Here is a 56669-nt window from a genome sequence, read left to right as displayed (position 1 = left end):
GGCCCATCGCCCGCACCTGCGAGGACATGGCGTTGATGCTGGAAGTGATGGCCGGCTTTGACCCGCGGGACTCCACCTGCGTCGAGCGGGATGTGCCTCGCTACACTGATGCGTTGTCCGGTGATCTGACGGGCCTGCGTATCGGTCTACCCAGGGAGTATTTCGGTGAAGGGCTGGATCCGGCAGTGGCCGGGGCAGTGGACGCCGCAATCGACGAATACCGGCGCCTGGGTGCCACCTTCAAGGAAGTCAGCCTGGCCAACAGCCATCTGGCGGTGCCCTGCTACTACGTGATCGCCCCGGCGGAGTGCTCCGCCAACCTGTCGCGCTTCGATGGCGTGCGCTTCGGTCACCGCTGCGAGGATCCCGTCGATCTGGAGGATCTCTACAAGCGTTCCCGTGGCGAGGGTTTTGGTGCGGAGGTCAAGCGCCGCATCCTGGTGGGGACTTACGCGCTGTCCGCCGGCTACTACGATGCCTACTATCTGAAGGCGCAGCAGATTCGCCGACTCATCCGCGATGATTTCCTGCGCGCCTTCGAAGAGGTGGACCTGCTGCTCGGCCCAGCTGCGCCTACCCCGGCCTTCGATTTCGGCGAGCACACGGACGACCCGGTGAGCATGTACCTGTCGGATATCTACACCATCGCGGTGAATCTGGCGGGGTTGCCTGCGCTGACCATCCCAGCCGGATTTTCCGGCAAGCGGCCCATCGGCTTGCAATTGATTGGCACCCATTTCGACGAGGCGCGATTGCTGCAGGCGGGGCACCGTTATCAGCAGGTGACCGACTGGCACCACCGTCGCCCCGAAGCCTACGCGTAAGCGCGAGGAGAACAGACTGATGCAGTGGGAAACGGTGATCGGGCTGGAAATCCATGCCCAGCTTGCCACCAGGAGCAAGATTTTCTCCGGAGCCTCCACCGCCTACGGCGCGGAGCCCAACACCCAGGCCTGTGCCGTCGACCTGGGCCTGCCCGGCGTGTTGCCCGTGCTCAATGCCGGCGTGGTGGATATGGCCATCAAGTTCGGGCTGGCAACGGGCTGCACCGTCGCCCCGCGTTCGGTGTTTGCCCGCAAGAACTACTTCTACCCCGACCTGCCCAAGGGCTACCAGATCAGCCAGTACGAGCTGCCCGTGGTGCACGACGGCGCCGTCACCATCGAACTGGATAACGGCGAGACCAAGCGTATCGGTCTTACTCGCGCTCACTTGGAAGAAGATGCCGGCAAGTCCTTGCACGAAGGCTTCGAGGGTGTCTCCGGTATTGACCTGAACCGGGCGGGTACACCGCTGCTGGAGATTGTCTCCGAACCGGACATGCGCTCGCCGGCAGAAGCCGTGGCCTACATGAAGAAGATCCACTCGCTGGTGCGCTATCTAGGTATCTGTGATGGCAACATGCAGGAAGGCTCGTTCCGCTGCGACGCCAACGTGTCGGTGCGCCCGGTGGGACAGGTGGAATTCGGCACCCGCGCCGAGTTGAAGAACATCAACTCGTTTCGTTTTGTCGAAAAGGCCATCGAGTTCGAGGTAGAGCGGCAGATCGATCTGCTGGAATCTGGTGGTACCGTAGTGCAGGAGACGCGGCTCTACGATTCAGTGAAAAACGAAACCCGCTCCATGCGCACCAAGGAAGAGGCCAACGATTACCGCTACTTCCCCGATCCGGACCTGCTGCCCGTGGTCATTGATGCCGCGCATATCGAGCGGGTGCGTGGGGAATTGCCGGAGCTGCCCGATGCCCGGCGGGAGCGCTTCACGTCCGAGTACGGCCTTACCGCTTATGATGCCGGCGTGCTCACTGCGGCCCGGGAAACCGCGGATTACTACGAGGCAGTGGTTGCCGCCGGCGGCGAGGCGAAGATGGCTGCCAACTGGGTGATGGGCGAACTCACCGGTGCGCTAAACCGTGATGGTGTGGAGATTTCTGATAGCCGCGTCTCGGCCGAAGCGCTGGCCGGGCTGCTGGCGCGGGTCAATGACAACACTATTTCCGGCAAGATCGCCAAGGACGTGTTCGACGCCATGTGGAATGGCGAGGGCGATGCCGACACCATTATCGAGGCCAGGGGTCTGCGTCAGCTCACCGACAGCAGCGCCATCGAGGCCATGATCGACGAGGTGATCGCCGCCAATCCGGGGCAGGTCGAGCAGTTCAAGGCCGGCAAGGACAAGCTGCTGGGCTTTTTTGTCGGCCAGGTGATGAAGGCTTCCAAGGGCAAGGCCAACCCGGCACAGGTCAATGAGATCCTGCGTCGCAAACTGGCGGAGTGACGAGCCGATGTCGAAAGATCAACGGCAGCGTTTTCTGTTTGAGTACGCCAACGTCCGGGGGGAGGTCATCCACCTGGACGAGACGGTGGCGCAGGTGCTGGGGCGTCGCACTTACCCGACGGCGGTGACCCGTGTGCTCGGCGAATCCCTCGCGGCGGCGGGTCTGCTGTCTGCAGTGCTCAAGTTCAAGGGCTCGCTGATTCTGCAGATCCAGGGCAAGGGCTCGCTCAGCATGCTGGTGGCCAGCGCCACCCATGACCACGATCTGCGCGCCGTGGCGCGCATCGCCGAGGATGCAGAGATCGTCGACGATGACGACCTGCAGCGGCTGACCGGGGGTGGTCATCTGGCAATTACCATCGATCCGGATGAATCCACCGAGCGGTATCAGGGCATTGTCGCCCTGGAGCACCCCAGCGTTGCCCAGTGTGTGGACGCCTATTTCACCCAGTCGGAGCAGTTGCCAACGCGGATCTGGCTCGCCTGCGATGGCGAGCGGGCCGCCGGGCTTCTGTTGCAGCGCCTCCCCGAGCATGACCACGGCGACCCGGATGCCTGGAACCGCGCCGAGCACCTGGCCTCCACCATCACCGAGGAAGAGCTGCTGGAACTGGAGGCCCCGGATATCGTCCGGCGCCTGTTCCACGAAGAGACCATCCGGCTGTTCGACCCCGAGCCCATGCGCTTCCATTGCCATTGCTCCCGACAGCGCCTGGGAGACGTCATCGTCGGTCTGGGTCGCGAAGAGGCCCATTCCATTCTCGAAGAGCAGGGCGCCCTGGAAGCCCGCTGCGATTTCTGCGGCGCGAGCTATCGTTTCGATGCCGTGGACATCCGCCAGCTGTTCAAGGACGGCGGCACCGACGCCGCAGGCCGCACCCGGCATTGATCGAAGTTTCCGGCAGGGCCGTCGCCGCCATGGTGCGTTACGCGCTGCGCTCTAACACACCCTACAAGAGACCGTGCCCATTCGAAGCCCGCCGTAGGGTGCGTTAGGCCAAAGGCCGTAACGCACCACAACGGCGTTGGCCAAGCCACCCCCCATGCCGGAGGCACAAACGGGGTGCGGGTGCGCCGCCCAGAGACCGTCAGCGACAGGGATGTCGCTGTCGAGCCCCCAGGGATGGGTTTACGGCGTGTCTATGGGCGGCGTACCCGTACCCCGTTCCCCGATAATTTCCGTGGGGTTCGCGAGCGGGCAGCGCGTAACTCACCACCCGGAGGCCGGCGAGATCTCTCACCCCGGCCAACGGCCCTCGGTCACCCGTGGTTGCCCGCCGAGGTCCCGAAACGTCGCCACGTCCACGAAACCCGCCCGCCGGAAGCACGCGCCAACCTGTGCCTCCTGATCATATCCATGCTCCACAAAAAGCCAGCCACCGGGATGCAGATAATCCGGGGCCTGCCCAATGATTATCTGCAGGTCCCGCATGCCGTCGGCCCCCGCCGTCAGCGCCGTGTCGGGCTCGAAGCGCACATCCCCCGTGGCGAGGTGTGGGTCGTCTTCCGCAACATAGGGTGGATTAGCCGTAATGACAGAGAAGGTTCGCCCGGCAAGCGGCGCGAACCAGTCGCCTTGCAACCACTCCACCTGCAAACCCAGTCGCTCGCCGTTGGCCCGTGCCACGGCCAGCGCATCGCTGGATTGATCCACACCACAGACGCGTGCGCCCGGCACCTCATCCGCCAGTGCAAGCGCTAGGGCACCGCTGCCGGTGCCCAGATCCGCAATGAGGAGTGGCGATGGCGCACGGGCCATGCGGGCAAGGCAACGCTCCACCACCAGTTCCGTCTCGGGGCGCGGGATGAGCACGGCCGGGGTCACATCAAGTATCAGGCGGCGAAAACCCTGGCTGCCGATGAGGTAGGCGATGGGCTCGCCGGTCATGCGGCGCTCGACCAGCGCCCGCAGATGTGCGTTCTGCTCAGCCGTCAGTTGTTGATCCGGACGGGTATAGCGCGCGGTGCGGTTCAGCCCGGTTGCGTGTTCCACCAACAACTCCGCCTCCAGGCGAGGCGTGTCAGTGGCCGCGGTCAGTTGCTGCTCGATAGAGTGAAGTCGTTTGTCGAGTTCCATCGGCGGCTGCTCCGCCGCCCCTGGACGGTCCTTGCGCATGCGGGTTCAGCCGGCCACACCCTGCAGGGATTCGGCACTGATGGCGCGATCTTCCAACAGCACGGGAATCCCATCGTCCACCAGATAGATACGCTCACCGTCGTCGCTGATCAGGGCCTCGGCGATTGGCCCGCTGACCGGAGAGCCATCCGCGAATTGCAGCCGGCTCGCCTCCGCCGCCTCGGTCAGTCGCTTGAGAGCCTTGCGGTCCATGCGCCGCAGCGGTTTCTTGGTGACCGGGCATACCAGTATGTCCAGCAGTGATTGATCAAGAGCCATATCGTTACTCCTGTGGCGGTCCCCCGTCTCTGAGGAGCCCGCCGAAGTCATCAGAATGGTTCAGAGAATACCAGACGGCCATGGAGCGGGCTCAAGTCCCGCCCCCTGCTGCCGTTGAAAGGCCTAGGAAAAAAGATTAAGCGGACTTGCCCATGTCGCACTGCCTTGAGCGCATCGACCTGCTGACGGATGACTGCCCCCTGTGTCGGGCGGTGGAGCCGGGTTTTGCGCTGCTTCCATGGCTTTGCCCGACCTGTCTGGACCGCTGTCGCCGCATCGTCCATGAGCATCGCCGTCAGGCCTGTATCGATACCCTGGCCGCCCTGCCACGCCCGGCGCAACTATCCGCCGCCATGGGGACAACTGTCGCTGGTCTCGAGCAGGCCCGGCGGGCTCTTAGTGTCGCCGCCTATAACCATGCCAAGCGCCTGCTGTTGCGGGACGCTGGCGAGGGAGAAGGTCTGCGGGGTAGCAACGCCGTCTTGCTGAGTGGCCCACCGGGCAGTGGCAAGACGCACCTCGTGGGCGCACTGGCCAGGGCGATCAACGCGCCGCTGGTGACTGTGGACGCAGCCTGCCTGACCGGTGCCGGCCAGGCGGGGAATCTCGCCACGCTGCTGGGGTCACGGCTGATTGGCGCCCTCGGTGGCGAAGGTGGCCGGGATCCTCGGGCCGTCGTGTTCATCGATGGCCTGGAGTCTCTGGCAACTGGGGCCGAGAGTACCGAAGACCGGATTTCAGCCCAGTATGCGCTATCAGGCCTGCTGGATGGGCAACCCCTTCGAGTTGCGGGGCCGCAGGGCGTGTCCCGCGAGTTGCAGACCCGTGATCTCTTCATTGTTGCGGCGGGGGTGTCCACGCCATTGCACATGCGCTCAAAAGCTGTCGGCTTCATGTCTGATTGCGTTGGCGACGGTGCTGATCAGGAGCCGCTGGGGTTGGCCCGGGAGGTCGTGGCCCGCTTCAGTATTCAGACCGAGCTTGCCGCACCCGACGCCGGGCAACTGGCCGTTATCCTCATGCATCCGCAGGCCGGCCTGCTGCGAAGCTACCGCCGGCAATTTCAGATGGATGGTGTGGAGCTGCGCGTCACCGACGCTGCCATCGGTGCTCTGGTGCGTCAGTCTCTGGATGAAGGCGCCGGTGCCCGCGGGCTACAGCGTGCCCTGGAGAGAGCGCTGCAGCCCGCCATATACACAGTGCCGGCACTGCCGAACGTGTCTCGGCTATGGCTTGATGCGGCCGGTGACGAGCTGTTTATCAGCCTTTCCCGGCCCCTTAGTGCAACTGGGGCGGCCGCCGCCGCGTGATTGTGCTTCGCCATTGATGCAAACTCTCTCCCGAATGCATACCATGTTGGACCCGAATTTGAATTGCGCAGGACAACCTGCCTGGTGATGAGATGAGCAAGACGATGGCGGATGCAGTAACGGTCGACGACGGCGTGGACAACCTCAACGTAGTGGCGCAGGAGCTTCTGCCCACCCCCGAGGACGTCCACAATCGCCTGCCGCTGACAGAGGCGGCCCGGGATACGGTGCTGGTTGGCCGACGCGTGGTGGAGGATATACTCGATCGCCGCGACCCCCGGGTATTTCTGGTGGTGGGGCCCTGCTCCATCCATGACATCGACCTGGCCCACGACTATGCCCGGCGGCTGAAGGCCCTTGCCGACGAGGTCAAGGACACCGTCTTCATCATCATGCGGGTGTACTTCGAGAAACCGCGCACCACCGTCGGCTGGAAGGGGCTGATCAACGACCCGCACATGGACGACTCCTTCCGCATCGACGAAGGTCTGTACAAGGCGCGCAAGCTGTTGCTCGATCTCGCCGAGATGGGCCTGCCGGCGGCCACCGAGGCGCTGGACCCGATCACGCCGCAGTACATCTCCGATCTGATCACATGGACGGCCATCGGCGCGCGGACCACCGAATCCCAGACCCACCGCGAGATGGCCAGCGGCCTGTCGACGCCCGTGGGTTTCAAGAACGGTACTGATGGCAGCCTCGAGGTTGCCATCAACGCGCTGCACTCCGTGGCCCACCCCCACAGTTTCCTGGGCATCAATGGCCAGGGGCAGTGCGCGGTGATCCGAACCCGCGGCAACCGGTACGGGCATGTGGTGCTGCGTGGGGGCGGTGGCAAGCCGAACTATGACTCGGTGAACATTGCCCTTTGCGAGAAAGAGCTGACGGCGGCGCAGCTCCCGCCCAACCTGGTTGTGGACTGCAGCCATGCCAACAGCAACAAGGATCCGGGCCTGCAACCGCTGGTGCTGGACAATCTCGTGAACCAGATCACCGAAGGTAATCGCTCGATTGTGGGTATGATGGTCGAGAGCAATATCGGATGGGGCAACCAGAAGATGAACGGCAGTCCGGAAGACCTGGTCTACGGTGTATCTATCACCGATGCCTGCATCGACTGGGAGACCACTGAGAAGTCCGTGCGGGATATGGCTGCGCGTCTGCGCGACGCGCTTCCTGCGCGGCTCGAGAAGGCGTCCTGAGGGGCGCCGGCGGCAGGTGTCCGACAGGTTTTGCCACGGCGGTCGGGTGCTGATATAAAGGCGCTTGACCTGACTGGCAGGCATGTCGGGGGGCAGTGAGCCTGCTGCGGATATCTGGAGGAGACGGACCATGACGCGACGGCAGACGCTACCGGTAAAGGACTTCACGCCGTATGAAGAGAAAGCCGGCGAGGAGTACATGAGCAACGAGCAGCTCGATCATTTCCGTGACCTCTTGCTAGCGTGGAAGAGGCAGCTTCAGGAAGAGGTCGAGCGCACGGTGCATCACATGCGGGATGACGCCACCAACTACGCCGATCCCGCGGATCGCGCCACTCAGGAGGAGGAATTTGCCCTCGAACTGCGGACCCGCGACCGCGAACGCAAACTCATCCGCAAGATCGACCAGACGCTGGAGAAAATCCGCAAGGACGATTACGGCTATTGCGAGCAGTGCGGCATCGAAATCGGCCTGCGTCGGCTCGAGGCTCGGCCCACAGCAACGCTATGCATCGATTGCAAGACGCTGGAAGAGATCCGCGAGAAGCAGCGGGTGGCATAGCGTCCCGATCGGGCAGACAAACGCTTCCGATCTCCCTGTGCAGGAACGAGAAAACCCGCCGTTTGGCGGGTTTTCTCGTTGGTCGGTGCGTTACGCGCTACGCGCTAACACACCCTACAGCGGGCACGGCCAAACGTAGGGTGTGTTAGGCCGAAGGCCGTAACGCACCACAAGGGCGGTGGTGTTGCCCCAAGGCCACAGGCACAAACCGCGGTCCATGAGCGGCGTGGCGGACCGAGGTTCCCCGATCCAACCCGTAGGGTGCGTTAGCGCGCAGCGCGTAACGCACCGCAACGGCGCTGATCACACCGGCCCGTCGCTCCCTGAGAGAGATCGGCGGATTCACCCAGCCTTCGCCATCTCCGCCAACTGCTCGGCCTGGTGCTCCCGCACCAGCGGGTCGATGACGTGCCCAAGCCCCCCGGCGAGCACCTCGTCGAGCTTGTAGAGCGTGAGGTTGATACGGTGATCGGTGACCCGGCCTTGCGGGTAGTTGTAGGTGCGAATCCGCTCTGAGCGGTCGCCGCTCCCCACCAGGGATTTACGCTGGGCGCTTTGCTCCGCCTCCTGGCGATCGCGTTCTGACTGAGTCAGTTTGGCCTGCAGCAGTGACATGGCCTTGGCACGGTTCTTGTGCTGCGAGCGCTCATCCTGGCACTCCACGACCACACCTGTGGGCAGGTGGGTGATGCGGATGGCGGAATCCGTCTTGTTCACGTGCTGGCCACCTGCCCCGGAGGCGCGGAAGGTGTCGACCTTGAGGTCGTTGGGGTTGATGGTGATCTCGTCCACCATTTCCGCCTCTGGCAACACGGCCACCGTGCAGGCGGATGTGTGGATACGGCCCTGGGATTCCGTTGCCGGAACGCGTTGCACACGATGGGCGCCGGATTCGAACTTCAGGCGGGAGTAGATGCGATCACCGGCAACACGGACGATGATCTCCTTGAAGCCGCCATGTTCTCCATCGCTGGCGCTGATCACTTCCATGCGCCAGCCGTTGGCCTCGGCGTAGGCGGAATACATGCGAAACAGGTCGCCGGCGAACAGCGCCGCCTCGTCACCGCCGGTTCCGGCGCGAATCTCCAGGAACACATTCGCGTGATCCAGCGGATCCTCGGGGATCAACAGTAATTCCAGTGCCTCTTCCAGGGTGGCGAGTTGGGTCCTGGCCTGTTCGGCTTCCTCCTCGGCCATTTCCCGCATGTCCGCATCCACGTCCCGGAGCATGTCCTCGGCGGTGGCCAGATCCTGCTCCGCTCTGCGGTACTGCTGGAAGTGGCTTACCACGGATTCGAGCCGCGCATACTCCCGGGACAGGTCCCGGAAGCGGTTCTGGTCGCCAATCACGTCGGGGTCAGCGAGCATGGCGCTGATTTCCTCGTGACGCTCGCAGAGACCCTCCAGCTTGCCGCGGATGGACGGCTTCACCGCAACTGCTCCTCCCGCTGGTCCATCATCGGGTCGTGTTCGTCGGCGTCATCCGGCTTGACACGATCCATCTCCAGCAGGCTGCGGGCTGCATCAAGCAATTCTTCCTCGCCGCGTTCGCCAGCCTCCCGCAGGCGGATGGTGGGGACGTGCAGCAGGCGATTGGTGAGGGTGTTGGCCAGGTACTCAAGGGCTTGTTCCGGCGCGTCACCGTTGCGAAGCCGGCGCAGGGCGCGCTCAAGCACGTGATCGCGGTGGTACTCCGCACGGCCACGGAAATGGCGGATGGTCGGCACGGAGTTCAGCGACCGCATCCAGGCCATGAACCGCTCGGCCTGCAGATCAATGATCTCTTCGGCTTCCGAGGCAGCATGCCGCCGGGAACTCAGGTTTTCCTCGATGACGTCGTGGAGGTCGTCCACGGTATAGAGATAGACGTCTTCCAGTTCCCCGACTTCCGGCTCGATATCACGCGGGACGGCGATATCCACCATGAAGATCGGGCGGTGCTTGCGCCGCCGCAGTGCGCGTTCCACGCTGCCCTTGCCGAGCAGCGGCAACTGGCTAGCGGTGGAGGCGATGACGATATCCGCTTCGGATAGCCGGTCGGGCATGTCGGCCAGGGCAATGGCCTCACCGTTATAGGCCGCGGCGAGTTCCGTCGCCCGTTCCCTGGTCCGGTTTGCCACCAGGAATTTTCGCAGGCCTTGCTGGTGCAGGTGCCGCGCCGTCAGTTCAATGGTCTCGCCGGCACCAAGCAGCAGGGCGGTGTACTTGTCGAGATCGCCGAAGATCTGCTTGGCCAGCGCCACTGCGGCGAAGGCCACGGAGACCGGATGACTGCCAATACCCGTTTGCGTGCGCACCAGCTTCGATACCGTAAAGGCATGCTGGAACAGCCGGTCGAGTACCGGGCCCACCGTGCCGGCAGTGACCGCCTCAAGGTAGGCGCTCTTGGCTTGGCCACCGATCTGCGGCTCGCCCAGGACCAGGGAATCCAGCCCCGGGGTCACCCGCAGCAGGTGGCTGACCGCCTGCTCGTTCAGGTGGGTGTAGACGAAGCGCCGCAGCCAGTCCGGTTCCAGCGCGTGACTGCCGGCAAGCCAGCCAAGCACGGTGTCGACCTCTGAGGGGCTTTCGATCAGGGTGTAGATCTCGGTGCGGTTGCAGGTGGAGATCAGCGCCGCTTCATGAACGCCGCTCTGGCTGGTGAGTTGCTGCAGTGAGGTCTGCAGCCGCTCAGCCGGGAACACCACGCGCTCGCGGACTTCTACGGGGGCACTCTTGTGATTCAGGCCGATGGCGCAGAGTGGCATGGCAGGGTTACACGCAGCACGCAGAAAAAACGATAGCGGCGCCATTGCGGCGACCGCGACAGGCGGAGACGATGCCCCGGAATTGACTGCGGCTTTCCACCCTCATGGCCCGTCGGATTGTGGCTTATAGACTTCGGATTGTCGGGAAAACCGCGGGGGATTACAAGGCGCAGCGCGCAGCATTACCGCGCGGGGTGTTGAATCACGGGCCTGGTCGGTGGTCAATGGTGTAGTCTGCATCGGTCACGGAAGCGAGCAATGGATATGGTTGGGTTTTGTCGGATTGCATGGTGTCTGGCCGCTGCCCTGGCTCTGGCGGCGTGTGCCACCGTGGCACCGCAAGGTGACTCCGAGTTCGATGCGGTGGATGACGTGCAGATTCTGGATCGCCGTCCGTTGCCGGCCGCCGAGGACGATCTGCTCTACCAATTGATGGTCGCGGAATTCGCTGGCGCGCGCGGCCGTATCAACGAAGCCCTGGAAGCCTACATGGCTGCCATGCGCCTGTCCGATGACCCGGAAATCGCATCCCGCGCCGCCCGCATCGCTCTGTATGCGGATCGGGAAGAAGAGGGGTTGGAGGCCGCGCGCCGCTGGGTTGAACTCGATCCGGAAGACCCGGCCGCGCGCCAGGCGCTGGCCCTGATGTTCGTTCGTGCAGGTCGGCCCGGCGATGCCCGACGCCATCTGCGGGAACTGGTGCTGCACGCCGGCGACGACGCCGGTGAAATGGTTTCCGGCCTCAGTGCCGCTCTCGCCCGGGAAGAAGACCGCGGTATGGTGCTGACGCTGATGCGCAACCTGTCGCGGGATTTCCCTGGCCTCGTCGAGGCCCAGCGAGCGCTTGCCCAGGCGGCTCTGCGGGCGGACGAGCCCGCCGAGGCGGCGGAAGCAGCCGCCCGGGCTCTGGAACACAACCCCGATGATCGCCAGTTGCGCACCATTTACGGCCAGGGCCTGCTGGAGAGTGGCCAGGAAGAGGCGGCGATCCAGGTGTTCCAGCAACTCATGGCCGATTATCCCGATGACGGTGATCTGCGCATGCATCTTGCCCGGTTGCTGCTCCAGGCAGGGCGCGACGAGGAAGCACTGGCGCAGTTCGAACAGCTGCTGGATGAGCGGCCGGATGATGCCGGCGTGCTCTATGCGGCAGGCCTGCTGACTCTCGAGGCGGGTCGCCCTGAGCAGGCGCGCAGCCATTTCGAACGCCTGGTGGACCTGGGCGAGCGAGTCGATGCCTCCCGCTTTCTGCTGGGGCGTATCGGCGAGCAGACCAACGATCCCGAAGGCGCCGAGCGCTGGTACCGGCTGGTGGAAGGCGAGCAGTATGTGGATGCCCAGCTGCGGCTCGCCATTGTCATGGACGATGACGGCCGCAATGATGAGGCTCGTGCCGTGTTGCGCGATCTGCGCCGCCGTCACCCGGACGAGTCGGTGCGCACCTATCTCATCGAAGGCGACATGCTGCGGGCCGCCAGCCGCTATGAAGAGAGCATGCGGGTCTACGACCGGGCGCTGATCGAGCACCCCGGCGACCTGGATCTGCTTTATGCCCGCGCACTGGTTGCCGTTTACAGTCAGGATGTGGATCAGGCCGAGGCGGATCTCCGCCGCGTCCTCGAAAGCGAGCCGGATCATGCCCACGCCCTGAACGCCCTGGGTTACACCCTGGTAGATCTCACCGATCGAACTCAGGAGGGTTATGAGCTCATTCGCCGGGCCTATGAGCAGGAGCCGCAGAATGCGGCAATTCTCGACAGCATGGGTTGGGCGCTGTACCGGCTGGGGCGTCACGACGAGGCCCTGGAATATCTGCGCCGGGCGTACGAACTGATGCCTGACGCCGAGATCGGCGCGCACCTGGGCGAAGTGCTGTGGGTAGAGGGCCGTCGGGACGAGGCCCGCGATGTGTGGCGTGAGGCCAGCGACCTGGAACCCGACCATCCCGTGTTGCGGGAAACCCTGGAGCGGTTTGAACCTTGAGCCTGACTGACCTGCACCGTTATCTCTCCCGAGTTTTGCTGCTCTGCCTGGCCGTCGCGCTTCTGGCTGCCTGCGCGGCCCGTCCCCCGATCACCGATGAAACGCCGGAGGCGCTATTCCAGCAGCGCCTCGCAATGCTGGAGGAGCTACGCGGCTGGGAAGCGCAGGGCCGCATCGGTCTGCGCACCCAAGACGACAATGTGGCGTTGTCGCTGGACTGGTTCGAGCAGGGGGAGGACAACTGGCGGCTTAACCTGCGTGGCCCTCTTGCCTCCGGAAGCCTGCGTCTTGAGGGTGACGGAGATGGCGTGACGCTGCGCACGTCGGATGGCGTACGGGACAGCGCCGATGCGGCCCAGGCGTTGCTGAACCGGCACACAGGCTACGATTTTCCGGTAGATATCCTGCGCGACTGGCTGGTGGGACGGCCATCACGGGACCACGACGCCGAGGTGGAACTGGACGAGATAGGTCGCCCGGAGAGCATCCGGCAGGCCGGCTGGCAGGTTGACTACAGCGCCTACCGCGGGATGGATTTGCTGGATATGCCAACGCGCATGGATGTCAGTGGCCCTGGTTTGCGGGTGCGCATCGTCATCAGCGAGTGGTCGCTGCAGTATGAGTGAAGGAGACACTGGGCTTTGGCCGGCGCCGGCCAAGCTCAATCTCTTCTTGCACATCACCGGCCGCCGAGCGGACGGCTACCACCTCCTGCAGACCGTTTTCCAGTTCCTTGACCGCTGCGACTTGCTGCGCTTCGAACCGCGTGGCGACAGCGAATTGCGGCTCCATGCCAATCTGCCCGGTGTCGCCGCCGAGGACAACCTGATTATCCGTGCGGCGCAGCGTCTGCGCGCGCATGTCGGCAGTCGTCAGGGCGCAGAGATCTTTCTCGACAAGCGTCTGCCGGCGGGTGGAGGTCTGGGTGGTGGCTCGTCCGATGCGGCGACCACGCTGCACGCGCTGAATCTGCTCTGGGGGCTCGATCTCGACGAGGACGCGCTTGCCGATATCGGTGTTGGTCTGGGTGCCGACGTACCGGTGTTCGTGCGCGGGCGCGCGGCCTGGGCGGAAGGCGTGGGCGAGAAGCTGACGGCTGTGGATCCGCCGGAACCCTGGTATGCCGTGCTGGTGCCGGATTGCGCGGTTTCCACGGCTGCCGTCTTTCAGGACCCGGAATTGACAAGAGATACACCGCCGACCACAATACCGGCCTTCAGTTTCCGAGGTGGTCGGAATGACTGCGAAAGCGTGGTGCGTGCACGCTTTCCGGTGGTGGGGCAGGCGCTGGATGCATTGTCAGCCCACGGCCAAGCCAGGCTCACGGGGACGGGTGCCTGCGTATTCGCGGCGTTTGATGAGCGTGAATCCGCAATGGCCGCGTTACTTGCATGTGAGCGTGCCGGTTGGCAAGGCTTCGTGGCCCGTGGCTGCAACCGCTCACCGTTGTTCGGCAGGTTGCCCATCAACTCGGACTGAAAAAAGCGTACTTCCACTGGGGTGTCGCCAAGCGGTAAGGCACGGGGTTTTGATCCCCGCATTCCCAGGTTCGAATCCTGGCACCCCAGCCATTTCTTCCGTGGCGCCTGGTGCTGCCTCTCGCAGAGCAACATGTAGACAGTCACATGAATGGGTCCACCCTCACCGAAAATGGCCGCATGATGGTATTCGCGGGGAATGCCAACCCGCAGCTCTCCGCCGCCATCGCAGATAACCTCAGGATTCGCCCCGGCTTTGCTGTGGTCAGCAAGTTCAGTGATGGTGAGGTCATGGTCGAAATAGACGACCATGTGCGCGGTAAAGATGTGTTCATCATCCAGCCGACCTGCGCACCCACCAATGACAATCTCATGGAACTCCTGGTGATCGCCGATGCGCTGCGTCGTTCCTCGGCATCCCGCATTACGGCAGTCATCCCCTACTACGGCTATGCCCGTCAGGACCGCCGCCCGCGCTCCCAGCGCGTGCCCATCTCGGCGAAGCTGGTGGCGGACATGATCCAGGTGGCCGGCATCAATCGCGTGCTTACCGTCGACCTGCACGCCGACCAGATCCAGGGCTTTTTCAACATTCCGGTGGACAACATCTACGCTTCGCCGATACTGCTCGGCGATATCTGGCGTCAGGTCTACCCGAACAAGATCGTGGTCTCGCCGGACGTGGGCGGTGTGGTGCGTGCCCGTGCCATTGCGAAACGTCTGGGCGATGCCGATCTGGCCATCATCGACAAGCGCCGGCCACGGGCGAACGAATCCCAGGTGATGCACATCATCGGTGACGTCGAGGGCAAGACCTGCATCATCGTCGATGACATCGTCGACACCGCCGGCACCTTGTGCAAGGCGGCCCAAGCGCTGAAAGACCATGGCGCCGAGCGCGTGGTGGCGTATATTACCCACCCGGTCCTGTCCGGTTCCGCCATCGAGCGCATCAGCAGCTCTGGCCTGGACGAACTGGTGGTGACCGACACTATCCCGTTGGCGGAGGAGGCGGCCGCCTGCGACCGCATCCGGCAGGTCAGCATCGCCGAATTGCTGGCCGAGAGCATCCGCCGGATCAACAACGACGAGTCGGTCAGCGAACTGTTCGTGGAGTAGCCCGAGGCTCATCCCGGGCGCCCGCGTTGATGAATTCCGGCCATTCGGCCGGCCCTGCCTGAATCTCCCTGGTCGCGGGGTGGTTCGGGCTTCATTTGTCTGGAGATCGACATTATGGCAGTTGAACTGAAACTACCTGCGGAGAAGCGCAGCGACACGGGGAAGGGTGCGAGCCGCCGCCTGCGTCGCGAGAAGCTTGTGCCGGGCATCGTCTATGGTGCGGGCAAGGATGCCGAAATGATCCAGGTCAGCGCCTTCGAGCTGGCCCGCATGATGGAAACCGAGTCCTTCTATTCCCAGGTCATCGACCTGACCGTCAAGGGCAAGAAGGCTCAGGGCGTCGTGGTGAAGGACCTGCAGCGTCATCCCTTCAAGGATCGTGTCCTGCACGTGGACTTCCTGCGCGTGAAGGCCGGTGAGAAACTGCACATGCATGTGCCGCTGCACTTCCTGAACGACGAAACCTGCAAGGGCGTCAAGGCGGGAGGCGTGGTCCACAAGGATTCGATCGAAGTCTCCATCATTGCTCTGCCGAAGGATCTGCCCGAGTACATCGAAGTGGATCTGGCTGATCTTGAAATCGGCGATTCGCTGCATCTCTCCGACCTCAAGATGCCGCCCAACGTCGAACTGGAAGCCTTTGCCCATGGCGACGATACCCACGACGCCGATCAGCCGGTGGTGAGCATCGTCCAGCCGCGGGTCTCCAAGCTTGACGAAGCCGCCGAGGAAGCCGAGGCCGCTGTTGCCGAAGAGCAGGCGGAAGAGTCTGCCGAGGAAGAGGCCTCCGGCGACGAAGAAGAGAAGAAGGAGGGCGGCGAGTAAAGCCGTCCGGTTCTCGCCATGTCCGATTCAATCCGGCTCATTGCTGGTCTCGGAAACCCGGGCGAGAAGTACGTGGGGACCCGTCATAACGCCGGTTTCTGGTTCGTTGATGAACTGTGCCGGCGCCATGGCGGGTCTCTGCGTTCCGATGCCCGGTTCGGGGGAGATGTGGGCAAGATCACGGTGGACGGCTTTGACGTTCTGCTGCTGAAGCCGCAGATCTTCATGAATCGCAGCGGGCGGGCTGTCGCGGCGCTGGCGAGGTTTTTCAAGATTCCGCCAGAGGAAATCCTGGTTGCCCACGACGAACTCGATCTGCCCCCAGGCACCTTGCGTCTCAAGCGCAGCGGCGGCCATGGGGGGCACAATGGTCTTCGGGATATCTGTCAGCAACTGGGTAGCCGCGATTTTTTGCGGCTGCGCATCGGCATCGACCACCCCGGCCCCGGCAACGATGTGGTGGGGTATGTGCTTGGTCGCCCCCATGCAGACCATCGCACCGCCATTGACGAAGCGCTGGCGCAGGCCGTGGCGCTGACACCCGCCATGCTTGCCGGTGACCTCGACAAGGCCATGCAGCAACTACACACCAAGGCATAGGAAGAGTTCATGGGTTTCAAGTGCGGTATCGTCGGTCTTCCCAACGTGGGCAAGTCCACGCTGTTCAATGCGCTCACCCGCAACGAGATCCCGGCGGAGAACTACCCGTTCTGCACCATTGATCCCAACGTGGGCATCGTGCCTGTGCCGGATCCACGCATGCAGGCCCTGGCGGAGATCGTCAAGCCGCAGCGCATCGTGCCCACCACCATGGAGTTCGTCGACATTGCCGGCTTGGTGGCGGGTGCCTCCAAGGGTGAGGGGCTGGGCAACCAGTTCCTGGCCAACATTCGCGAGACCGACGCCATCGCCCATGTGGTGCGCTGTTTCAGTGATGACGACGTGCACCATGTGTCCGGACGGGTTGACCCGCTGGACGACATCGACACCATCAACACCGAGCTGGTGCTGGCGGACATGGAAAGCGTGGACAAGGCCCAGCAAAAGGTGGAGCGCCAGGCCAAGTCCGGCGACAAGGAGGCCATCGCCCGGCGCGATCTGCTGGCGAGAGTGCGGGCGCAGCTCGATGCCGGCAAGCCGGTTCGCTCCCTGGGGCTGGACGCAGAGCAGCAAAAGGCCCTCTACGACCTCCATCTGCTCACCGACAAGCCTGTGCTCTACGTCGCCAACGTGGCCGAGGACGGCTTCGACGGCAACCCCATGCTCAAGCAGGTGGAAGAACTGGCCGCCGAGGAGGGTGCCCAGGTGGTTGCGCTCTGTGCCGCCATCGAGGCGGAACTGTCAGTGCTGGAAGACGCCGAAAAGCAGGAATTTCTCGGTGAATACGGCCTGGAAGAGCCCGGCCTGAACCGACTGATCCGCGCGGGCTACACGCTGCTCGGCCTGCGTACCTACTTCACTGCCGGGGAAAAGGAAGTGCGGGCCTGGACGATCCGAGCCGGCGACACCGCACCCAAGGCCGCCGGCCGCATCCACACCGACTTCGAGCGCGGTTTCATCCGCGCCGCCGTCGTTGGCTATAACGACTTCATCCAGTACAAGGGCGAATCCGGCGCCAAGGATGCCGGCAAGCTCCGCCTGGAAGGCAAGGAATACATCGTCCAGGAAGGCGACATCATCCACTTCCGCTTCAACGTCTGACAGGCGCCAGGATCGTTGATGGTGCGTTACGCGCTTTGCGCTAACGCACCCTACGCGGGCAATGCCCGATCAATGCCTCCCGTAGGGTGCCGTTAGGCCGAAGGCCGTAACGCACCAAAACAGCGCCGCCCATACCACCCCCCGCCTTGACATCCGCCCCAGCCCGTCGGAAAATCGCGCCCTGCCTTGAACATGGCTACGTAGCTCAGTTGGTCAGAGCATCGCACTCATAATGCGAGGGTCGGTGGTTCGAATCCACCCGTAGCCACCATAAAATCAAAATCTTATCCTGCATCACCCGCATCAGGGCCATCTGAATGCACCCCTGTGCCGCGGAAGAACTCTAACGCTTCAGAAGTAGCATGTTCACTGACGTACAGATGAGGCTCCATCGGTCGTCTAACGTGACGTCGGGTGCGGTGAAGGAAACGCCATTCAGGCAGTTCCACCAAGCGTCCGGAGAGATCATGTGGCATTTCATGTGGAGTCTTATGGGTCTCAGCCTGTATATCGACGAAAACACCAGCAACAAAGAACGGCTGGAACATTTGCACGAATTTGGGTCAAACCCGGGCGCGTTGAATGCCAGGATGTACATACCGGCGGAATTGCCCGCGGGTGCTCCGCTGGTCGTCGTGTTGCATGGGTGCAGGCAGACAGCAGCGGATTACGACGAGGGTGCCGGCTGGTCAGCAATTGCTGACCTATACGGCGTTGCGTTGCTTTTCCCGGAGCAGCGGTTCGTGAACAATTGGGTGCGTGGTTTCAATTGGTTCAGGCCCCACGACAGCCATCGCGGTGCGGGCGAGCCACTTTCCATTCTGCACATGGTTGAACAGGTGGTGAGTGATCATGGCATCGATCGGCGGCGAATTTTCATCACGGGGTTGTCTGCAGGCGGTGCCATGACTTCGGTGATGCTCGCAACCTACCCGGAAATCTTTGCTGGCGGCGCAATCATCGCCGGTCTGCCGTACGGCAGCGCTTCCACCACCCGGGCGGCATTGCGCCGAATGAAAGGTCACGGATCCCCGACAGCATTCCAGCTTGAAGCACGGCTGCGTAATGCCTCGGCCTACAAGGGGCCATGGCCAACGCTGTCGGTCTGGCACGGAAGCGCTGACCATACTGTCGATGTTTCGAATGCCAAGGCCATTCTCGCACAGTGGCGAGCGCTGCATAATCTTGAGAAAAGGCCGACTCGCATGTCCATGGTTGATGGCTATCCCCGGCGAGTCTGGAGTGATGTTCAAGGGTACGAACTCATTGAGGAGTACAGTATTACCGGGATGGGCCACGGCACACCACTGAAAACGCATGGGAAAGACAGTTACGGCTCAAGCGGCACCTACATGCTCGACGTGAATATCTCTTCGACGCGCCACATTGCTGACTTCTGGGGGTTGAGTGCGACGCCAGACTCGCGTTGGGCTGGGCGAGGGCGGAAGCAGTGTCATCCTCAGTCCGCATGATCCGCGCGCGGGTCTTCTAAAGGCACCAGGCCGCAGTAGAGTTGACGCAACTTTATCGGTCCATGAGAAACCCGCCGCAACTCTCCTTGTCCTTCGCGCTGTTTCCATGTGTGTCTCCTGAACCCGAGTTTTACTGTCGCGCCTGCCCCCGGGATAATATCTGTCAGACGTGAACCACCTTGACCAAACTCCCGCAGCGCTGCGTCACCCAGATCCGCGACCTGTCCGCGAGATAGGGACACCAGTCAATGGCCAAGGATATCGAAAGCCCGCGCATCTCAGTTAGTCAGTTCAAGGGCGGCGTCTGTGTCGGATGCGGCCGTGACAAATCCGAGATCAAGGCGTGGCACGGCATGAAACGGAAGGAAAAGATTATGACGGCGCGACGAGCCAGGGAAAGACTGAAGAAAGTCGGGGTAAAATGAGGGCTTGCGGTCAAGGTTGCGACCATGCTGAGCGATGACGAAATAGAGCTATTCAGGGAGCGGCTGGAGCAAAGTCTCGCCGCCCTGGAGGGCAATGCCGATATCCGCAAGTCCAGCGCCGAGACCGTGGAACTGGATCAGACGCGCACCGGGCGCTTGTCACGCATGGATGCCCTGCAGGGCCAGGCGATGGCACGGGCAACCGAGGCCCGGGCGCTGCAGCAGGCGCAGCGCATTCGCGCCGCGCTTCGTCGAATTGAAGAAGGAACCTACGGCGACTGTGTAAAGTGCGAAGAGCCAATCGCTGTCGGGCGGCTGCGGGCGGACCCCGCCGCACTGGTTTGTATAGCCTGCGCAGAGCTGTCCGAACGGCGTTGAGTCTGACGCTTAATGACCGACGGTATTTGCCCCCGGGCGGTCGTAGGCGGCCATGCTCTCCATGAGCTTGGCTCCTTCACCCATCGGGTGGGTGACCGTCACCTCGGCCCCATTGCGACGCAGTTTCCCGACCACCTTGTCCACTGCACCCACGGCGGAACTGTCCCAAAGGGTTGCCCCGGTCAGATCGATGGTGACGTGGGGAATTTGGGCGTTGTAGTCGAAACCCGCCATGAAGTTGTCCACGGCGACGAAGAAAAGCACGCCCTGCACGTGATAAGTCCTGTGGGAGCCGTCTTCGCTGTCCTCGTGCCTGACCTTGATCTGACGCGCGAGTTTTCGCACGAAGAACACCGCGCTCAGCAGAACGCCGGCGAACACGCCCTTGGCGAGATCATGAGTAACCACCACGGTCACCACCGTTACCACCAGCACGAATGCGTCGGTGCGCGGCATCTTCCGGAGCATCGAAAACGTACTCCAGTCGAATGTGCCGATGGACACCATGATCATCACCGCAACCAGTGCCGGCATGGGGATCATGGAAACTAGATCCCCGAGCACCAGGATGAAAAACAGCAGGTACACACCCGCGGCCAGGCTGGACAGGCGCCCCAGTCCGCCAGATTTCACGTTGATGATGGACTGGCCGATCATCGCGCAGCCAGCCATTCCGCCAAAGAATCCGGAGACGATATTGCCGATGCCCTGGCCGTTGCACTCCCTGTTCTTCTTGCTGGGGGTGTCGGTCAGGTCATCGATAATGGATGCTGTCAGCAGTGATTCAAGCAGGCCGACGATGGTCAGCGTCAGTGCTGTCGGCAGGATGATCTGCAGGGTTTCAAGCGTCAGGGGAACAGCGGGCAAGCCGAACAGCGGCATCCCCGAGGGAAGTTCGCCCATGTCGCCGACGGTATTGAATGGAATGTTCAGGAAGTACGCGGCGGCGGTTAACGCAACAATCGCCACCAGGGCGGGGGGAACGGTGCGGTTGATGTAAGGGAGCAGGTATAGAATGGCGAGACCCGCTGCCACCATGATGTAGGTGGGAATGCCATGCCCCACGAAGTGTGGCACCTGGGCCATGAAGATCAGAATCGCCAGCGCGTTGACGAAACCCTGCATGACGGTGCGCGGGATGAACATCATGTACCGCGCCAGCTTGAGCCAGCCGAATAAGAGCTGCAGCAGGCCGGTGAGAATTGTCGCGGCGAACAGGTATTCCACCCCATGCTCTGCAACAAGGGTGATCATCAGCAAGGCCATGGCACCGGTGGCCGCCGAGATCATGCCCGGCCGGCCGCCCGCGAAGGCGATCACCACTGCCATACAGAAAGAGGCGTACAGGCCGACCTTGGGGTCAACCCCGGCGATAATCGAGAAGGCGATGGCCTCGGGAATCAGCGCTAGCGCGACCACGATCCCCGCTATAAGATCGCCCCGCACATTGAAAAACCAGGTTCGGTGGACTTTCGCACCGTAACGTTTCAGATGATCAGACAGCATCAGGTGTCCCTTCCGCTACCGCGGAAACACAAATATCGGAATTACGGCTGAACGGCCGTGCGGTATTCAACTGGCGGGATCTTGCACTGCAGGCGCGCGGGACGCGCGGCCACCGCAACGTGGGGTGCGGCTTGCATTTCGCCAACTGCGACAAGCGGCGTACCATACGTGCTTTGCTGCACGGCAGCAATACGCGGCACTGTTCGCCATCACGGTATCAATGACTGACAAGCTGAGGTTTCATGCTGCAACGTATTCTTGTACCAGTGAATTTCACGACGGCCTCGGCACGCGCCCTCGCAGTTACCAGGGACTATCACCCCCAGGCGACTATCCGCCTGCTTTATGTCGTCAGCCCCAGTGATATCGCATCCGCTACCGCGAATCCGGTCATCAATCCCACCCATGCGAAGGAAGAGCGAGCGAAAGCCGAGCGCGCGGCGCTTCAGAAGCTGGAGTCATGGGTTCGCGACGGTGAGGAGGTTGCTGTCGAGGTGGGTAGCGCCGCGGAGAAAATCAGCGTGCATGCAGAGCTTTGGGGCGCGGACCTGATTGCCATGGGCACCCGGAGTCGCACCGGAATCCAGCAATTCCTCCATGGTTCGGCGACCGAATGGCTCGTTCGCCACGCAAAACAACCGATTCTGGTTGTCCACGACGTGGAGTTGGCGGAAGACCAGATGGCGCATCTCCCACCGACCTCATGAACTTGCATCCCCCGCCCCTGCATCCCTTACACTGCGGGAAAGCAGGTGCGAGTGGGGAGATGCCGTCATGTACCAATTCGTCCATTACCGCGTCCGCGACGTCATGTCCGCAGACCCCGTGACTGTGGCCCCGGAGTTGTCCCTGCGAGAGACTCAGGCGCTGTTCGAGAAGCACGGATTCAACGGCATGCCAGTGGTCGATCATGCCGGCAAGCTCACGGGGGTGGTCACCAAGATGGACATTCTGCGGGCGTTCACGCTGAACCCTGCGCACATCGTGCCGCCCTACACCGAGATCATGGGCGAGCCCGTCGCCACGGTCATGACCCGCGCCCCGGTCACCGTCAAACCCGACACCCCACTCACCCGAGTGCTTCAGCAACTGGTTGAACTGCGCATCAAGAGCCTGCCGGTAGTGGACAACACCGACACCCTGGTCGGCATCGTCGCCCGCGAAGATATCCTGGAAGCCCTCCGCACCGCCACCGAGTAGGGTGCGTTAGCGCAAAGTGCGTAACGCACCGCATCGGCGTTCGAGCCGCCATCTGAACCAATTCCGGCCATATGCTTTCTGCTCGAGCCCAAAATCACGACCACATGAAAACAACCAGATACTTTGAAGCAACACGTGTTCGTCCTGATCGCGCGCAGATCAGGGATGCATGGATCCTGAGGGTCGTCGAGCATCCCGAATACCAGTCAGTGCAACGAGATGGGCGCGTAAGGCGCTGGGCACGGATTCCGGAGGCAGGCAATAAGTACCTTCGGGTGGTTTTGCTCCCGGACCTGGAAACGGTCCATAATGCGTTTTTCGACAGAAACTTCGCGCCATGAAAGTACAATATTTCCACGATACGGATACCCTGTACATCGAGTTTCAGGATCGCGAGATCGCCGAAACTCGGGATCTGGACGAGAATACCGTTCTCGATCTGGATGCGGAGGGGAACGTCTGCGCGATTACTTTCGAGCACGCCAGCACGCGTACGGACGTCAATCACCTCCATGTCGAGGGCATAGCCGCGTAAAGCTGGGCTTCCGCCAGCCAGACCTGCCCGTCGGGTGCGTTAGCGCAAAGCGCGTAACGCACCGCATCGGCGTAGGCCCAAGCCTCTGCCCCTACGCAGCCTGCGCCCCCCGCTCAACCGGTTCACATCGGATCGCTGGCTTGTCCCCCGGCCGCGACCAGGGGTGCTCCGCCAGCATGTCCGCCATGACCTCATCCCGCTCCGCTGCCGTCGCATACCAGCGGTAGGCCTCCCAATTCCGCCCGAGCAAATGCTCCGCCGCCATGGGGTTGCCCTCGGTCAACGTGGTTCGGATGCCATACGGCTTATCAGAGTCTGAGGTGACCTTCGTCATGGAATGCTAACCTCCAATAGGGTGTGCGGAAGATCCAATGGAATTCAGGGCGGGCGCGTGCTACCTGGATTGTTAATCGGGCGTTTGCGAAAGCAGGCGCCTGCCATGGACTATTGCGAGGATGTTGACGGACTCCGTTCCAACTTTATAGATGATTCGATAGCTGTAAACGAACACTTCACGGTACGCGGGATCCGCAAACTCGGGAACGATGCGGCCACGTAGTGGGTGATCTGCTAGTCCGGCGACAGCTTGCACTAGCTTATCCACCACCGAACTTGCGTGTTGTGGTGAATCGTTATTGATCCATGCCGCAATCGCTTCTGCGTCGTCTACCGCCTCGGGCGACCATCTTACGGTGTACGCCATTTGGATAAGAGCCTTTCCGTTTGCTCGTGAGTCAGGGTTCCTTCCAGATTCGCACGGCTCTCGCCCCGCCGGATCTTTTCCAGCACATAGAGGTGGTACTGAATATCTTCGTAGCTGCTGTCGTCTGGGAGATTCTGGAGCAGCTCCTGAACTTCCTCTTTAGCCGTCTGCATAGATGCAGCCTCGCACGCTCGTTACCAGTCAAAGAATACCAGCAATGTGGCTGTTGGTTCAGGGTTTGGGAGCTTCTATCCGCCGATTGCGACCCATGCCCGCCCCGCGGAGCAATTTCCCCTCTATGCTGGTAGTGAAATTTCTTACAGGAGCGTCCATGGCCGCCAATCCTCAAGCAAATGATCGTCCGCACTTCGCACATCTGGCTCCAAGGCTGCTCGCCTCGCAGGAAGATCGCCCCGACAACGAGGAACAACCCTTCGAGGCCGAAATGCTGCTGCAGGACGCCGTCGCCGCCCGCGCCTCCGATATTCACCTGGACCCCGGCCTGGGTGGATTGCGACTGCGCTTCCGCGTTGATGGCGCCATGGTGGATGTCTGCGAACTGGGTGACGACCTTGCCCTGCGCCTCACCAACCAGCTCAAGAACCTGGCCCAACTCAACCCCATGCCGGTGCAGACCCCCGAATCCGGCCGCTTCACCTGGCAGATGGACGACCAGGGCCTGGACTTGCGCCTGACCGTGGCGCCGTGTCTGCGGGGCGATAAACTCGCCGTCCGCATTCTCAGCGGTGGGCTGGAATACACCGAACTGGAAGACCTGGGCCTGAACGACGACCAGGGTGAACTGCTGTCGGACTGGCTGGAATCCAGCAGTGGCATGCTGCTGGTCACCGGCCCCACGGGTGCCGGCAAGACCACCACCCTTTACGCCCTGCTGCACCGCCTGCGCACCGTGGAGCGCAACGTCATCACCCTGGAAGACCCGGTGGAATACGAGATCGACGGCATCAACCAGATGCCCGTGAACGAAGCCCAGGGCTTCACCTTCGCCAGCGGCACCCGCACCGTGCTCCGTCTCGATCCGGACTGCATCCTGCTAGGCGAGATACGCGACAGCGACTCAGCCCGCGCCGCCAACGACATCGCCTCCAGCGGCCGCACCCTCATGGCCACCCTCCACAGCCGCGACGCCGTCGGCGCCATCACCATGCTGCGCAACTACGGCATGGACGACTTCGAGATTGCGGCGAACTTGGAGGTGGTGGTGTCACAGAGGCTGGTGCGGGCGTTGTGTCCGCATTGTAAGGAGGAGCGGGTGCCGAATGAGCGGGAACGTCGATATCTGCAACAGGTCGATTATGAGTCGGTTGACAGGATATGGTCTTCGACTGGATGCCCAGAATGTAACGATATTGGATACCGAGGACGTACGGGGTTATTCGAGGTTTGGCGGCTAGGCGCCGAGGCACAGGCTCTATTGCTTGAGCACACATCTGAGAGAGTGATAAGAAAGCATCTAAACGAGCTAGCTCATGACTTTCTGCTCAATCAAGGGTTATTGAAAGTAACAGCCGGGATAACAACTCTTGGGGAGTTATGGCGTGCCGGTCTCGGTAGTCGTGGAAGGCATGATTCAAAATCCTCGTCAGTTTGAATGGATTTTCGAGCGATCAACAACCTGTCGTGAATCTCTCGGCGACCGTGCTGTCGCATTCCCATAGGCCAGTAACAACATCCAGTGTATAGGTAACGGTTTCGCCCAGAAGGGCATCGTTTGCATTGGTTCCGTCTGCTCCGAATTCAAAGACGAAGCGAATAGGGTCGGTAGCGAATAACGTGAGAGCGCCATGTCGACCCGTTCTCTCCAAGTCCAACGTCTGGAGAGTTTCACCGTTTAGAGATGCTGCGCCGCTAATCATCCACAGTTCGCTTACGACAGGCCGAACGCTTCCGATGACAATATGCGCTTCTGAGAACTGGGCGCGGGCTACATATTGTTGATATTGGGGTATAGCAATTGCAGCCAAGATTCCGACAATTGCGACTACGATCATTAACTCAATGAGCGTGAAACCGCGGTTCAGCTTCATAGTGACCACCCTTTGGGAATTTCTCGGCTACGATCACTGGCGGCGTGGGCAAGCCGGAGCATTTAATCAGTGTCGCTGCTCATTTATTGGAAGACCTGACAAAAAAAGAGGGAATGCTGTTTAACGCACTCCCCCTCAAACTTACTCTTGTGCTGGGCGTTAGTTAGCGCACAAGCCGGTGCGGAAACGAACGTCTACGTCGGTGCCGGCGCCACATTCCCACTCGCCATCAGGGGTGTAGACGAACTCAACGTCCGGACCGTCAAGAAGAAGGTCGCTAACAGTCGCGTCGTCACCACTGCCGAATGTGTAGGTCATGGAGAAACCTTCCTCAGCATCGGTGATGTCGGTGATAGCGCCGTGACGGCCCTGCAGCCGAATACCGAAATCCGATACCGCGTTGCCTATTTCAATGTTTGTGTTGCCCAACCCTCGCTGCGCGACGCGCTCCTCTACGGTGACCCGGGCACCACCGAGAATGGTGTTGGACTCTGCAAACTGCGATCGCGCCACATAGTTCTGATACTGCGGAATAGCAATCGCCGCCAAAATGCCGATGATTGCGACAACGATCATCAGTTCGATGAGCGTAAAACCTTTCTGTGCCTTCATTGTGATGCTCCTTCGTGATGGTCGGCTCAAAGCCAGACGATCGGTTGCTGGTTAAGAACTCGCCGATCGCAACGCCGCGTCGGTGTTCTGGTTAACGTGATTGCACAGGGCGTGCCAGAACCGTGCTTTGTGGGTTTGCGGGGTATGGAGGTGGTGAAACTGTGATTTAGTTCACGCCGAACACGGGCGCAAGTGACGCTCAGCGGCAGGTGGGTCCGGGTGGGTGACGTTGCGGGGCAGACGTTCGACCGGAGAACCGGGGTCCGGTGCGCCGCTCATGGACACGCCGTAACCCCATCCCTGGGGGCTCGACAGCGACATCCCTGTCGCTGACGGTCCATGACCGGCGCACCGGACCCCGGTTTGTGCCTTGGGCCTTGGGGCAACACCACCGCCGTTGTGGTGCGTTACGGCCTTCGGCCTAACACACCCTACGTTTGGCCGTGCCCGCCGTAGGGTGTGTTAGCGCGCAGCGCGTAACGCACCGTCTTGAGATTTGGGGTGGCGACCATAGTCTGGTTGGATCTGTCGCGCTCATGATTCCCTGGCTGGGCTGTCCTCACCATAATCATCGCCGATACGGGCGGCGGCGATCCAGGGTTGTTGGGCGTATTCGGAGGGGGTCCAACCTGATTTACGGATGGCGGTCTCTGCTGGGACGCCGTCCAGCACTTGCTGCCAGGGGAAGCGGCGGGCGGCCTCGCGGCTGTCCTGCAGGAGGCGATCGAAGGTCTCTTTTGACATGCCCCGCCACCAGTACCGGGGTCGGCCATGGCGCTGATCCCAGTCGCGGGTGAAAGGGTCGTCCCAGCGGTCGTTTTCCAGTTCCGGCACGTCGGGAATGGGTTTGGTGACATCCATGTACTGCTGCAGGAACTCCCAGTAGATGATCGGGTACCAGGCCTCCTGCCCTGCGGTCCCGTGGTAGGAGATGACCAGCTCCCGGGAACGGTGGCTGAGCGCGAGCTGCGTGGTGCCGCCCACCCCCAGTGAAAAGTGACGGCTCATCATGGGCAGGAAGTCGTGGAGGGGGATCTCCTCGATGTGCTTGCCCTTGCCGGGCACGCGCACCATGCCGCTCGGGCGGTGGAAGATGACCATCTTGCCGTCGGGGATGCGGTCGGTGCGGATGAGCCAGTCGATGAGGCGGTAGAGGCCGTAGAGCAGGAGCGCTGCGAGCAAGGCCATGCCGATGTCATTCCATACATAAGAGAGCTGCCCCTGAAAAAGACCGGCAAAGAACAGCATTAGTGCGCAAATAACAGCCCCGACGCAGAAAAAACCTGTGCCGAATCGCACGAAGCTGGCCATTATCTGGGTGTTTTCGATACCAGCCCAGGGCAAACCGCCCCAGCGGCGAACTTTTTCCTTAAGCCTTTCGTAGCGTTCCGAATCCTCGTTGGCTTCCTTGAAGAAGCCAAGGCCTGAAACCGGAAGGTGTTCTGTGCTTATAGTGCCCCGGAGCGGGATGTCCACCGCGCGGATGGTACGGTCTTCTTCGCGGCGCTCCGGGACGGGCTGACAACCTCGATGGGCAGATGGTAGGTAATCGGGCTGCACCATGCTCATAGCGGTTTCCCAGATCGGTAACGGAACGTTATTGCGGGGGCGTGAATCCAGCCTGAATCGCTGCGGTCAACTTCCTGTGGTTTGGTACTTTCTGTTGAGTTCGCCCCCTCGCCTGCAGGGGGCAGCGTGCCGTCGGTAGCCAGGCGGAGCCGGATCTTTGCCTGCCACCACACTTCGCCGCCGAGCAGTCGACCGGGAATCTGCGGTGTGCTGTCGAAGTAGTACCGCATGCCCAGTGCCTGGCCGGTGTCTGGGTCGACGATCGGCTCCCAGTCCACCGGCGCGATGGCTTTCTCCGGATACTTCCGGCCGTCGAAAACAACCTGCCGGGCTGCTGGTTGCTCTGGTTCCCGCTCCCAGGTCTCTACAGTCTGGGTGCAGAGCCATTCCAGGCGCTCGCCGTCCGGCAGTGGCATGGGCAGTGCCACTTTCATGGTGACTATCGGCGTGCCAGCTACGGTCCGCCCTGGGTCGCGATAGAGTCGAACCGCAGGAGTGGCGAGCGTCTGGACTAGCGCCCGGTGGCAGGCGTCGGCATCAAATTCGGCAAGGTCACCCCGGGGCACAGAGGCGCCAGTGTCGGCGTCGTGCCGCCCATCGCGCCGTGCGGCGAAGGGGCCATGGCGGGCCCAAGCCTCCAGCGGCGTGTCGGTGAAGTGCCGGGCGGCCACGCCAAGTAGTGTACCTACGGCGAGCATTGCCCAGCCTTTCGGGCCGAGGCTGAGAAAACCGGCCAGCGCACCTCGAGCGATGAGCTTCGCCTCAATGACCGACGCGCCTCCGAAGGTCAACATGCTGACTCCGTGAGCGGTATAGAAAGCGGCGGCGCCATGGTTTCCGGCGCGGGCACGTTCTGCTGCACTGCCGAAGGCTAGCAGTCCCTGGCCAGCGGCGACGAATGCTCCTGCCGCCGTGGTGTAAGGCACGCGCTCAAGACGTCCCGACCTAAATGAACCTGTTGCGAAACGTCCCAATGCAACGCCTGTACGCCCCGGTATCTGGTTGGTCAACATAGTGCCAACACGCTCCTTGGTGAAGATCTCACTCGCCGCAGCTAGGGCTGTGAGGGAGGAGCCAGCGAGCGACGAAAACGCATAGCCGGCACGAGAAAGTGAGCCGGGTTCGTCAAGGCGAGTTAGAAAGCTCGCCGTTGCCCCCCACGTATTCACCAACATAATTGGCAGCAGGATGGCGCTAGCCACGCTTGCAGCACCAGTCTGTAGCAGACTGGAGGCGACAGGCGAGAGTCCACCCGGCAGTGGTCCGGGGGGTCGGTTCGCCAGGGCAGTGCCGGCGGCGCTGGCGGCGGCGACACCCATGGTGATGACGGCACCCCGGGTCTCGAAGGTGCCGCCCCGTTCCTCGGCCCAGAACCAGCGGGGGGCGTCGAAGAGTCGCGGGTCGTTGATGCGGCCGGGGTTCTCGGCCTCGGTGGCCCGGGCCTGGGCCAGGGTGAGGTCGTCGGCGTTGATCTCGCCGGTGTGGGGGTTGTAGAGCCGTGGGCCCCAGAAGCAGGTGCGGTGCCTGGCCTCGGCGGTGTCCTCGGCGTCGAAGTCCAGGTGTTCGGCGCCGATGATGCGCTTTCCTGTGAGCGGTGTCCGGGCGGCGACCAGTTCCGCGCCTTCAAACGCCGGGTTACCGGCGAGCTTGCCGAGCCCGAGCAGCGTACCGAGCAGCGGCCCGGGGTCGGTTTCACCGGTTTGGCGCCAGAGGGTGGCGAGCAGGCCGAAGAGTGCTGCCAGCATGTTCTCGCGCTCGTCTCGCAGGGTGCGGAGTTCGGGTGTAAGGGCGAAGTCGCCACTGCCGCGGCCAAAGGCGGCGGCGATGTCTTCGGCACGGCACCAGGGGGTGTCACGGGGTGGTCTGTTGCGTGTGGTCGGCGGGGGTTCGCCATGCCGGGCGGCGGCCAGTGCGTCCGCGTTGGGGAAAGCCATGCGGTGCAGCGGATCGTCGGATCGCCGGAGCCGTGCGGCGATCTCAAGCCCGGGACGCTCCAGGTTGGCGTCCTCAATCGCGACGTCATCAAGCCCCATGTCGACATCCGCCACGGCGAGCAGCAGCGGTGCCAGGTGGGTGATGAGCTGCTGGTAGAGCAGCAGCCGTGGGCCGCTCTCCAGCCAGGCACAGTCCTCGAGCGCCGCCTCAAGACTTATCCAGTCGGGGCTGTGGTCGCGGATCGCGCCACTGTTATCCGGTAGTTGCCCCTGCCACAGTGCGACCAATTGGTCCCGGGCGTCGCGCAGTTCCGTCTGCAGTCGGGCCCGCTCGGCGGTCTGCAGGATGTCCTCAGTGACATAGTCGCGGCGCATGAGCCGGCCGAGGTTGCGGGCCTGCCGTGCCTCTTCGCTGCGGTCGTCGTAGCGCGTACCACGGCGGGTGGCGCGGTAGTCCCACAGCGCCTCGTCAAAGCACAGGCGGTTAATGAGCACGGCACTGGCGTAGTGGGGATGTTCGGCGATGGCCTCAAGCTGCTCGGTCAGTGCCTCCTGCGCCTCTCCAATGCGCGCGATGAGCGTGGTGGCAATGCCCAACGGGTCGTGCAGGTAGATGGCCGGTGTATGGGGGCAGCGCAGGTCATTCAGGTACTCGTCATCGCTTGGGGCGTCTGCGCTGGCCTCGATGGCGGCAAAGCCTTCCCGGGCCGGCTGGGGTGTGATGGCGTCAGCCAGTGAATCCAGCGCGAAGCCCTGCAGGCGCTGGGCGCGGCGCTCGTCCGCGCCCTCAAGCTGCGTGCCGCTCGGCAAAAGCTGTGCGCGCCCGGCGAGGCGTGGATCATCCGGGTGCATTCCCCCCAGGCTGTTGATGCGTGACCAGCTCCACGGGGTCTCGCTGTAGGCGATGGCGAAGGCACTCTCCACCCCACCCACGCGGTGGGGCAGCAGCAGGGTCAGTTGCACCACGGTGCTGGCGCGGCGCTCATGCCCGGGCCGGCCGGCGTGCACCAAGAGATCGATATCCCGCAGCCCCGCCTCATTGGTGACTTCCAGCTCCCGCCAAAGATACCCGTCGCGGAATACGTAGAGCCGCCCCGGGCGCGGCGGCTCGGCATGCGCGGGGTCGAGGGATGCGTCGGTATGACAGAGCACCAGCACGGGGAGTAGCAGCGTGTCGGCGGCGTCGATGGCGGTGTCGGCATCGGCCCGGGCATCATCCCGTGGTGTCGGCTGGAGCTCGCCGAGCGGAATGTCGCAGTGGCCGTTTTCCACGTCCGGCAGACGCAGCACCAGTGCGGTGGTGTCGGACTCGTCCGCGGGAATGGCCAGGTGACGGTGCGGGTCACCGTTGGCCGGTACCACCTGCTGCCGGGGCGTGGGTGGTGGCGGCGCTTCGGAATTGGGTTGCAACCGGCAGATGCCCGCTACCGGCGCGCGGCCGGCGACATGAATGCTTGCCGCATACTGCGGGTCGTCGGCCTCCAGCGCCTCCAGTGCGGCGAGATCGAAGCCGTCGCTGGGCGGGCCGTCGGGCTGTGTCAGGGGCACTGGGTCGGTGTTGCGATGGTTGGAGACCATGAGGTCACCGTTGCGCACCGCCGGCATGCCCTCGATCAGCACGTCCTGCGACGATGAGATGAACTCCGCCGGGCCCTTGATGGTGCCGGAGCGCACGCCGCCGCAGTTCGCGCCCTCGTCGCCGGCACTCACCGCAAAGCGCGAGCCCGAATGGCAGACCGGGTGACCGTTGACGAACACCGTGGTGGCGGTGTCCGCGGCGTCGCGGGACAGGGCGACGTTGGTGTAGGGGCGGGTGCGGCACTTCTTGCCGCTGCGGCAGAGCTCGGGGCTCAGCAGGATGCCGCCGGAGCCTGCGTGCACGGCGGTGCGGCCGTTGAAATAGACGTTACCGGCGACCGGCTGGCCCACCGTGCCGTCATCGCCCGCCGGGGCGGCGGGCCGATTGTCATCCCTGGACATGGCTGGCTCCTTCCTTGAAGTGAATATCGTGCGTGTTCGGTCTGGCGAGGTGTACGGCAGTGCCTGCCCGGCCGGGGCCGGCGTCGACAACCAGCGCATCGACGCCGGGTAGGGTGGGGTGCCGCAGTCGGGCGCAGGCCAGGGCAAGGGCCAGCGGCAGGGCAGCCGCGCCGGTATCTCCCAGCAGGCGTGCCAGCGAGATGGACTCGGCTTCGGGTTCCAGCACGCTGGGTGGCGGAGTCGGGCGGCCCTTGCGAGTCGCAAGTTGTTCCCGGGGTGAGAGTCGGCGGGGCCAGAACTGCTCCTCGGCGCGGTAAAGCGCGGCGCGATAGTCCGGCCCCTGCGGCGCGGCATGGATCATGGCTGGCGGCGGTACCCCGTTCCCCGGTTGGCCATCCAAAGCCTTCTCGACGCTCGCGAAGAGTGATGTCTGCAGCGGCCCATCAGCGTTGCCGAGCCCAACAGCGGTGATGCGCGCCAGCCCGTCGTCGCCTTCGTTCTCCACGAGTCCGAGTAGCAGGCAGACGGCGCCCTCGCCCACGGCCGGCGGCGTCACGTGCCTGTTGTCCGGGTCTGCGCCGATGAGGTGGCGCTGGACAGCGGCGAGACTGACAAGGCTATCCACCCCCGCGAAAAGGGCGCATTCGCCACCGGTCGTTGCCAGCGTTTCCACAACACCGGACAGGGTTGCCCCGCTGCCACCAACGGTGTGCAGGGTGATGGCGCACTCAGGCAGCGCCAGGCCGGTTTCCGTGAGCGCAGCCATCACAGCTGCTTCCTGGCTGGCCAGTGATTCCGGCACGCAGATAGCGATGTGGTGCACGGGTGTTTCGCGATCCCGGGCGGCAGCCAGTGCCCGCTCGATCACCGGCAGAAGCAGGTGCAGGCATCGCGGCAGGGTGTTGCGGGGCGACCCTTCGTTGGGTCGTATCCGCCCGACCAGAGGCGTGACCGGCTTGTCGTGCCCCGGTGCATGGAGTGCCAGTTCCGGTTCGCGGCGCAGGCAGCTTTCTCCCGTCATGGTCTGCGCCAGCAGGCCGGGTAATGTGTCGCCCGCGGCGCACTCAAGGAATGCGCCGAGAATGTGTGCCACTGGCACTCCGTCATTACTGCCCATGCGCCGCCTCCCTCTCCGCCTGGGCGAACGCGTACTGCAGATCCATCAGTGCCAGCTCGCCGCTGGGCGTCTCGACCTGCCCCAGTGGCACCGAGCAGCGAAACAGCCAGGCGAGGGTGCGTCGGTCGGTGTCGATGATCAGGGTGTCGCAGACGGGTTGAACCCGGGTCGGCGCCGCATCAGGACGCCGCAGGGCTGCCACCATGTGCCAGCTCGGCAGTTCAAGCACAACTGGCTGGGGGTGGGCATGGAAAAAGCCCTGGAGTGTCAATGTCTCACCGCCCTGGAAGGGGTTTTCGAAGCGCTGGTCCAGCGGCGCGGCGTTGTGCAGTGTGGGCCGGGCGTCGTCCGGGTAGGGGCAGCCCTGTTGTTCGGCGCTTTCTTCGGGGGTGCCCAGGGCTTCCCGGCGGGGTGTCCAGCTCGCTGGCAAGGGCCCGAAGCCGGCAACCGGCGGTGTCTGCCCCGGGCGTGCCAGCGGTTGCTTCGGGTCTTCGATGGCCGGCAGGCGCGGGTGGGGGTTGTCGAGCACGCTGGGGGCATAGCCTCTGCCCACGGGGTTGGCCGGGTGGGCGCGACCGCGCCGTTGCAGGCTGCCGCCAAAGGCGTCCTCGTAACGCAGTGGCTGCGGTTTCATGGGCGCTGCCTCGCCGCGTTGCAGCCCGAACAGCGTCTTGCGCCAGTGCGTTTCTCCACTCACTGCGACGGACTTGGTCCAGATTGGTCGTTCCGCTGCCTCAAGGGTGATTCTGGTCAGCGTTGCCCTGGCCCCCGTCTGGCGAGGATGGGCCGTTCCGAACAGGTAGCATTCGCCACCCTGCTTGAACGGCGCGAGGTCCCCCGCCGCCAACAGGCTACCGCTGCCGTCTTCGTTGACGGCTTGATCCACCGGCACCAGCCCGATGGGGTCCGGCAGCGGCTCGAGCGCCCCGTCGAGGGTGAACTGAAGGCTGACTTTCACCACCAGGGTCTGTACCTGTTCGCGCTGCCATGACCACCCCGACACCAGCGCGGCGGGGTACGGCGTGGCATTACGCAGGGAGAGCATTGATGGCCTCCCGCTGCTGGTCTGCGTCGGCGAGCACTTGGCGCAGCGCGCTTACCCGTCGTTGCACGGTGGCGGTTGCCGAGGGCAGTACTGGTTGGCGGTGCGCAATCGCGATGGCGTCGAGCAACAGCTCGGAGCCCCGACCGCCCCAGTTGGCCGCGGTGCGTGTCAGGTGGTCGGGCGCGCCGACGCTCCACCCCAGTAGCACCGGACCGGTTGGCAGGCGGCGCATCGCCTCGGCGGCGGCATCGGCATCCGGCGCATGGTCGTCACTTTCGGTGTCACCATCCAGGGCCTTCAGTCGAGGGCGGCTGGGTGGTGTCCGCCCCGTGAGCAACTGCCACGCGGCGCTGGCCGCCTTGGCCTGTTCCGGGCAGTGAAGAGCCTCGATCAGGGTGTCCCGCGCCCAGGGCGTGCCCACCAGGGGGAGCAGGGGCAATACCTGCCTCGGCGCATGCGGAAGCGCGCGGCGGAGAAGGGGCTCGGCGGCGTCTGCCAGGGCGAGTACCATCAACCGCAGCACCGACGAATTCGCTGTCGTCTGTTCGGTGCCTGCCAACGCCAGCAGTTGGTCGCGGGCGCCGGCTGCAACGCGCATCAGGGCGCCTTCCAGCTCTGACGAATATTCGGGGTCGTTGATCGTCAGGCGGGACAGGGCGTCGGTGAACAGAGCAGGCTCCAGGCCGGGGGTTCGCGCCGCCCAGCGCCATAGGCCAACTGGGACCGGTGACGGGGAGGGGGCCGCGTCTTCGAGTGTCTCGGTCAGCGTCGCGGGCAGCGCCAAGCGCCGTGCAACGCCCAGGTTCAGCAGGTCGGGCGCACCGCCGAGAGCGGTCGTTGGCAACGCGTCGAAAAGGTCATTTAACTGACTGTCGCTGGCGGCCAAAGCGAGTGCGGTGCAGGTGGGTGCGAGTGTCTGGCCTTCGGCCACCCAACCGGGAATGACATCCGCCGGTGTTCCACCGGCGAGCAGCCAGGCGCAGAAGACGGCAAGCGAAGCGTCGATGGCGCCGGGCGCTGCGTCCGGAGGCGATGGTGCGGCCTCCGCGAGCAGGCGGAGATGGCCATCCAGCCGGTACTCGATCTGCTGTAGCGCGGTCAGCGGCGTCAGCCATTCCGCCTGCAGGCACTGGCGCTGCTGCATGAGTCGGGCGGCCGTGTTGGCGTGTGCCGCTCTGTTGGCAAGCGTGACCCCGGGCATATCAGTTCAGGCGGATGGCCGCGCCGCGCAGTGCAACCTCGGCCGCCGCATCCAGGGCGAGCGACTGGCCGTTCAGGGTAATGGCACCCTCCGGCGTAATCGTCAGTTCAGTGTTACCCACTCGCAGAACGATGCCCTGGGGGTGGTCGATGACCAGCGGCGCGTCCTGGGCGGATGCGGTGTTGCGCAGCAGTCGCGTCACCACGACGCCACCGCTCACCGTTTCCACCATTACCAAATCCCCCTCCGACAGGGGCGGCAGCCCGGCGGCGCAGGCGAGCACGGGGAGTTCGGTTTGCCAGCATGGATGAAGCGCGGCCGTCAATGTGCCGGCGTTCACTTTCGCAACGCGGGCAACGTGACGCGTGGGGGCGTCCTGGGGCGGGTGGCTGGTATCGACGAAAGCGAGTGCGTTCACCGTGGACCTCCTTGTCCTATGTGATCGGTTGTTCGGTCCTCCTTGGACCGTTTCGATAAATTATCACGCCCGGTCGTGGTGTTGCCAGATTTGCGAGCGAGTGGGGGTTGCGGCGCGCTTGTGGCATTCGGCGCAGGTGGGTTGCGGTGCGTTACGCGCTGCGCGCTAACGGCACCCTACGGCGGGTACGGCTCACGTAGGGTGTGTTAGGCCGAAGGCCGTAACGCACCGCGACGGCGGTCGTTTTGCCAGCGCCACGCCCACAGCACAAACCGCGGTCCGGTGCGCCGCTCATGGACCGTCAGCGACAGGGATGTCGCTGTCGAGCCCCCAGGGATGGGTTTACGGCGTGTCCATGAGCGGCGTGCCGGACCGCGGTTCCCCGATCCAATCCGTAGGGTGCGGTTAGCGCGCAGCGCGTAACGCACCGCAAACAAGCCCTACTCCAGGTCGAGCTTCTTCAGCTTGTAGCGCAGGGCCCGGAAGCTGATGCCCAGCAGTTGCGCGGCGGCGGTCTTGTTGTTGTTGGTTTTCTCCAGCGCCTTGGTGATGACGCTGCGCTCGATGCCCTCCAGGTAGTCCTCGAGCAGGAAGTCGTCATCCGGCTCCGGGATGGCACCGCTGGGGGCTGACGGCGCCGGGCTAAGTGGCTCGTGGTCGGGCAGCATGAGGTCGTCGGCGGTGATGGTTTGCTCCTCGGCCATGGTCAGCGCCCGTTCGAGGATGTTTTCCAGCTCCCGCACGTTGCCGGGGAACGGGTAGCGGGACAGCGCTTGCATCGCGTCGTCGCTCAGGCTGATACCGGTTTGCCCGTTGTTGCCGGCCAGGCGGGTCAGCACATGCTCCACCAGCATGGGAATGTCTTCCCGGCGCTCGCGCAGGCTGGGCACGTTCAGCTGGATGACGTTGATGCGGTAGAACAGATCCTGCCGGAACTGGCCATCCTCCACCAGTTGGGCCAGATCCTTGTGGGTGGCGGAGAGGATGCGGACATCCACGGTGATTTCCTGCTGTCCGCCCACCGGTCGGATGGCCCGCTCCTGGATCGCCCGCAGCAGTTTCACCTGCATGTGCTGGGGCAGCTCCGCCACTTCGTCCAGGAACAGCGTGCCGCCGTCGGCGGCCTGGAACAGCCCTTCCTTGTTGGTGGTGGCGCCGGTGAAGCTGCCCTTGATATGGCCGAAGAACTCGCTCTCCATCAGTTCGCCGGGGATGGCGCCGCAGTTGATGGGCACAAAGGCCTTGTCTGCCCGGCCACCTTTCTCGTGGATGGTGCGGGCGACCAGCTCCTTGCCGGTGCCGGATTCACCGCTGATGTACACCGGGGCCTGGCTGCGGGCCAGCTTGACGATGGTGCCGCGGATGCGCTGCATGGGCGACGAATCCCCCAGCAGGGTGCGGCGCGAGCGCGGATCGGGCAGGCTGCCGCGGGAGAGCTTCATGGCGCTGTCGACGAGCTTGCGCAGCATTTTCAGGTCGACCGGTTTGGGCACGAAGTCGAAGGCACCGGCCTTCAGCGCCTCGACGGCGGCATCCATGCTGCCGTGGGCGGTGATGACGGCGATGGGCAGTTCGGGGTGCTGCTGCTGCACCAGGCGCACCAGGTCGAGCCCGTTGCGGCCGGGGAGCTGCATGTCGGTGAGGCAGAGGTCAAAGCTTTCCTGACGCAGCAGCCGCTCGGCCTCGTCGACCGTGCCGGCGCGCTCCGAGGCGATGTCCATGCGTTCAAGGGTCAGGCAGATCAGTTCGCAGATGTCCGGCTCGTCGTCGACAACCAGTGCCCTGGCAGCTTGCATGGGTTCGCCCCGTTCGATGGTTCCAGTCAGTCTTGTTGTGCGCCTGTGACGGCGGCGGTCCGCCGACTCAAGCCCTTCAGGATAGCAGCGCTCCTGACGAGGTGATGCGGAAGCAGGCGCCCCGCCCCTCTTCCTGCTCGCGCAGGGTCAGCCGGGCCTGGTTGCTCTCGCAGAGCTCGCTGCAGAGATACAGCCCGAGCCCGGTGCCGGTGGTGGCCGTGGTGAAAAACGGCTCGAACAAGTGTGCCGCGGCGTCGTCGGGAATGCCGCGACCGTTGTCGCAAATCTCGAGCCACTGCCGGCCGCTGACGTCCCGCCCGGCAGTGATGGTGACTTCCACCGGCCCATCGGCGCCGCCATGCTCCACCGCGTTGCGCACCAGGTTGGTCATGACCTGGTTCAGGTGGTTGCCATCGAAGGGCAGGGTGATGTCGTCCGGCACCTCGCTGATGTCCAGCCGCACGGCCCGAAGGTTCTCCTGCAGGCCTGCCTCGCGGACGAACTCCTCCAGCCACTCGTAGAGCAGGATGATCTCGCGATTGGGCTGCTCCCGGCGGGACAGTCGCAGCACGTCCTCGATGATGCCGTTCAGCCGTGCTCCCTGCTTGATAATGATCTGCAGCAGCCGCTTGTCGCCGTCGCTGAGCTCGCCTTCTTCCAGCAACTGGGCGGCGTGGGTCATGGCCGACAGGGGGTTTCGGATTTCGTGGGCGATGCTGGCCGTGAGCCGGCCCAGTGACACCAGTTTGGCCTGCTGCACCTGGGCGCGCAGTTCCGAGAGATCCTCCAGGAAAATCAGCAGCGCTCCGCCGCGGCCCTGCCCCAGCGGTTGCAGGCGCGGCTGCACTTCCGGGCCATTGTTCACCGGGGCAAGGACCTCCGGCTCGATCTGCGGGTTTTTTCGCCAGGCCCGGATCATGTCACCGAGCTGCGCATGCAGGTCCGACAGCGTGGGCTCGGCATCGTGCTTTGGCCGTCCGAGCTGGCTCCAGGCCGCCGCATTAAGCAGACGCACATTGCTGTCGCCGTCGATCACGATGATGCCGTCCTGCAGGCGCTGCACGATATAGCCGTTCAATGCCTCCTGATTGGCGAGATCGATGCCGCGTTGCTCTGCCAGGGCCTGGCTTTCCCGGGCCCGGCGGGCGAGCAGGTTGCCACCCAGGGCCGTGATGAAGATGCCGAGACCCAGCATGCCCAGTTGGGTGTAGCCAACGCTGTCGGCACCGGACTGCATCTGCTGCAGGAACTGCTGCCCCAGCAGGCCCACGGTGGCCAGTGCCGCGAAGAATGCCGCTAGCCGGGTATTCACCAGGGTGGCGAGGCCGGCAACCGCTACCATGAGCAGCGGCCCCAGGGCATTGTCGCTGATGCCCGCGGAGTAAATCAGCACAAGCAGGCCGGTGATGTCACCGACGGCCTGGAAAATGACCTGGGCCTTGAACCGCGTATTGAGCTGCAGGGCGAGAATGAGTGCGACGAGGGCAAACAGGAAGTAACCCACCGCGCCCTGGATGAACAGGTTGGGCATGCCGGCGGCAATTGCCAGCGGTTCCACCCCGCTGCCGAACCCGACCCCCACTACCACGGCCACCAGCAGTCGATAGACGGCCAGCAGGCGCATGGGCCGCCAGCCGTGGGTTTCTTCGATGGTTTTTGCCTGTTGCAGCGTGGAAGCGGGCGCCTGCATCGTTCCCTGTCTCGGCTGTTTGCACAGCCGAGTGTCGGTGGTTTGGGTGGCTTGCGCAAGTTGGGTGGCGGAGTTCGTGGGGTTTCAACGTCTACAGGCTTTTGGCCTGGCCGGCGCCGTTGCGGTGCGTTACGCGCTGCGCGCTAACGGCACCCTACATTAAGCCGTGCCCGCCGCAGGGTGCCGTTAGGCCGAAGGCGGCAACGCACCGTGAACGACGTATCCATTGCCTCTTCCCCCTCCGAATGCACCCCACTGCATATCGGGACTACACCCCCGGGGTTACTTTGCTTTAAAAAGGCGTTTGCGGGAGAATTGCGGCTTCATTTTTCGGGGAGGCTGGGAGCCGATGAACCTGCACGAGTATCAGGCGAAGCAACTATTTACCGAGTACGACATTCCCATCCCGCAGGGTCAGGTCGCGAAGACGGCCCACGACGCTGTGTCCGCCGCCAAGTCGCTGGGCGGCAGTGTATGGGTGGTGAAGGCGCAGGTTCACGCGGGTGGCCGCGGCAAGGCTGGCGGCGTGAAAGTGTGCAAGAGCCTGGATGAGGTGCGGGAATATACCCAGTCCATCCTGGGGACGCGGTTGGTGACCCACCAGACCGACGACAAGGGCCTGCCCATCAACAGCGTGATGGTCGAGCAGGGCCTGGACATCAAGAGTGAACTGTACCTCGGCGCCGTGGTTGATCGGGCCACCAAGCGCATCGTGTTCATGGGCTCATCAGAGGGCGGCATGGACATCGAAGAGGTGGCGGAGAAAACGCCGGAGAAAATCATCAGTGTCGCCGTCAACCCGGTGGCGGGCCTGCAGCCCTACCAGTGTCGGCAGATGGCCTTCGCCATTGGCCTGGAAGGCAAGCAGGTGGGCCAGTTGGTGAAGGTGATGACAGGGCTCTACAACCTGTTCATCCACACCGATCTCAGCCTGATCGAAATCAACCCCCTGATCGTGACCGGCGATGACACGCTGCTGGCGCTGGACGCCAAGCTGAACGTGGACGACAACGCCCTTGAAGTGGGCCGTCACAAGAACGTTGCCGCCATGCGCGACACCAGCCAGGAAGACGAGGCGGAAGTCGAAGCGGCGGAGTACAACCTCAACTACATCACCCTGGACGGCAACATCGGCTGCATGGTCAACGGTGCCGGTCTGGCCATGGCCACCATGGATGTGGTCAAGCTGAACGGTGGCTCACCGGCCAACTTCCTGGATGTGGGTGGCGGCACCAACACCGAACGCGTTGCCGCCGCCTTCAAGCTGATCCTCTCCAGCCCCTCGGTGGAAGGCATCCTGGTCAATATCTTTGGCGGTATCGTCCGTTGCGACATGATCGCCGAGGGCATCATCAACGCAGTCAAGGAAGTGGGTGTGAGCGTGCCCGTGGTGGTGCGCCTGGAAGGCACCAACGTGGAGAAGGGCAAGGCGCTGCTCGAACAGAGTGGGCTCGACCTGATCGCCGCCGACGACCTCACCGACGCCGCGAAGAAAGTCGTTGCCGCCGTCGGCAAGGCCGCCTGAAGCCACCACGAACTGCGAGGGACACAAACATGAGCGTTTTGATCAACAAGAGCACGAAGGTCATCGTGCAGGGCTTCACCGGCAAGCAGGGCACCTTTCATGCCGAGCAGGCCATTGCCTACGGCACCAATGTCGTCGGCGGCGTGACGCCTGGCCGCGGCGGCGAGAAGCATCTGGATCGCCCCGTGTTCAACACCGTGAAGGATGCGGTTGAGGGCACCGGCGCCGATGCCTCCATGATCTACGTGCCCGGCGGCTTTGCCGCCGACGCCATCCTTGAGGCCGCCGACGCCGGCATCAAGGTCATCGCCTGCATCACCGAGGGCATTCCGGTGCTGGATATGCTCAAGGTCAAGGCGGCGCTGGATTACTACCCCGGCGTGCGGCTGATCGGGCCCAACTGCCCGGGGGTCATCACCCCGGACGAGTGCAAGATCGGCATCATGCCTGGCCACATTCACAAGGCCGGGAAAATCGGCATTGTTTCGCGCTCAGGCACGCTGACCTACGAAGCCGTGAAGCAGACCTCCGACGCCGGCCTCGGCCAGAGCACCTGTGTCGGCATCGGCGGCGACCCGATCCAGGGCATGTCCTTTGTCGATGTGCTGGACCTGTTCAAGGACGACCCCCAGACCGAGGGCATTGTCATGGTCGGTGAGATCGGCGGTACTGCCGAAGAGGAAGCGGCCGAGTTCATCAAGGCTCACGTCAAGAAGCCGGTGGTGGCCTACATCGCCGGCGTAACGGCCCCTCCAGGCAAGCGCATGGGCCATGCCGGCGCCATCATCAGCGGAGGCAAGGGCACGGCGGATGACAAATTCGCCGCGCTCGAGGCTGCGGGCGTCACCACGGTGCGCTCCCCGGCAGACATCGGCCAGACCATGAAGGGGTTGCTGTAAAACGCAGCTGCTCCACCCGGTCGACCCCGCGTTGGGCGGGGTCGCTGGACTACGCCATCGTCACGGGTACAGCATGAGTGAATCCTTGCGACTGGTCATGGCTCAGCTCGATATGCGGGTGGGCGATGTGGCCGGCAACGCCCGTCAGGTCATCGATGCCGCGGTTCGTGCGCGTGATGAGCTGCAGGCGGATCTGATCGTCTTCCCCGAACTGAGCTTCACCGGCTATCCCCCGGAAGATCTGCTGCATCGGCAGGATTTCATCAACACCGTGGGCCAGGCCATTGCCGAGGTGCGGGATGCCGTCAGCGGCATCACCCTGGTGGTCGGCTTCCCCCACGCGGAAGGTGGCCGGCTCTACAATTCCGCCGCCGTTTTCCAGGACGACGCCGTCTTCGGCATCTACCACAAGCATCACCTCGCCAACGTCAGCGTCTTCGACGACAAGCGCTACTTCGAATCCGGCAACCAGGCGCTGGTGTTCTCGGTGAAGGGACTGCGCTTTGGCGTTAGCATCTGCGAGGATCTCTGGCACCCCGGCCCCTATGACTGGGCCGTGGAGGAAGGCGCCCAGGCGGTCATCAACATCAATGCCTCGCCGTTCCACAGTGGCAAGGCCGCCGAGCGCGAGCAGGTCATTCGTGACCGGCAGAAGGGTGTGCCCTTGCCGGTGGTCTACGTGAACCTGGTGGGTGGGCAGGATGAGGTCGTCTACGACGGTGTTTCCTGTGTCTACGATGCCAGTGGCGAGTTGGTGGTCCGGGCGCCTGCCTTCGATGAAGGTCTGTTTCCGGTGGATTTTCGCGTCGATGGCGCACGGCTGGTGCCGTTGCCGGGAGAAGTGTCGGATCTGCCAGGTGACGATGCGCTGATCTACCAGGCGCTGGTGCGGGGCACCCGCGACTACGTGAACAAGAATGGCTTTCCCAGCGTGGTGCTGGGTCTCTCCGGCGGCATTGACTCCGCCATGGCGGCGGCCATCGCCGTGGATGCACTGGGTGCAGAGCGCGTCCATGCGGTGATGCTGCCTTCGCGCTACACCTCGCAGGAGAGTCTGGAGGATGCCGCCGAGTGCGCGCAGTTGCTGGGGATCAGCTATGAAAGTGTCTCCATCGAGGCGGCTTTCGAAGGGGCGCTTGGCGAGTTGCGGCCGCTGTTCGGCCAGCAGCCCGAGGACGTGACGGAAGAGAACCTGCAGTCCCGTTGCCGGGGGCTGATGTTGATGGCGCTGTCCAACAAGCTCGGCCACATGCTGCTCACCACCGGCAACAAGAGCGAGTACGCTGTTGGTTACGCCACCCTGTACGGCGACATGTGCGGCGGCTTCGCACCGCTCAAGGACGTCTACAAGACGCTGCTCTATCGTCTGGCCCGGTTGCGCAACCGGGCGGGAGAAGTAATTCCGGAACGCATCATCACCAAGGCGCCCACCGCCGAGCTGCGGCCCGATCAGAAGGACGAGGATTCCCTGCCACCCTATCCCGTGCTCGACGACATACTCGCTCGCTACGTCGATGACGACAGCTCCATCGATGCGATTGTCGCGTGCGGCCACGAGCACGCGGTTGTGTGCCAGGTGGTAGGTCTGCTACACAGGAGCGAGTACAAGCGCCGCCAGTCCGCCCCCGGCGTCAAGATTACGCGCAAGGCATTCGGTCGGGAGCGACGCTATCCGATCACCTCCGGCTATCAGCCGTGGAAATGACAACCGGTCACCGAGGTCCGCATGAAAAAGATTGAAGCCATCATCAAGCCGTTCAAGCTCGACGACGTCCGCGAGGCCCTGTCGGAGATAGGCATCACCGGCATGACGGTCACCGAGGTCAAGGGCTTCGGCCGCCAGAAGGGGCACACCGAGCTCTACCGCGGCGCTGAATACGTGGTGGATTTTCTGCCCAAGATGAAGGTAGAGCTGGTGGTCGCCGACGATCAGGTGGAGCGCTGCACCGAGGTCATCGTCAACGCCGCCAAGACCGGCAAGATCGGTGATGGCAAGATCTTCGTCACGACCGTAGAGCGGGCCCTGCGCATCCGCACCGGCGAGGAAAACGACGAGGCGCTTTGACGCGCAGTCATGGGTCAGCGCAGTTGTGGTGCGTTACGGCCTTCGGCCTAACACACCCTACGTGTGGCCTTGCCCCTTGTAGGGTGTGTTAGCGCGGAGCGCGTAACGCACCACAACCCACCTCACCGAAGCCGACCAGGCCGCTTAACCTTACGACGCGCCCAGATCCGGCAGGAACCACGGCCGCTCCCGCAGGGACGGATGATCCGGGTAGTTCTCCTCGATTACCCGCAGGACATCTTCCCGAAGATCTGCCAGATCCAGCTCCTCATACGCCTGCTCCAGGATCTCCAGCGCGTCCGCAACCATGGGCGTGCCCTGATAGTTCTCGATGATCCCCATTGCCCGGTTGGCCGCTGCCACGTAGGCCTGCCGCTTCATGTAATAACGCGCCACATGCAGCTCGTTGTAGGCGAGGCCATTCCGCAACTCCTGAATGCGGCTGGTTGCATCGTCGGCGTATTCGCTGTCGGGGAAGCGATCAATCAACTGGTTGAAATCGTTCACCGCTTCCAGCATCGGGCCCGGATCACGAATCCGCCGGTCAATGCCGAAGGTCCGGGTGAGGAAATCATCGCCCCGGGACAAATTGGCGCGGCCGCGCATATACAACGCGTAAGCGACCTCGGGCTCCTGCGGGTGCAGGCGGATGAAGCGATCTGATGCCCGGATGGTCGACTCCATTTCCCGCGCCCGATAGAAGGCGTAGATGGTGTCTAGCTGCGCCTGCTTGAAATAGCCGCCGAAGGGATAACGCGCCTGCAAGTCCTGCAGCCGCGTGGCGGCGGTGCGGTAATCACCCCGGGCAATGAGCCGTTGCGCTTCGGCATACAGCTCTTCTGCGCTGCGCTCCGTGCGGGTTGTAGCCAGCGGATCGGTGGGGTCCAGTGGCTGTTCCCGTGGACCGCTTGTGCCGGAGCAGGCTGCAAGAATGAACACCAGGGGTATCAGGATTAACGTTCGCATCGAGCGGTTCTTCATCAGGTCGCGACTAGACTGCATAGTGTAAGGGACTGGCCCGGCGGGTAACAGACGGATGGGCCAGGTTGACCGGCAACCACCGAACAGGGATAGTCGCGGCTGCTCGCCATCTGGCCGAAAACAATACAATGAACGCATCCATTCATCACGAAGCCACCATACCCGACAGTGCCGCAGGCCTACGCATCGACCAGGCGCTGGCGGAGATGTTCCCGGACTATTCCCGAAGCCGCCTGCAGCAGTGGCTGAAGAGCGAACAGATCCTGGTGGACGGCCGGGCCTGCAAACCGAGGGAGCGGGTACTCGGTGGCGAATTGGTGGTGGTGCGCGCCGAAGCCGGTAACGATGCCGCCGTTGAGCCCCAGGCCATTGAACTGGATGTGCTCTTCGAGGATGCGCAGATCCTGGTGCTGAACAAGCCCGCCGGTCTGGTGGTGCATCCCGGCGCCGGCAATCCGGACAGGACACTGCAGAACGCGCTGCTGCATCGCCACCCTCATCTTGAGGGCATCCCGCGCTGCGGTATTGTCCATCGCATCGACAAGGACACTTCAGGCCTGCTGGTTGTGGCCCTCACGCTCAAGGCGCACAAGTCCCTGGTGGATCAGCTCCAGGACAAGAGCGTCGGCCGTGAGTACGACGCCCTGGTGGCGGGCACCTTCACCGGTGGAGGTACCGTCGAGGGGGCAATCGGGCGACACCCGCGGGATCGCAAGCGGATGGCCGTGGTGGCCACCGGCAAACCGGCCATCACCCACTATCGGGTAACCGAACGCTTTTCGGCGCACACCCTGTTGCGGGTGCATCTGGAGACGGGGCGCACCCACCAGATCCGCGTGCACATGGCCTACATGCAGCATCCCCTGGTGGGCGATCCGGTCTACGGCGGCCGCCCGCGTTTACCCGCCGGCGCCGACGAGGCCATTCGCCAGACCCTGGCCCGCTTCCCCCGCCAGGCCTTGCATGCGGCAAGGCTGCGATTGCAACATCCGGACACCAACGAGGAGATGAGCTGGGACGCCCCGCGCCCCGCGGATTTCGAGGCGCTGCTCGACGCGATGCGGGCCTTCGAAGCGGAGCGAGGTCAACGGAACGACCGCTAGGAGTAGCCGGTAGACGTATGAAGACGGATTGGATCGAGCCCAGCTGGCCCGCGCCGGCCTCAGTCCAGGCGCTGCAGACCACGCGCAGTGGCGGCGTCAGTGAAGCGCCCTGGGATAGCCTGAACCTGGGCGGCCATGTGGGCGATGCGCCGCAGGCAGTCGAAGAAAACCGGCGGTTATTGAGAGAAGGTGCGGGCCTGCCCGGCGAACCTGTGTGGATGCGGCAAGTGCACGGTACGGCCGTCGTCGCCGCCCATGCGGCGGGCAAGGAACCGCCAGAGGGCGATGCCGCATGGACCAATAGTCCCGGCACGGTCTGCGCGGTGATGACGGCTGATTGTCTGCCTGTGCTGCTATGCGATGACGCCGGCGAGACGGTCGCCGTGTCCCATGCCGGGTGGAAAGGTCTCGCCGCCGGCGTCATCGAACGCACTATCCATGCCATGGGAGCCGAGCCGGCCCATGTGCTCGCCTGGCTTGGCCCGGCCATCGGCCCGGCCGCATTCGAGGTAGGCGAGGAAGTGCGTACACGTTTCCTGCAGATGGACCCCGGCGCCACCGCCTGCTTTACGGCAGGAAACCCCGGCCACTGGTACGCCGACCTGTACGGCCTCGCCCGCCGCCGCCTGCACGGCCTTGGTGTACGCAACATCCAGGGTGGAGGCTGCTGCACCCACAGCGACGCCCGTCGGTTTTTCTCCCACCGCCGGGATGGCCCGCAGACGGGCCGCATGGCAACCCTGATCTGGCTGGAACGCTAGGGAGGCACTGGCTCCTGCGCGAATCTCCATGCGCAATCCCCGTATGGAGGTATGCTTTCCGGTAGCCAGCGAATAAACGGGGTTCGAATGACGGCCGAAAACGCGTTGCACCGTATCGTTGTAGTTGGGGGTGGCGCGGGCGGCCTGGAACTGGCGACAAGGCTGTCGCGGCGTGTCGGCCGCCGCCGGCAGGCCTCCATCGTGCTGGTGGACGCCAACCTCACCCACGTCTGGAAACCCCTGTTCCACGAGGTTGCCGCCGGCACGCTGGATGCCCAGGTGGATGCGCTGGATTACCTGGCGCAGGCCACCCGGCACCATTTTCGTTTCCACTACGGCCGCATGAACGGCCTGGACCGCGAGCGACGGGTGATCCGGCTCGCGCCTGTTGAAGACGATAATGGCGAATCCGTTGTGCCGGAGCGGGAGATGCCCTACGACACCCTGGTTCTGGCGGTGGGTAGTGTCAGCAATCACTTCAACACCCCCGGCGCCGCCGAGCATTGCATGTATCTCGACTCCACCGCCGACGCCGAGCGGTTCCAGCAGAGCCTGGTGAAGGCGTTCTTCCGGGCACAGATGCAGGGTGGTCCGCAGCGCGAGGGAGAGCTGTCGGTGGTGGTGGTCGGGGCGGGCGCCACCGGTGTGGAGCTGGCCGCTGAACTGCGCAACGCAGCACGCCGCGCTGTCAGTTACGGCCTGGACAACATCGATCCGGAAACGGATCTGACCCTCACGCTGGTGGAGGCCGCAGACCGGGTGCTACCCGCCCTGTCGCCGGGGCTATCCGCCAAGACCCATCAGCAGCTGCTGAGCCTGGGGGTGCGGGTGCTGACCAGTCGCAAGGTGGTGGAGGTCACCCCCGACGGCGTGCGACTGTCCAGCGATGAGTTCATCCCTGCAGAATTCCGCGTCTGGTCGGCGGGTATCAAGGCGCCGGACTGGCTGGGCGAACTGGACGGGCTGGAGACCAACCGCATCAATCAACTGGTGGTCAAACCCACGCTGCAGACCACGCTGGACGACAACGTCTTTGCCATGGGCGATTGCGCCGCCTGCCCGCTGAACGATACCGACAGAACCGTGCCGCCCCGGGCCCAGGCTGCCAGCCAGCAGGCCATTTTCCTGACCCGGGCATTGGAGCGACGTCTCGACGGCAGGGAGCTGGAGGACTTTACCTACAAGGACTATGGCTCCTTGATCTCGCTCAGCGACGAGCACGCCGTCGGGCGGCTGATGGGAAGCCTCTTCGGCAGCTGGATGATCGAGGGATTCATGGCACGCACCGCCTACGCCATGCTCTACAAGAAGCACCTGACGGCACTGCACGGTGTCGGCCGCGTCGCGGTGACCACCGTGCTGCAGACGCTCTACCGCCATACCCGCCCCCGACTCAAGCTGCACTGAGCCGTCCTGCAAGTCATTTCCACTTGGCATTCCTTCCAACGCCCCCATCTACACTCCCAGAGATCAACCGAATTCGAAGGATGCCAACACCATGCGAATGGACAAACTGACCACCAAGTTCCAGATGGCACTGGCCGATGCCCAGTCGCTGGCCGTGGGGCGCGATAACCAGTTCATCGAGCCCGCTCATCTGCTCACAGCGCTGCTGGACCAGGAGGGGGGCACCGTCCGCCATCTGCTGCATCAGGCCGGCGTCAACGTGAACTACCTGCGCTCCCAGCTTGGCGAGGCGCTGGAACGGCTGCCTTCCGTGCAGGGCTCCAGCGGCGACGTGCATCTTTCCAACGAGATGGGCCGCCTGCTGAACCAGACCGACAAACTCGCCCAGAAGCGCAAGGATCAATACATCTCCAGCGAGCTGTTCGTGCTTGCCGCAGTTGACGACAAGGGTACGGTGGGCGAACTGCTGCGCAAGGCCGGTGCGACTAGGGAAAGCCTGGAGAAGACCATCGAGGCCATGCGCGGCGGGGAGTCGGTCAACGACCCCAACGCTGAAGAGCAGCGCCAGGCGCTGGAGAAATACACCATCGACCTCACCGAGCGTGCCGAACAGGGCAAGCTCGACCCGGTGATCGGTCGTGACGACGAAATCCGCCGCACCATCCAGGTGCTGCAGCGGCGCACCAAGAACAACCCGGTGCTGATCGGTGAGCCGGGCGTCGGCAAGACGGCCATCGTCGAAGGGCTGGCCCAGCGCATCATCAATGGTGAAGTGCCGGAGGGGCTGAAGGAGAAGCGCCTGCTTTCGCTGGACATGGGCGCGCTGATCGCCGGGGCCAAATTCCGCGGCGAGTTCGAGGAGCGACTGAAGTCGGTGCTGAACGACCTGAGCAAGCAGGAAGGGCAGGTCATCCTGTTCATCGACGAGATCCACACCATCGTCGGTGCCGGCAAGGCCGAGGGCTCCATGGACGCGGGCAATATGCTTAAACCGGCGCTGGCCCGGGGCGAGCTGCACTGCATCGGTGCCACCACGCTGGACGAATATCGCAAGTACATCGAAAAGGATGCCGCGCTTGAGCGCCGCTTCCAGAAGGTGCTGGTGGACGAGCCGTCGGTGGAAGATACCATCGCCATCCTCCGTGGCCTGAAGGAGCGCTACGAAGTCCACCACAAGGTGGAAATCACGGACCCGGCCATCGTTGCCGCGGCGACCCTGTCCCACCGCTACATTACCGATCGGCAGTTGCCGGACAAGGCCATCGACCTGGTGGACGAGGCCGCCTCGCGGATTCGCATGGAGATCGACTCCAAGCCCGAGGAAATGGACCGCATGGAGCGCCGCCTCATCCAGCTCAAGATCGAAAAGGAAGCGCTGAAAAAGGAAGTCGACGAGGCCTCGAAGAAGCGTCTCCAGGCGTTGGACGAGGAAATCGACAAGCTGGAATCCGAATACCGCAGCCTGGAAGAGATCTGGAACTCCGAAAAGGCGGCGGTGGAAGGCACCAACACCATCAAGGAGCAGCTCGAGCGCGCCCGGCAGGAGCTGGAAACCGCACGCCGTGCCAGCGATCTGGCACGGATGTCGGAGTTGCAGTACGGCCGCATCCCCGAGCTTGAGCGCAAGCTGGACATGGCCTCCCAGGCGGAAATGCACGATATGCGGCTGTTGCGCAGCAGCGTGTCGGAAGAGGAGATCGCCGAGGTGGTGTCCAAGTGGACGGGCATTCCCGTCAGCAAGATGCTGGAAGGCGAGCGCGACAAACTGTTGCGCATGGAGCAGGCCGTGGGCGAGCGGGTGATCGGCCAGACCGAGGCCGTGGCGGCGGTGTCCAACGCCATTCGCCGCTCCCGCGCCGGGCTCTCCGACCCGAACCGGCCCAACGGCTCGTTCCTGTTCCTCGGCCCCACGGGTGTCGGCAAGACCGAACTCTGCAAGGCCCTGGCGTCATTCCTGTTCGACACTGAAGAGGCCATGGTCCGCATCGACATGTCCGAGTTCATGGAGAAGCACGCCGTGGCGCGTCTGGTGGGTGCCCCTCCGGGCTATGTGGGTTACGAGGAAGGTGGCTATCTGACGGAAGCCGTGCGCCGCAAGCCGTACTCGGTGATCCTGCTGGACGAGGTGGAAAAGGCCCACCCGGACGTGTTCAACATCCTGCTGCAGGTGCTGGACGATGGCCGCCTTACCGACAGTCACGGCCGCACCGTGGACTTCCGCAACACGGTGATCGTGATGACCTCGAACCTGGGGTCGGACGTGATCCAGCAGATGGCGGGCGAGGAACAGTACGACGCGATGAAGCAGTCGGTGATGGAGATCGTGGGCACGCACTTCCGACCCGAGTTCATCAACCGGGTGGACGACGTGGTGGTGTTCCATCCCCTGGGCAAGGACCAGATCAAGTCCATCGCCCGGATTCAGACCCGCTACCTGTCGAGCCGCCTGAAGGATCGGGACATGGCCATCGAGTTCACCGACGCGGCGCTGGACAAGCTCTCGGAGGCGGGTTTCGACCCGGTGTACGGGGCGCGGCCGTTGAAGCGGGTGATCCAGGCGCAGGTGGAGAACAACCTGGCGCAGGAAATCCTGCAGGGCCGTTTCGGTCCGGGAGATCTCATCCGTGTCGACGCCACCGACGATGCCTTCACCTTTGAACGGCGGGACAAGGAGGCGGCCTGACCGGCCGCCGGTTGTTGACGGTGCGTTACGCGCAAGCGCTAACGCACCCTACGGCGGGCATCGGCACACGTAGGGTGTGTTAGGCCGAAGGCCGTAACGCACCATAACAGCGGTGGCCAGGCCACCCCCATGCCAAGGCCACAAACGGAGTGAGGGTGCGCTGCCCGGAGGCCGTATGCGAGAGGTACCTCGCATACGAGCCCCCAGGGATGGGTTCACGGCGTGTCTCCGGGCGGCGTACCCTCACTCCGTTCCCCGATATTTTCCGTAGGGTGCGTTAGCGCTTCGCGCGTAACGCACCGATTCGGCAATTATCGGAGCCCCCTCAAAACGGCTTCACCACCGCCAACACCACCACGGCAATCAACCCGAACACCGGCACCTCGTTGAACACCCGGAACCAGCGATGGCTGCGGCTGTTCTTCTCGTCCCGGAAATCCCGCAGAATCCGCCCGCACCAGAAGTGGTAGACGATCAGCAGCGCCACGATGGTCAACTTCGCGTGCATCCACCCCTGGGAGAGCAGCGGCGGCACCAGCACCAGCATCCACACACCCAGCGCCACCGTGACCACCATGCTCGGCGTCATGATGCCCCGGTAGAGCTTTCGCTCCATGACCTTGAACCGCTCCCGGCTCACCGCGTCTTCGGCCATGGCGTGATACACGAACAAACGTGGCAGGTAAAAAATCGCCGCAAACCAGGCCACCATGGCGACGATGTGGAAGGCCTTGATCCAGAGGTAACCCAAACTCCGCTCCCGCGTGGTGGTGAATCAGGCTGCGCCGTCTGCCGGCAGCATGCGCTCCAGCCGTTCCCGCAGGCGCTCCATGTCCATCATGCCGAGGCGCCGCTGGACGATTTCGCCGTTTGGCCCGATGACAACTGTGGTGGGGGTAAGCCGCACGTCACCGAAGGCCTTCGCAACGCTGCCGTCCTGATCCATTGCCACCGGGTAGGGCATCTCCCGTGCCTTGACCATGGCCTGGACCTGATTCGGTGGATCATATTCCATGGCCACGGCCACGAACTGCAGGCCACGGGGCGCCAGTTCTTCGTATAGCTCTGCGAAGTGGGGGATTTCCTGCACGCAGGTCACACAGGTGGTGGCCCAGAAGGCGATGATGGTGGGTTTGCCCCGGAGGTCTGCCAGTTGCACAGTTTCGCCATCCAGCGTCGTCCACTGTACGTTGGGCGCACGCTCCCCCTCCCAGGGGGCGATCCAGACCAGCACAGCGCCGCCGACAATCACTGCGGCGACACCGGCAATCAGCAAATCCTTGAGTTTCATCGCAACACGAGCCTCTGTAGACCGGCGCCTAGTCTACCTCTAGACCTGCCTGGCATGAAGCTGTTCCCGGCTTGCGATCAATCGGTACAATACGTGCCCACGCACACAAAGGAGCCTGCGGCGCATGATCGAAGTCGGCATTGTCGGTGGCACCGGTTATACCGGTATGGAGTTGCTGCGGCTGTTGGCGGGGCACCCGCAGGTTCGGGTGCGCGCCATCACCTCGCGCGGTAACGCCGGCACCGCCGTGGACGACATGTTCCCTTCGCTGCGAGGTCACCTGGACCTGCAGTTCACTGCGCCGGATGCCGAAACCCTGGGCCGCTGCGACCTGGTGTTTTTCGCGACACCCAACGGCACTGCCATGCAGATGGTGCCGGAACTCCTCGAGGCCGGTACCCGGGTCGTGGATCTGGGCGCGGACTTCCGCCTGAAAGACCTGCCCACCTGGTCGCAGTGGTATGGCATGGAACACGCCTGCCCGGACGTGGTCGAGCAGGCCGTGTACGGCTTGCCAGAGCTCAACCGTGAGGCCATTCGCGGCGCTCGGGTAGTGGCCAACCCGGGTTGTTACCCCACGGCGGTGATCCTCGGCTACCTGCCGCTGCTGGAGCAGAAGCTGGTGGACGCGAGCTTTCTCGTGGCCGACTGCAAGTCGGGTGTCTCCGGTGCCGGGCGCAAGGCACAGGTGCACACGCTGCTCTGTGAGGCCAATGAGAACTTCAAGGCCTACGGTGCGCCCGGACATCGACACCTCCCCGAGATTCGCCAGGGTCTGGCGCAGATCCAGGGCAGCGACGTGGGGCTGACTTTCGTGCCGCATCTGGTGCCCATGACCCGCGGCATGCAGGGCACGCTTTACGCGCGCCTCACCGGGCAGGCGAACCTGCAGGAACTCTATGAGCGGCGCTACGCCGCCGAGTCCTTCGTGGACGTGCTCCCCCCGGGTTCGCACCCGGAGACCCGAACGGTGCGTGGAACCAACATGTGTCGCATTGCCGTGCACCGGCCGGCGGATGGCGACACCGCGCTGGTGTTGTCGGTGATCGACAACCTCACCAAGGGGGCAGCCTCCCAGGCGGTGCAGAACATGAACCTGATGCTGGGCCTCGAAGAAACCGCCGGCTTGCAGCAAATTGCGGTCTTGCCTTGATTGCCGATGGATTCGGCCCAATAATTGACTGCAGCAGTCGGGAATTGGACAATCCCCGATAACGATACTCCCGGAGGTAACCCATGACCGAAGCAGCCGTAGACATGGAAGATCCGTTGGTCTTCACCGATAGTGCCGCGAACAAGGTGCGCGAACTGATCGAGGAGGAAAGCAACGACAAGCTGAAACTCCGTGTCTATGTCTCCGGCGGCGGGTGTTCGGGTTTCCAGTACGGTTTCACCTTCGATGAGAATGTCGAAGACGGTGATACCGCCATGGAAAAGAACGGCGTGACGCTGCTGGTGGACCCGATGAGCTTCCAGTACCTGATGGGTGCCGAGATCGACTATGTCGAGAACATCCAGGGTGCGCAGTTCGTGATTCGCAACCCCAACGCGAGCACCACTTGCGGCTGCGGCTCGTCCTTCGGCGTGTAGTTTTCTCTGATGAGTTAAATTGAAAAAGGCGCGCCATCGGGCGCGCCTTTTTCATGTGCGATGGCTTCGAGGCTCCGTAGGGTGCGTTAGCGCAAAGCGCGTAACGCACCACTCCCTCGCACAGGTTTTCGCACCACCCGCCCACTCACCCGTGATAAACACCACCGAGCACCGCGGGATGCCTTGCGCCTGTCACGCTGACGGCGTTTGCGGGCCGCCCCGCCAACGCCTCCCGTGCAAGCCAGGCAAAGCCCGCCGCCTCCACCCAGTCTGCACCGATGCCCAATGTATCCGTGGGCACAATGTCACACTGGGGTAAATGCGCGGCCAATCGGCGCATCAAGTGTTTGTTGTGGGCACCCCCGCCACAGATCATTACCTGCTGTGGCTGGGCGCAGGTCTGGGTCACGGCCTCGGCGATGGTGCCGGCGGTGAGTTCGCACAGGGTCGCCTGCACATCAGCCCCCTCGGGTATGGCCCGGCCATCGGCGATATGGCGCAGCACCCAGTTCATGTTGAACAGGTCTCGTCCGGTGCTCTTCGGTGGGGGCAGGGCGAAGAACGGCTCTGCCCGCATCCGTGCCAGGAGTTCCTTGTCCACGGTTCCGGTGGCAGCCCAGGCGCCGTCCTTGTCCAGCGTCTCACCGCGCTGCTGGGCAATCCAGCCGTCCATCAGAACGTTGCCGGGCCCCACGTCAAAGCCGGTGAGTTGCTGGCCGCGATGTGCTGGCAAGTACGTGAGGTTGGCCATGCCACCGATGTTGATGACGATGCGGTCTTCCAGCGGGTGGGCGAAGAAGGCGCGATGAAAGGCTGGCGCAAGCGGCGCACCCTCACCGCCGGCAGCGAGATCGCGGCGGCGGAAGTCAGCGACGGTGGTGATGCCGGTGCGCTCGGCAATGATGTTCGGGTCGCCGAGTTGCACGGTGGCCGGCCAGCGCTGGGCGGTCATGTGGTACACCGTCTGGCCATGACAGCCGATGGCGTGTACCGTCTCGGGAGACACGCCCGACTGCTTCAAGGTGGCAAGCACGGCGTCTGCAAGCGCATTGCCCATCCGCACATCCAACTCGGCCACCTGCGCCAGCGGCGTGTCCCCGGTCACGCTCAGCAGTTCTTCCCGCAATTCGCGGTCGAGGGGCTGGCTACGGCAGTCAGCCAGCGTCGGGCGTGAACCGGCAAACCGGGCGATCACCACGTCAATGGCATCCATGCTTGTGCCCGTCATCACCCCGACAAAGAGCTGTTCATCCGTGTTCGTCATTCCCTGCTATACCTCCTGATGGCCGTTGGTTAACGTGCTTGCCGTAACTCTACACCGGAGACCCCTGGTTGCGCAGGTCGACCAGCCATCCCCGTCGGCGCGCCTTTTCCGTTAGAATTCCGCCTTCGATCAGCGGAGGGGCACCATGACGGGCAATAGCGACGCGCTTGCCGATCTGAAGCGCGGCACCGACGAAATCCTGCTCGACAGCGAGCTTGACGAGCGGCTGGCCAGCGGCCGGACCCTGCGGATCAAGGCCGGGTTCGACCCGACAGCGCCTGATCTGCATCTCGGTCATACCGTGCTCATCAACAAGCTGCGCCAGTTTCAGGATCTGGGTCATGAGGTCTACTTTCTCATCGGGGATTTCACCGGCATGATCGGCGACCCCTCGGGCAAGAGCGCCACACGCAAACCTCTCACCCGGGAAGAGGTCAGCGCCAACGCAGAGACCTACCGGGAGCAGGTGTTCCGCATTCTCGACCCCGAGCGCACCCGGGTGGTGTTCAACTCCGACTGGATGGGCAAGTTCACCGCCGCGGATCTGATCCAGCTGGCGGCGCGGCAGACGGTGGCCCGCATGCTGGAGCGCGACGACTTCCACAAGCGATATGCCGGCAACCAGCCCATCGCCATCCATGAGTTTCTCTATCCACTGGTGCAGGGCTACGACTCCGTCGAGCTTCGGGCCGATGTTGAACTGGGCGGTACCGATCAGAAATTCAATCTGCTCATGGGCCGGCAGTTGCAGCAGCACTACGGTCAGCCACCCCAGGTGGTGATGACAGTGCCCATCCTCGAAGGCCTCGACGGCGTGCAGAAGATGTCGAAGTCACTCAACAACTACATCGGGATCAAGGACGCCCCAGACGACATGTTCGGCAAGGTCATGTCCGTCTCTGACGACCTGATGTGGCGCTACTTCGAACTACTGAGCTTCCGCTCCACCGCCGAGTTGCGGCAATTACGGCAGAGCGTGGACGACGGCGCCAACCCGCGGGACATCAAGTTCCAGCTGGCGGATGAACTCGTCGGCCGGTTCCACGGCGCGGCGGCGGCGAAGGCGGCGCAGGAAGCATTCGTGTCCCGTTTCCAGAAGGGCGCATTGCCCGACGAAATCCCGGAGCACGACATCGCGGCGGAGGGTGATGGTGTGCCCTTGCCTGCGGCGCTGAAGCTGGCGGGTCTGGTGGCGAGCACCAGCGAAGGCAATCGAATGGTGGGCCAGGGTGCCGTGCGCATAGACGGCGAACGGGTCGAGGACCGTGGCCTGCTGCTCGCCTCTGGCAGCGACCAGGTGATACAGGTGGGCAAGCGCCGCATCGCCCGTGTCCGAGTGAGGTAACGGCGGCATCACCACCGCCGGGTCGGTGCGTTACGCGCTGCGCGCTAACGGCACCCTACGGCGGGCACGGTCTCACGTAGGGTGTGTTAGGCCGAAGGCCGTAACGCACCAATTCATCGGTGGCCATGCCCGCCTCGAGCCAAGGCACAAACGTTGGGCGGGTCCGCTGCTCATGGACCGTCAGCGACAGGGATGTCGCTGTCGAGCCCCCATGGATGGGTTTACGGCGTGTCCATGAGCGGCGGACCCGTCCAACGTTCCCCGATCCGACATGTAGGGTGCGTTAGCGCGCAGCGCGTAACGCACCGCAACCACCCTCCCCGCAAGCCGCAGCGATTGCCTGTTGACCCCACCAGACAGGGGAGTATACTTCGCCTCCCTGCTGCAACGAACTCGTCACATACGGAGTCGTTGACAACAGGTCGGCAAGCGCTACAATGCGCGGCCTGCGATGACTTGGGTAGCGGTCATTAGCTCTTTAACAATGTGGATCAGATGATTTGTGTGGGTGCTTGCACTGAGGTGGC

52 protein-coding genes and 2 tRNA genes (1 of these 54 running past the window's edge) are annotated in these 56669 nt (G+C 63.5%); 33 read left to right on the top strand and 21 right to left on the bottom strand.

Going from position 1 to position 56669, the window contains the following annotated elements; all coding sequences use genetic code 11:
* The 3 genes in view from gatA to hslO are tightly spaced (at most 19 nt apart) and all read left to right on the top strand, a layout consistent with a single transcriptional unit that may run on beyond the window.
* Positions 1 to 824: the 3' portion of an Asp-tRNA(Asn)/Glu-tRNA(Gln) amidotransferase subunit GatA gene (gene gatA, locus J2T57_RS00280; protein WP_253474169.1), read on the top strand. 631 nt of this gene lie to the left of the window's left edge; the window shows 824 of its 1455 coding nt (coding positions 632-1455); the start codon falls outside the window, past its left edge; it ends in the stop codon at positions 822 to 824.
* A gap of 19 nt (positions 825 to 843) precedes the next feature.
* A complete protein-coding gene (gene gatB, locus J2T57_RS00275; protein WP_253472530.1) occupies positions 844 to 2277 on the top strand; it encodes an Asp-tRNA(Asn)/Glu-tRNA(Gln) amidotransferase subunit GatB in 1434 nt (477 codons plus the stop codon).
* A 7-nt stretch (positions 2278 to 2284) separates the two neighbouring features.
* Positions 2285 to 3166 (top strand): Hsp33 family molecular chaperone HslO, encoded by an 882-nt coding sequence (gene hslO / locus J2T57_RS00270; protein WP_253472527.1) that lies wholly within the window; start codon positions 2285 to 2287, stop codon positions 3164 to 3166.
* 348 nt (positions 3167 to 3514) lie between these two features.
* Here the strand turns inward: hslO and prmC are convergent, their stop codons facing one another.
* Together prmC and J2T57_RS00260 are read right to left on the bottom strand one after the other, a co-directional pair.
* Positions 3515 to 4393, bottom strand: a complete 879-nt coding sequence (gene prmC / locus J2T57_RS00265; RefSeq protein ID WP_253472524.1) for a peptide chain release factor N(5)-glutamine methyltransferase — start codon at positions 4391 to 4393, stop codon at positions 3515 to 3517.
* 6 nt (positions 4394 to 4399) lie between these two features.
* Entirely contained in the window at positions 4400 to 4672 is a 273-nt protein-coding gene (locus tag J2T57_RS00260) for a Trm112 family protein (RefSeq protein ID WP_253472521.1), read from the bottom strand.
* A gap of 152 nt (positions 4673 to 4824) precedes the next feature.
* Here J2T57_RS00260 and J2T57_RS00255 point away from each other — a divergent pair, with 152 nt between their 5' ends.
* The 3 genes from J2T57_RS00255 to dksA all read left to right on the top strand — a co-directional run bounded on the left by J2T57_RS00255 (position 4825) and on the right by dksA (position 7746).
* Positions 4825 to 5982: an AAA family ATPase gene (locus J2T57_RS00255; protein ID WP_253472518.1), complete on the top strand. Its 1158-nt coding sequence runs from the start codon at positions 4825 to 4827 to the stop codon at positions 5980 to 5982.
* A gap of 92 nt (positions 5983 to 6074) precedes the next feature.
* Positions 6075 to 7184, top strand: a complete 1110-nt coding sequence (locus J2T57_RS00250; protein WP_301289026.1) for a 3-deoxy-7-phosphoheptulonate synthase — start codon at positions 6075 to 6077, stop codon at positions 7182 to 7184.
* Positions 7185 to 7314: 130 nt separating this feature from the next.
* Positions 7315 to 7746: an RNA polymerase-binding protein DksA gene (gene dksA / locus J2T57_RS00245; protein ID WP_253472515.1), complete on the top strand. Its 432-nt coding sequence runs from the start codon at positions 7315 to 7317 to the stop codon at positions 7744 to 7746.
* 342 nt (positions 7747 to 8088) lie between these two features.
* On the opposite strand, the gene prfA is transcribed toward dksA, so the two are convergent.
* Positions 8089 to 9177, bottom strand: a complete 1089-nt coding sequence (gene prfA, locus J2T57_RS00240) for a peptide chain release factor 1 (RefSeq protein WP_253472512.1) — start codon at positions 9175 to 9177, stop codon at positions 8089 to 8091.
* Entirely contained in the window at positions 9174 to 10493 is a 1320-nt protein-coding gene (gene hemA, locus J2T57_RS00235; protein ID WP_253472509.1) for a glutamyl-tRNA reductase, read from the bottom strand. Before hemA ends, prfA begins: the two co-directional genes overlap by 4 nt.
* A 258-nt stretch (positions 10494 to 10751) precedes the next feature.
* Here hemA and J2T57_RS00230 point away from each other — a divergent pair, with 258 nt between their 5' ends.
* From J2T57_RS00230 to J2T57_RS00175, 12 genes are all read left to right on the top strand, one after another.
* Entirely contained in the window at positions 10752 to 12476 is a 1725-nt protein-coding gene (locus tag J2T57_RS00230; RefSeq protein WP_253472506.1) for a tetratricopeptide repeat protein, read from the top strand.
* The gene (gene lolB / locus J2T57_RS00225; RefSeq protein ID WP_253472503.1) at positions 12473 to 13102 is read left to right on the top strand and encodes a lipoprotein insertase outer membrane protein LolB; all 630 of its coding nucleotides are present in this window, start codon (positions 12473 to 12475) and stop codon (positions 13100 to 13102) included. The genes J2T57_RS00230 and lolB overlap by 4 nt, the downstream gene beginning before the upstream one ends.
* Entirely contained in the window at positions 13095 to 13955 is an 861-nt protein-coding gene (gene ispE, locus J2T57_RS00220; RefSeq protein WP_253472500.1) for a 4-(cytidine 5'-diphospho)-2-C-methyl-D-erythritol kinase, read from the top strand. The genes lolB and ispE overlap by 8 nt, the downstream gene beginning before the upstream one ends.
* A 17-nt stretch (positions 13956 to 13972) precedes the next feature.
* A tRNA-Gln gene (locus J2T57_RS00215) sits at positions 13973 to 14047 on the top strand.
* 87 nt (positions 14048 to 14134) lie between these two features.
* The gene (locus J2T57_RS00210; RefSeq protein WP_253474163.1) at positions 14135 to 15073 is read left to right on the top strand and encodes a ribose-phosphate diphosphokinase; all 939 of its coding nucleotides are present in this window, start codon (positions 14135 to 14137) and stop codon (positions 15071 to 15073) included.
* A gap of 114 nt (positions 15074 to 15187) precedes the next feature.
* A complete protein-coding gene (locus J2T57_RS00205) occupies positions 15188 to 15898 on the top strand; it encodes a 50S ribosomal protein L25/general stress protein Ctc (protein WP_253472497.1) in 711 nt (236 codons plus the stop codon).
* An 18-nt stretch (positions 15899 to 15916) separates the two neighbouring features.
* Positions 15917 to 16498, top strand: coding sequence for an aminoacyl-tRNA hydrolase (gene pth, locus J2T57_RS00200; RefSeq protein ID WP_253472494.1), 582 nt, complete (start codon positions 15917 to 15919; stop codon positions 16496 to 16498).
* 9 nt (positions 16499 to 16507) lie between these two features.
* Complete coding sequence (gene ychF, locus J2T57_RS00195) at positions 16508 to 17599, top strand: redox-regulated ATPase YchF (protein WP_253472491.1); 1092 nt, start codon at positions 16508 to 16510, stop codon at positions 17597 to 17599.
* 194 nt (positions 17600 to 17793) lie between these two features.
* Positions 17794 to 17870 (top strand) — tRNA-Met (locus J2T57_RS00190).
* Positions 17871 to 18066: 196 nt separating this feature from the next.
* Entirely contained in the window at positions 18067 to 19071 is a 1005-nt protein-coding gene (locus tag J2T57_RS00185) for an extracellular catalytic domain type 1 short-chain-length polyhydroxyalkanoate depolymerase (protein WP_253472488.1), read from the top strand.
* Positions 19072 to 19319: 248 nt separating this feature from the next.
* Entirely contained in the window at positions 19320 to 19496 is a 177-nt protein-coding gene (locus tag J2T57_RS00180) for a DUF1289 domain-containing protein (RefSeq protein ID WP_253472485.1), read from the top strand.
* A 24-nt stretch (positions 19497 to 19520) separates the two neighbouring features.
* Positions 19521 to 19874 carry a TraR/DksA family transcriptional regulator gene (locus tag J2T57_RS00175; protein ID WP_253472482.1) on the top strand — a complete coding sequence of 118 codons (354 nt, stop codon included), beginning with the start codon at positions 19521 to 19523 and terminating at the stop codon, positions 19872 to 19874.
* A gap of 9 nt (positions 19875 to 19883) precedes the next feature.
* Here J2T57_RS00175 and J2T57_RS00170 read toward each other — a convergent pair whose 3' ends face one another.
* Positions 19884 to 21377, bottom strand: coding sequence for a SulP family inorganic anion transporter (locus tag J2T57_RS00170; protein WP_436262674.1), 1494 nt, complete (start codon positions 21375 to 21377; stop codon positions 19884 to 19886).
* A 245-nt stretch (positions 21378 to 21622) separates the two neighbouring features.
* On the opposite strand from J2T57_RS00170, the gene J2T57_RS00165 reads away from it, so the two are divergent.
* The 3 genes from J2T57_RS00165 to J2T57_RS00155 all read left to right on the top strand — a co-directional run bounded on the left by J2T57_RS00165 (position 21623) and on the right by J2T57_RS00155 (position 23115).
* Positions 21623 to 22087 carry a universal stress protein gene (locus J2T57_RS00165; protein ID WP_253472476.1) on the top strand — a complete coding sequence of 155 codons (465 nt, stop codon included), beginning with the start codon at positions 21623 to 21625 and terminating at the stop codon, positions 22085 to 22087.
* A 67-nt stretch (positions 22088 to 22154) separates the two neighbouring features.
* The gene (locus J2T57_RS00160; protein WP_253472473.1) at positions 22155 to 22580 is read left to right on the top strand and encodes a CBS domain-containing protein; all 426 of its coding nucleotides are present in this window, start codon (positions 22155 to 22157) and stop codon (positions 22578 to 22580) included.
* A gap of 337 nt (positions 22581 to 22917) precedes the next feature.
* Positions 22918 to 23115, top strand: a complete 198-nt coding sequence (locus J2T57_RS00155; protein ID WP_253472470.1) for a DUF2283 domain-containing protein — start codon at positions 22918 to 22920, stop codon at positions 23113 to 23115.
* A 91-nt stretch (positions 23116 to 23206) separates the two neighbouring features.
* Here J2T57_RS00155 and J2T57_RS00150 read toward each other — a convergent pair whose 3' ends face one another.
* Positions 23207 to 23449, bottom strand: coding sequence for a hypothetical protein (locus J2T57_RS00150; RefSeq protein WP_253472467.1), 243 nt, complete (start codon positions 23447 to 23449; stop codon positions 23207 to 23209).
* A gap of 72 nt (positions 23450 to 23521) precedes the next feature.
* Positions 23522 to 23818, bottom strand: a complete 297-nt coding sequence (locus tag J2T57_RS00145; protein ID WP_253472464.1) for a type II toxin-antitoxin system RelE/ParE family toxin — start codon at positions 23816 to 23818, stop codon at positions 23522 to 23524.
* 331 nt (positions 23819 to 24149) lie between these two features.
* On the opposite strand from J2T57_RS00145, the gene J2T57_RS00140 reads away from it, so the two are divergent.
* Entirely contained in the window at positions 24150 to 25430 is a 1281-nt protein-coding gene (locus J2T57_RS00140) for a GspE/PulE family protein (protein ID WP_253472461.1), read from the top strand.
* 16 nt (positions 25431 to 25446) lie between these two features.
* Here J2T57_RS00140 and J2T57_RS00135 read toward each other — a convergent pair whose 3' ends face one another.
* From J2T57_RS00135 to J2T57_RS00080, 10 genes are all read right to left on the bottom strand, one after another.
* The gene (locus J2T57_RS00135; protein WP_301289025.1) at positions 25447 to 25866 is read right to left on the bottom strand and encodes a pilin; all 420 of its coding nucleotides are present in this window, start codon (positions 25864 to 25866) and stop codon (positions 25447 to 25449) included.
* 159 nt (positions 25867 to 26025) lie between these two features.
* Positions 26026 to 26478 (bottom strand): pilin, encoded by a 453-nt coding sequence (locus J2T57_RS00125; RefSeq protein WP_301289024.1) that lies wholly within the window; start codon positions 26476 to 26478, stop codon positions 26026 to 26028.
* Between the two features lie 534 nt (positions 26479 to 27012).
* Positions 27013 to 28047, bottom strand: coding sequence for a hypothetical protein (locus J2T57_RS00115; RefSeq protein WP_253472458.1), 1035 nt, complete (start codon positions 28045 to 28047; stop codon positions 27013 to 27015).
* Positions 28044 to 31961: a PAAR-like domain-containing protein gene (locus J2T57_RS00110; protein ID WP_253472455.1), complete on the bottom strand. Its 3918-nt coding sequence runs from the start codon at positions 31959 to 31961 to the stop codon at positions 28044 to 28046. The genes J2T57_RS00115 and J2T57_RS00110 overlap by 4 nt, the downstream gene beginning before the upstream one ends.
* Positions 31948 to 33078: a hypothetical protein gene (locus tag J2T57_RS00105; protein WP_253472452.1), complete on the bottom strand. Its 1131-nt coding sequence runs from the start codon at positions 33076 to 33078 to the stop codon at positions 31948 to 31950. The genes J2T57_RS00110 and J2T57_RS00105 overlap by 14 nt, the downstream gene beginning before the upstream one ends.
* On the bottom strand, positions 33068 to 34123 hold the full coding sequence (locus J2T57_RS00100; RefSeq protein WP_253472449.1) for a DUF2169 family type VI secretion system accessory protein: 1056 nt from the start codon (positions 34121 to 34123) through the stop codon (positions 33068 to 33070). The genes J2T57_RS00105 and J2T57_RS00100 overlap by 11 nt, the downstream gene beginning before the upstream one ends.
* Positions 34107 to 35324 (bottom strand): hypothetical protein, encoded by a 1218-nt coding sequence (locus tag J2T57_RS00095; protein WP_253472446.1) that lies wholly within the window; start codon positions 35322 to 35324, stop codon positions 34107 to 34109. The genes J2T57_RS00100 and J2T57_RS00095 overlap by 17 nt, the downstream gene beginning before the upstream one ends.
* Before the next feature lies 1 nt (position 35325).
* Complete coding sequence (locus tag J2T57_RS00090) at positions 35326 to 35742, bottom strand: hypothetical protein (RefSeq protein WP_253472444.1); 417 nt, start codon at positions 35740 to 35742, stop codon at positions 35326 to 35328.
* Between the two features lie 440 nt (positions 35743 to 36182).
* Positions 36183 to 37538, bottom strand: a complete 1356-nt coding sequence (locus J2T57_RS00085) for a sigma-54-dependent transcriptional regulator (protein ID WP_253472442.1) — start codon at positions 37536 to 37538, stop codon at positions 36183 to 36185.
* 76 nt (positions 37539 to 37614) lie between these two features.
* Positions 37615 to 39228 (bottom strand): sensor histidine kinase, encoded by a 1614-nt coding sequence (locus tag J2T57_RS00080; RefSeq protein ID WP_253472440.1) that lies wholly within the window; start codon positions 39226 to 39228, stop codon positions 37615 to 37617.
* A gap of 349 nt (positions 39229 to 39577) precedes the next feature.
* On the opposite strand from J2T57_RS00080, the gene sucC reads away from it, so the two are divergent.
* The 4 genes from sucC (at position 39578) to J2T57_RS00060 (ending at position 43717) form a co-directional block, all read left to right on the top strand.
* A complete protein-coding gene (sucC, locus tag J2T57_RS00075; RefSeq protein ID WP_253472438.1) occupies positions 39578 to 40753 on the top strand; it encodes an ADP-forming succinate--CoA ligase subunit beta in 1176 nt (391 codons plus the stop codon).
* A 29-nt stretch (positions 40754 to 40782) separates the two neighbouring features.
* Positions 40783 to 41652, top strand: coding sequence for a succinate--CoA ligase subunit alpha (gene sucD / locus J2T57_RS00070; protein ID WP_253472436.1), 870 nt, complete (start codon positions 40783 to 40785; stop codon positions 41650 to 41652).
* Positions 41653 to 41725: 73 nt separating this feature from the next.
* A complete protein-coding gene (locus tag J2T57_RS00065) occupies positions 41726 to 43357 on the top strand; it encodes an NAD+ synthase (RefSeq protein WP_253472434.1) in 1632 nt (543 codons plus the stop codon).
* Between the two features lie 21 nt (positions 43358 to 43378).
* Positions 43379 to 43717, top strand: a complete 339-nt coding sequence (locus J2T57_RS00060; RefSeq protein ID WP_253472432.1) for a P-II family nitrogen regulator — start codon at positions 43379 to 43381, stop codon at positions 43715 to 43717.
* 150 nt (positions 43718 to 43867) lie between these two features.
* On the opposite strand, the gene J2T57_RS00055 is transcribed toward J2T57_RS00060, so the two are convergent.
* A complete protein-coding gene (locus J2T57_RS00055; RefSeq protein ID WP_253472430.1) occupies positions 43868 to 44683 on the bottom strand; it encodes an outer membrane protein assembly factor BamD in 816 nt (271 codons plus the stop codon).
* 143 nt (positions 44684 to 44826) lie between these two features.
* Here J2T57_RS00055 and rluD point away from each other — a divergent pair, with 143 nt between their 5' ends.
* From rluD to clpB, 4 genes are all read left to right on the top strand, one after another.
* Positions 44827 to 45801 (top strand): 23S rRNA pseudouridine(1911/1915/1917) synthase RluD, encoded by a 975-nt coding sequence (gene rluD / locus J2T57_RS00050; RefSeq protein WP_253472427.1) that lies wholly within the window; start codon positions 44827 to 44829, stop codon positions 45799 to 45801.
* A gap of 17 nt (positions 45802 to 45818) precedes the next feature.
* On the top strand, positions 45819 to 46562 hold the full coding sequence (pgeF, locus tag J2T57_RS00045) for a peptidoglycan editing factor PgeF (RefSeq protein WP_253472424.1): 744 nt from the start codon (positions 45819 to 45821) through the stop codon (positions 46560 to 46562).
* A gap of 87 nt (positions 46563 to 46649) precedes the next feature.
* Positions 46650 to 47969: an NAD(P)/FAD-dependent oxidoreductase gene (locus tag J2T57_RS00040; protein WP_253472421.1), complete on the top strand. Its 1320-nt coding sequence runs from the start codon at positions 46650 to 46652 to the stop codon at positions 47967 to 47969.
* Positions 47970 to 48060: 91 nt separating this feature from the next.
* Positions 48061 to 50652: an ATP-dependent chaperone ClpB gene (gene clpB, locus J2T57_RS00035; protein WP_253472418.1), complete on the top strand. Its 2592-nt coding sequence runs from the start codon at positions 48061 to 48063 to the stop codon at positions 50650 to 50652.
* Between the two features lie 325 nt (positions 50653 to 50977).
* On the opposite strand, the gene hemJ is transcribed toward clpB, so the two are convergent.
* Positions 50978 to 51403, bottom strand: a complete 426-nt coding sequence (hemJ, locus tag J2T57_RS00030) for a protoporphyrinogen oxidase HemJ (protein WP_253472415.1) — start codon at positions 51401 to 51403, stop codon at positions 50978 to 50980.
* A gap of 24 nt (positions 51404 to 51427) precedes the next feature.
* Positions 51428 to 51943 (bottom strand): TlpA family protein disulfide reductase, encoded by a 516-nt coding sequence (locus tag J2T57_RS00025; RefSeq protein WP_253472413.1) that lies wholly within the window; start codon positions 51941 to 51943, stop codon positions 51428 to 51430.
* 124 nt (positions 51944 to 52067) lie between these two features.
* On the opposite strand from J2T57_RS00025, the gene argC reads away from it, so the two are divergent.
* Together argC and erpA are read left to right on the top strand one after the other, a co-directional pair.
* Positions 52068 to 53096, top strand: a complete 1029-nt coding sequence (gene argC, locus J2T57_RS00020; protein WP_253472410.1) for an N-acetyl-gamma-glutamyl-phosphate reductase — start codon at positions 52068 to 52070, stop codon at positions 53094 to 53096.
* Between the two features lie 83 nt (positions 53097 to 53179).
* The gene (gene erpA, locus J2T57_RS00015) at positions 53180 to 53533 is read left to right on the top strand and encodes an iron-sulfur cluster insertion protein ErpA (RefSeq protein ID WP_253472407.1); all 354 of its coding nucleotides are present in this window, start codon (positions 53180 to 53182) and stop codon (positions 53531 to 53533) included.
* Between the two features lie 145 nt (positions 53534 to 53678).
* Here erpA and J2T57_RS00010 read toward each other — a convergent pair whose 3' ends face one another.
* Complete coding sequence (locus tag J2T57_RS00010; protein ID WP_253472404.1) at positions 53679 to 54797, bottom strand: anhydro-N-acetylmuramic acid kinase; 1119 nt, start codon at positions 54795 to 54797, stop codon at positions 53679 to 53681.
* Positions 54798 to 54942: 145 nt separating this feature from the next.
* Between J2T57_RS00010 and tyrS the strand changes: the two genes are divergently transcribed.
* The gene (gene tyrS / locus J2T57_RS00005; protein WP_253472401.1) at positions 54943 to 56142 is read left to right on the top strand and encodes a tyrosine--tRNA ligase; all 1200 of its coding nucleotides are present in this window, start codon (positions 54943 to 54945) and stop codon (positions 56140 to 56142) included.
* Positions 56143 to 56669: the final 527 nt, after the last annotated feature.

Origin of the sequence: Natronocella acetinitrilica (assembly GCF_024170285.1) — a bacterium.
GTDB lineage: Bacteria > Pseudomonadota > Gammaproteobacteria > Nitrococcales > Aquisalimonadaceae > Natronocella > Natronocella acetinitrilica.
Note: the sequence above shows the minus strand (reverse complement) of the source record. Positions and strands in the feature narration are given on the sequence as shown.

What these genes read in the sequence shown, in the direction of transcription:
- gatB (WP_253472530.1), top strand. Translation starts at nt 844, where the DNA reads ATGCAGTGGGAAACGGTGATCGGGCTGGAAATCCATGCCCAGCTTGCC.
- hslO (WP_253472527.1), top strand. Translation starts at nt 2,285, where the DNA reads ATGTCGAAAGATCAACGGCAGCGTTTTCTGTTTGAGTACGCCAACGTC.
- prmC (WP_253472524.1), bottom strand. Translation starts at nt 4,393, where the DNA reads ATGCGCAAGGACCGTCCAGGGGCGGCGGAGCAGCCGCCGATGGAACTC.
- J2T57_RS00260 (WP_253472521.1), bottom strand. Translation starts at nt 4,672, where the DNA reads ATGGCTCTTGATCAATCACTGCTGGACATACTGGTATGCCCGGTCACC.
- J2T57_RS00255 (WP_253472518.1), top strand. Translation starts at nt 4,825, where the DNA reads ATGTCGCACTGCCTTGAGCGCATCGACCTGCTGACGGATGACTGCCCC.
- J2T57_RS00250 (WP_301289026.1), top strand. Translation starts at nt 6,075, where the DNA reads ATGAGCAAGACGATGGCGGATGCAGTAACGGTCGACGACGGCGTGGAC.
- dksA (WP_253472515.1), top strand. Translation starts at nt 7,315, where the DNA reads ATGACGCGACGGCAGACGCTACCGGTAAAGGACTTCACGCCGTATGAA.
- hemA (WP_253472509.1), bottom strand. Translation starts at nt 10,493, where the DNA reads ATGCCACTCTGCGCCATCGGCCTGAATCACAAGAGTGCCCCCGTAGAA.
- J2T57_RS00230 (WP_253472506.1), top strand. Translation starts at nt 10,752, where the DNA reads ATGGATATGGTTGGGTTTTGTCGGATTGCATGGTGTCTGGCCGCTGCC.
- ispE (WP_253472500.1), top strand. Translation starts at nt 13,095, where the DNA reads ATGAGTGAAGGAGACACTGGGCTTTGGCCGGCGCCGGCCAAGCTCAAT.
- J2T57_RS00210 (WP_253474163.1), top strand. Translation starts at nt 14,135, where the DNA reads ATGATGGTATTCGCGGGGAATGCCAACCCGCAGCTCTCCGCCGCCATC.
- J2T57_RS00205 (WP_253472497.1), top strand. Translation starts at nt 15,188, where the DNA reads ATGGCAGTTGAACTGAAACTACCTGCGGAGAAGCGCAGCGACACGGGG.
- pth (WP_253472494.1), top strand. Translation starts at nt 15,917, where the DNA reads ATGTCCGATTCAATCCGGCTCATTGCTGGTCTCGGAAACCCGGGCGAG.
- ychF (WP_253472491.1), top strand. Translation starts at nt 16,508, where the DNA reads ATGGGTTTCAAGTGCGGTATCGTCGGTCTTCCCAACGTGGGCAAGTCC.
- J2T57_RS00185 (WP_253472488.1), top strand. Translation starts at nt 18,067, where the DNA reads ATGTGGCATTTCATGTGGAGTCTTATGGGTCTCAGCCTGTATATCGAC.
- J2T57_RS00180 (WP_253472485.1), top strand. Translation starts at nt 19,320, where the DNA reads ATGGCCAAGGATATCGAAAGCCCGCGCATCTCAGTTAGTCAGTTCAAG.
- J2T57_RS00175 (WP_253472482.1), top strand. Translation starts at nt 19,521, where the DNA reads ATGCTGAGCGATGACGAAATAGAGCTATTCAGGGAGCGGCTGGAGCAA.
- J2T57_RS00165 (WP_253472476.1), top strand. Translation starts at nt 21,623, where the DNA reads ATGCTGCAACGTATTCTTGTACCAGTGAATTTCACGACGGCCTCGGCA.
- J2T57_RS00160 (WP_253472473.1), top strand. Translation starts at nt 22,155, where the DNA reads ATGTACCAATTCGTCCATTACCGCGTCCGCGACGTCATGTCCGCAGAC.
- J2T57_RS00155 (WP_253472470.1), top strand. Translation starts at nt 22,918, where the DNA reads ATGAAAGTACAATATTTCCACGATACGGATACCCTGTACATCGAGTTT.
- J2T57_RS00150 (WP_253472467.1), bottom strand. Translation starts at nt 23,449, where the DNA reads ATGACGAAGGTCACCTCAGACTCTGATAAGCCGTATGGCATCCGAACC.
- J2T57_RS00145 (WP_253472464.1), bottom strand. Translation starts at nt 23,818, where the DNA reads ATGGCGTACACCGTAAGATGGTCGCCCGAGGCGGTAGACGACGCAGAA.
- J2T57_RS00140 (WP_253472461.1), top strand. Translation starts at nt 24,150, where the DNA reads ATGGCCGCCAATCCTCAAGCAAATGATCGTCCGCACTTCGCACATCTG.
- J2T57_RS00135 (WP_301289025.1), bottom strand. Translation starts at nt 25,866, where the DNA reads ATGAAGCTGAACCGCGGTTTCACGCTCATTGAGTTAATGATCGTAGTC.
- J2T57_RS00125 (WP_301289024.1), bottom strand. Translation starts at nt 26,478, where the DNA reads ATGAAGGCACAGAAAGGTTTTACGCTCATCGAACTGATGATCGTTGTC.
- J2T57_RS00115 (WP_253472458.1), bottom strand. Translation starts at nt 28,047, where the DNA reads ATGAGCATGGTGCAGCCCGATTACCTACCATCTGCCCATCGAGGTTGT.
- J2T57_RS00110 (WP_253472455.1), bottom strand. Translation starts at nt 31,961, where the DNA reads ATGTCCAGGGATGACAATCGGCCCGCCGCCCCGGCGGGCGATGACGGC.
- J2T57_RS00105 (WP_253472452.1), bottom strand. Translation starts at nt 33,078, where the DNA reads ATGGGCAGTAATGACGGAGTGCCAGTGGCACACATTCTCGGCGCATTC.
- J2T57_RS00100 (WP_253472449.1), bottom strand. Translation starts at nt 34,123, where the DNA reads ATGCTCTCCCTGCGTAATGCCACGCCGTACCCCGCCGCGCTGGTGTCG.
- J2T57_RS00095 (WP_253472446.1), bottom strand. Translation starts at nt 35,324, where the DNA reads ATGCCCGGGGTCACGCTTGCCAACAGAGCGGCACACGCCAACACGGCC.
- J2T57_RS00085 (WP_253472442.1), bottom strand. Translation starts at nt 37,538, where the DNA reads ATGCAAGCTGCCAGGGCACTGGTTGTCGACGACGAGCCGGACATCTGC.
- J2T57_RS00080 (WP_253472440.1), bottom strand. Translation starts at nt 39,228, where the DNA reads ATGCAGGCGCCCGCTTCCACGCTGCAACAGGCAAAAACCATCGAAGAA.
- sucC (WP_253472438.1), top strand. Translation starts at nt 39,578, where the DNA reads ATGAACCTGCACGAGTATCAGGCGAAGCAACTATTTACCGAGTACGAC.
- sucD (WP_253472436.1), top strand. Translation starts at nt 40,783, where the DNA reads ATGAGCGTTTTGATCAACAAGAGCACGAAGGTCATCGTGCAGGGCTTC.
- J2T57_RS00065 (WP_253472434.1), top strand. Translation starts at nt 41,726, where the DNA reads ATGAGTGAATCCTTGCGACTGGTCATGGCTCAGCTCGATATGCGGGTG.
- J2T57_RS00060 (WP_253472432.1), top strand. Translation starts at nt 43,379, where the DNA reads ATGAAAAAGATTGAAGCCATCATCAAGCCGTTCAAGCTCGACGACGTC.
- J2T57_RS00055 (WP_253472430.1), bottom strand. Translation starts at nt 44,683, where the DNA reads ATGCGAACGTTAATCCTGATACCCCTGGTGTTCATTCTTGCAGCCTGC.
- rluD (WP_253472427.1), top strand. Translation starts at nt 44,827, where the DNA reads ATGAACGCATCCATTCATCACGAAGCCACCATACCCGACAGTGCCGCA.
- pgeF (WP_253472424.1), top strand. Translation starts at nt 45,819, where the DNA reads ATGAAGACGGATTGGATCGAGCCCAGCTGGCCCGCGCCGGCCTCAGTC.
- J2T57_RS00040 (WP_253472421.1), top strand. Translation starts at nt 46,650, where the DNA reads ATGACGGCCGAAAACGCGTTGCACCGTATCGTTGTAGTTGGGGGTGGC.
- clpB (WP_253472418.1), top strand. Translation starts at nt 48,061, where the DNA reads ATGCGAATGGACAAACTGACCACCAAGTTCCAGATGGCACTGGCCGAT.
- J2T57_RS00025 (WP_253472413.1), bottom strand. Translation starts at nt 51,943, where the DNA reads ATGAAACTCAAGGATTTGCTGATTGCCGGTGTCGCCGCAGTGATTGTC.
- argC (WP_253472410.1), top strand. Translation starts at nt 52,068, where the DNA reads ATGATCGAAGTCGGCATTGTCGGTGGCACCGGTTATACCGGTATGGAG.
- erpA (WP_253472407.1), top strand. Translation starts at nt 53,180, where the DNA reads ATGACCGAAGCAGCCGTAGACATGGAAGATCCGTTGGTCTTCACCGAT.
- J2T57_RS00010 (WP_253472404.1), bottom strand. Translation starts at nt 54,797, where the DNA reads ATGACGAACACGGATGAACAGCTCTTTGTCGGGGTGATGACGGGCACA.
- tyrS (WP_253472401.1), top strand. Translation starts at nt 54,943, where the DNA reads ATGACGGGCAATAGCGACGCGCTTGCCGATCTGAAGCGCGGCACCGAC.